This window comes from Cryobacterium sp. TMT2-15-1 (assembly GCF_004402345.1).
Taxonomy (GTDB): domain Bacteria; phylum Actinomycetota; class Actinomycetes; order Actinomycetales; family Microbacteriaceae; genus Cryobacterium; species Cryobacterium sandaracinum.
In genome coordinates this window covers 54,877-100,408 of sequence record NZ_SOGD01000006.1, presented here as the reverse complement: position 1 = coordinate 100,408, position 45,532 = coordinate 54,877, and the positions used below count along the sequence as shown (strand labels likewise).

44 protein-coding genes (1 of these 44 cut by a window edge) are annotated in these 45,532 nt (G+C 64.6%); 22 read left to right on the top strand and 22 right to left on the bottom strand.

What is annotated here, in order from left to right:
* The 3 genes from E3O62_RS00995 to E3O62_RS00985 form a co-directional block, all read right to left on the bottom strand.
* Window positions 1–427, bottom strand: a 427-nt coding sequence (locus tag E3O62_RS00995) for a biotin/lipoyl-containing protein (RefSeq protein WP_304990527.1), incomplete at its 3' end; no start/stop codon positions are given.
* A gap of 70 nt (window positions 428–497) precedes the next feature.
* The gene (gene lpdA, locus E3O62_RS00990; protein ID WP_134397248.1) at window positions 498–1,868 is read right to left on the bottom strand and encodes a dihydrolipoyl dehydrogenase; all 1,371 of its coding nucleotides are present in this window, start codon (window positions 1,866–1,868) and stop codon (window positions 498–500) included.
* Window positions 1,869–1,967: 99 nt separating this feature from the next.
* Window positions 1,968–3,455 carry a leucyl aminopeptidase gene (locus E3O62_RS00985; protein ID WP_134397247.1) on the bottom strand — a complete coding sequence of 496 codons (1,488 nt, stop codon included), beginning with the start codon at window positions 3,453–3,455 and terminating at the stop codon, window positions 1,968–1,970.
* A gap of 96 nt (window positions 3,456–3,551) precedes the next feature.
* Between E3O62_RS00985 and E3O62_RS00980 the strand changes: the two genes are divergently transcribed.
* The 5 genes from E3O62_RS00980 to E3O62_RS00960 all read left to right on the top strand — a co-directional run bounded on the left by E3O62_RS00980 (window position 3,552) and on the right by E3O62_RS00960 (window position 9,405).
* Complete coding sequence (locus E3O62_RS00980) at window positions 3,552–4,475, top strand: proteasome assembly chaperone family protein (RefSeq protein ID WP_134395595.1); 924 nt, start codon at window positions 3,552–3,554, stop codon at window positions 4,473–4,475.
* 54 nt (window positions 4,476–4,529) lie between these two features.
* Window positions 4,530–5,864 carry a nitrate/nitrite transporter gene (locus E3O62_RS00975; RefSeq protein ID WP_134395594.1) on the top strand — a complete coding sequence of 445 codons (1,335 nt, stop codon included), beginning with the start codon at window positions 4,530–4,532 and terminating at the stop codon, window positions 5,862–5,864.
* 231 nt (window positions 5,865–6,095) lie between these two features.
* A complete protein-coding gene (locus tag E3O62_RS00970) occupies window positions 6,096–7,403 on the top strand; it encodes an RNA polymerase sigma factor (RefSeq protein WP_241973236.1) in 1,308 nt (435 codons plus the stop codon).
* 101 nt (window positions 7,404–7,504) lie between these two features.
* Window positions 7,505–8,680 carry a Mur ligase family protein gene (locus E3O62_RS00965; protein ID WP_134397244.1) on the top strand — a complete coding sequence of 392 codons (1,176 nt, stop codon included), beginning with the start codon at window positions 7,505–7,507 and terminating at the stop codon, window positions 8,678–8,680.
* Window positions 8,677–9,405: a type 1 glutamine amidotransferase gene (locus tag E3O62_RS00960; protein WP_134397242.1), complete on the top strand. Its 729-nt coding sequence runs from the start codon at window positions 8,677–8,679 to the stop codon at window positions 9,403–9,405. Before E3O62_RS00965 ends, E3O62_RS00960 begins: the two co-directional genes overlap by 4 nt.
* 55 nt (window positions 9,406–9,460) lie before the next feature.
* Here E3O62_RS00960 and E3O62_RS00955 read toward each other — a convergent pair whose 3' ends face one another.
* On the bottom strand, window positions 9,461–9,697 hold the full coding sequence (locus E3O62_RS00955) for a hypothetical protein (RefSeq protein WP_134373800.1): 237 nt from the start codon (window positions 9,695–9,697) through the stop codon (window positions 9,461–9,463).
* A 172-nt stretch (window positions 9,698–9,869) separates the two neighbouring features.
* On the opposite strand from E3O62_RS00955, the gene E3O62_RS00950 reads away from it, so the two are divergent.
* On the top strand, window positions 9,870–11,951 hold the full coding sequence (locus tag E3O62_RS00950; protein WP_134395590.1) for a type IIA DNA topoisomerase subunit B: 2,082 nt from the start codon (window positions 9,870–9,872) through the stop codon (window positions 11,949–11,951).
* An 18-nt stretch (window positions 11,952–11,969) separates the two neighbouring features.
* Here the strand turns inward: E3O62_RS00950 and E3O62_RS00945 are convergent, their stop codons facing one another.
* Both E3O62_RS00945 and E3O62_RS00940 read right to left on the bottom strand, forming a co-directional pair.
* Entirely contained in the window at window positions 11,970–12,668 is a 699-nt protein-coding gene (locus E3O62_RS00945; RefSeq protein WP_134397240.1) for an SDR family oxidoreductase, read from the bottom strand.
* Between the two features lie 54 nt (window positions 12,669–12,722).
* Complete coding sequence (locus E3O62_RS00940; protein ID WP_134397238.1) at window positions 12,723–15,206, bottom strand: DNA topoisomerase (ATP-hydrolyzing) subunit A; 2,484 nt, start codon at window positions 15,204–15,206, stop codon at window positions 12,723–12,725.
* A gap of 91 nt (window positions 15,207–15,297) precedes the next feature.
* On the opposite strand from E3O62_RS00940, the gene E3O62_RS00935 reads away from it, so the two are divergent.
* Window positions 15,298–16,443 carry an alkaline phosphatase family protein gene (locus tag E3O62_RS00935; RefSeq protein ID WP_198410591.1) on the top strand — a complete coding sequence of 382 codons (1,146 nt, stop codon included), beginning with the start codon at window positions 15,298–15,300 and terminating at the stop codon, window positions 16,441–16,443.
* Window positions 16,444–16,462: 19 nt separating this feature from the next.
* On the opposite strand, the gene E3O62_RS00930 is transcribed toward E3O62_RS00935, so the two are convergent.
* Window positions 16,463–17,059: a DUF3043 domain-containing protein gene (locus tag E3O62_RS00930; RefSeq protein ID WP_241973235.1), complete on the bottom strand. Its 597-nt coding sequence runs from the start codon at window positions 17,057–17,059 to the stop codon at window positions 16,463–16,465.
* Between the two features lie 37 nt (window positions 17,060–17,096).
* Between E3O62_RS00930 and E3O62_RS00925 the strand changes: the two genes are divergently transcribed.
* The 5 genes from E3O62_RS00925 (at window position 17,097) to E3O62_RS00905 (ending at window position 22,244) form a co-directional block, all read left to right on the top strand.
* Window positions 17,097–18,518 carry a dipeptidase gene (locus E3O62_RS00925; RefSeq protein WP_134397237.1) on the top strand — a complete coding sequence of 474 codons (1,422 nt, stop codon included), beginning with the start codon at window positions 17,097–17,099 and terminating at the stop codon, window positions 18,516–18,518.
* A gap of 137 nt (window positions 18,519–18,655) precedes the next feature.
* A complete protein-coding gene (locus tag E3O62_RS00920; RefSeq protein ID WP_134395586.1) occupies window positions 18,656–19,012 on the top strand; it encodes an iron-sulfur cluster assembly accessory protein in 357 nt (118 codons plus the stop codon).
* Between the two features lie 178 nt (window positions 19,013–19,190).
* Window positions 19,191–20,078: a cytochrome c oxidase subunit II gene (gene coxB, locus E3O62_RS00915; protein WP_134397235.1), complete on the top strand. Its 888-nt coding sequence runs from the start codon at window positions 19,191–19,193 to the stop codon at window positions 20,076–20,078.
* 3 nt (window positions 20,079–20,081) lie between these two features.
* On the top strand, window positions 20,082–21,821 hold the full coding sequence (gene ctaD / locus E3O62_RS00910) for a cytochrome c oxidase subunit I (RefSeq protein ID WP_134397233.1): 1,740 nt from the start codon (window positions 20,082–20,084) through the stop codon (window positions 21,819–21,821).
* The gene (locus E3O62_RS00905) at window positions 21,822–22,244 is read left to right on the top strand and encodes a cytochrome c oxidase subunit 4 (protein ID WP_134395583.1); all 423 of its coding nucleotides are present in this window, start codon (window positions 21,822–21,824) and stop codon (window positions 22,242–22,244) included. It begins immediately after the preceding gene.
* Window positions 22,245–22,525: 281 nt separating this feature from the next.
* Here E3O62_RS00905 and E3O62_RS00900 read toward each other — a convergent pair whose 3' ends face one another.
* From E3O62_RS00900 to E3O62_RS00880, 5 genes are read right to left on the bottom strand one after another with little or no spacing between them, the layout of a single operon-like run.
* Window positions 22,526–23,356, bottom strand: a complete 831-nt coding sequence (locus tag E3O62_RS00900; RefSeq protein ID WP_134397232.1) for a methyltransferase domain-containing protein — start codon at window positions 23,354–23,356, stop codon at window positions 22,526–22,528.
* Between the two features lie 30 nt (window positions 23,357–23,386).
* Window positions 23,387–25,006, bottom strand: coding sequence for a ubiquinol-cytochrome c reductase cytochrome b subunit (locus E3O62_RS00895; RefSeq protein ID WP_134395581.1), 1,620 nt, complete (start codon window positions 25,004–25,006; stop codon window positions 23,387–23,389).
* Complete coding sequence (locus E3O62_RS00890) at window positions 25,003–26,076, bottom strand: ubiquinol-cytochrome c reductase iron-sulfur subunit (protein ID WP_134397230.1); 1,074 nt, start codon at window positions 26,074–26,076, stop codon at window positions 25,003–25,005. Before E3O62_RS00890 ends, E3O62_RS00895 begins: the two co-directional genes overlap by 4 nt.
* A gap of 55 nt (window positions 26,077–26,131) precedes the next feature.
* Window positions 26,132–26,944 (bottom strand): cytochrome c, encoded by an 813-nt coding sequence (locus E3O62_RS00885; protein WP_134397228.1) that lies wholly within the window; start codon window positions 26,942–26,944, stop codon window positions 26,132–26,134.
* A 22-nt stretch (window positions 26,945–26,966) separates the two neighbouring features.
* Window positions 26,967–27,536 carry a heme-copper oxidase subunit III gene (locus tag E3O62_RS00880; protein ID WP_370448872.1) on the bottom strand — a complete coding sequence of 190 codons (570 nt, stop codon included), beginning with the start codon at window positions 27,534–27,536 and terminating at the stop codon, window positions 26,967–26,969.
* 204 nt (window positions 27,537–27,740) lie between these two features.
* On the opposite strand from E3O62_RS00880, the gene trpD reads away from it, so the two are divergent.
* Window positions 27,741–28,793, top strand: a complete 1,053-nt coding sequence (trpD, locus tag E3O62_RS00875; RefSeq protein ID WP_134395577.1) for an anthranilate phosphoribosyltransferase — start codon at window positions 27,741–27,743, stop codon at window positions 28,791–28,793.
* A gap of 27 nt (window positions 28,794–28,820) precedes the next feature.
* Here the strand turns inward: trpD and glpK are convergent, their stop codons facing one another.
* Window positions 28,821–30,335 (bottom strand): glycerol kinase GlpK, encoded by a 1,515-nt coding sequence (gene glpK, locus E3O62_RS00870; protein WP_134397225.1) that lies wholly within the window; start codon window positions 30,333–30,335, stop codon window positions 28,821–28,823.
* 108 nt (window positions 30,336–30,443) lie between these two features.
* Window positions 30,444–31,208 carry an MIP/aquaporin family protein gene (locus E3O62_RS00865; protein ID WP_134395575.1) on the bottom strand — a complete coding sequence of 255 codons (765 nt, stop codon included), beginning with the start codon at window positions 31,206–31,208 and terminating at the stop codon, window positions 30,444–30,446.
* 224 nt (window positions 31,209–31,432) lie between these two features.
* Between E3O62_RS00865 and dhaK the strand changes: the two genes are divergently transcribed.
* The 5 genes from dhaK to E3O62_RS00845 all read left to right on the top strand — a co-directional run bounded on the left by dhaK (window position 31,433) and on the right by E3O62_RS00845 (window position 34,975).
* Window positions 31,433–32,434: a dihydroxyacetone kinase subunit DhaK gene (dhaK, locus tag E3O62_RS00860; protein WP_134397223.1), complete on the top strand. Its 1,002-nt coding sequence runs from the start codon at window positions 31,433–31,435 to the stop codon at window positions 32,432–32,434.
* 19 nt (window positions 32,435–32,453) lie between these two features.
* The gene (gene dhaL / locus E3O62_RS00855; protein ID WP_134395573.1) at window positions 32,454–33,092 is read left to right on the top strand and encodes a dihydroxyacetone kinase subunit DhaL; all 639 of its coding nucleotides are present in this window, start codon (window positions 32,454–32,456) and stop codon (window positions 33,090–33,092) included.
* A 1-nt stretch (window position 33,093) separates the two neighbouring features.
* Complete coding sequence (gene dhaM / locus E3O62_RS00850; RefSeq protein ID WP_134397221.1) at window positions 33,094–33,780, top strand: dihydroxyacetone kinase phosphoryl donor subunit DhaM; 687 nt, start codon at window positions 33,094–33,096, stop codon at window positions 33,778–33,780.
* Window positions 33,781–33,955: 175 nt separating this feature from the next.
* Complete coding sequence (locus tag E3O62_RS16455; RefSeq protein WP_166784607.1) at window positions 33,956–34,126, top strand: hypothetical protein; 171 nt, start codon at window positions 33,956–33,958, stop codon at window positions 34,124–34,126.
* Between the two features lie 252 nt (window positions 34,127–34,378).
* Window positions 34,379–34,975, top strand: a complete 597-nt coding sequence (locus E3O62_RS00845) for an HdeD family acid-resistance protein (RefSeq protein ID WP_166786385.1) — start codon at window positions 34,379–34,381, stop codon at window positions 34,973–34,975.
* Window positions 34,976–35,033: 58 nt separating this feature from the next.
* Here the strand turns inward: E3O62_RS00845 and E3O62_RS00840 are convergent, their stop codons facing one another.
* The gene (locus E3O62_RS00840) at window positions 35,034–35,825 is read right to left on the bottom strand and encodes an SDR family oxidoreductase (RefSeq protein ID WP_241973234.1); all 792 of its coding nucleotides are present in this window, start codon (window positions 35,823–35,825) and stop codon (window positions 35,034–35,036) included.
* Between the two features lie 116 nt (window positions 35,826–35,941).
* Here E3O62_RS00840 and E3O62_RS00835 point away from each other — a divergent pair, with 116 nt between their 5' ends.
* The 4 genes from E3O62_RS00835 (at window position 35,942) to E3O62_RS00820 (ending at window position 38,607) form a co-directional block, all read left to right on the top strand.
* A complete protein-coding gene (locus tag E3O62_RS00835; protein WP_174720088.1) occupies window positions 35,942–36,412 on the top strand; it encodes an NfeD family protein in 471 nt (156 codons plus the stop codon).
* Window positions 36,412–37,401 (top strand): SPFH domain-containing protein, encoded by a 990-nt coding sequence (locus tag E3O62_RS00830; protein WP_134395568.1) that lies wholly within the window; start codon window positions 36,412–36,414, stop codon window positions 37,399–37,401. The genes E3O62_RS00835 and E3O62_RS00830 overlap by 1 nt, the downstream gene beginning before the upstream one ends.
* Window positions 37,402–37,407: 6 nt before the next feature.
* Entirely contained in the window at window positions 37,408–38,151 is a 744-nt protein-coding gene (locus tag E3O62_RS00825; RefSeq protein WP_134395567.1) for a glycerophosphodiester phosphodiesterase family protein, read from the top strand.
* 90 nt (window positions 38,152–38,241) lie between these two features.
* A complete protein-coding gene (locus E3O62_RS00820; RefSeq protein ID WP_104102069.1) occupies window positions 38,242–38,607 on the top strand; it encodes an RNA polymerase-binding protein RbpA in 366 nt (121 codons plus the stop codon).
* A gap of 35 nt (window positions 38,608–38,642) precedes the next feature.
* On the opposite strand, the gene lnt is transcribed toward E3O62_RS00820, so the two are convergent.
* The 7 genes in view from lnt to E3O62_RS00785 are tightly spaced (at most 47 nt apart) and all read right to left on the bottom strand, a layout consistent with a single transcriptional unit that may run on beyond the window.
* Window positions 38,643–40,187, bottom strand: a complete 1,545-nt coding sequence (lnt, locus tag E3O62_RS00815; protein ID WP_134397216.1) for an apolipoprotein N-acyltransferase — start codon at window positions 40,185–40,187, stop codon at window positions 38,643–38,645.
* Window positions 40,188–40,196: 9 nt separating this feature from the next.
* Window positions 40,197–42,650: an RNA helicase gene (locus E3O62_RS00810; RefSeq protein WP_134397214.1), complete on the bottom strand. Its 2,454-nt coding sequence runs from the start codon at window positions 42,648–42,650 to the stop codon at window positions 40,197–40,199.
* A gap of 9 nt (window positions 42,651–42,659) precedes the next feature.
* Window positions 42,660–43,412: a twin-arginine translocase subunit TatC gene (tatC, locus tag E3O62_RS00805; RefSeq protein ID WP_134395563.1), complete on the bottom strand. Its 753-nt coding sequence runs from the start codon at window positions 43,410–43,412 to the stop codon at window positions 42,660–42,662.
* A gap of 47 nt (window positions 43,413–43,459) precedes the next feature.
* A complete protein-coding gene (tatA, locus tag E3O62_RS00800; protein ID WP_104102079.1) occupies window positions 43,460–43,681 on the bottom strand; it encodes a twin-arginine translocase TatA/TatE family subunit in 222 nt (73 codons plus the stop codon).
* A complete protein-coding gene (locus tag E3O62_RS00795) occupies window positions 43,674–44,018 on the bottom strand; it encodes a hypothetical protein (RefSeq protein WP_134397212.1) in 345 nt (114 codons plus the stop codon). Before E3O62_RS00795 ends, tatA begins: the two co-directional genes overlap by 8 nt.
* 3 nt (window positions 44,019–44,021) lie before the next feature.
* A complete protein-coding gene (locus E3O62_RS00790) occupies window positions 44,022–45,017 on the bottom strand; it encodes a YafY family protein (RefSeq protein ID WP_134397211.1) in 996 nt (331 codons plus the stop codon).
* On the bottom strand, window positions 45,014–45,532 hold the end of the coding sequence (locus tag E3O62_RS00785) for a YafY family protein (protein WP_241973233.1). It continues 543 nt past the right edge of the window; only the last 519 of its 1,062 coding nucleotides appear in the window; its start codon lies off the right edge, out of view; the stop codon is at window positions 45,014–45,016. Before E3O62_RS00785 ends, E3O62_RS00790 begins: the two co-directional genes overlap by 4 nt.

Sequence of the window (45,532 nt, the reverse complement as noted above, 5' to 3'; positions counted from 1 at the left end):
CGACGGGCTCGGGAGCGGCGACCGGTGCGGGTGCCGCCACGGGTGCCGGTGCCGCCACGGGTGCCGGTGCCGCCACGGGTGCCGGTGCCGCCACGGGTGCGGGGGCCGCGACCGGTGCCGGCGCTTCCGCGATGGTCTCCGGAGCGTCCACCGGCACAGGCGCTTCCGCGACGGGAGTGGAGGCACCGGAACCGTCACCGATCGTGACCAGCGGAGTTCCGACCTCGACGGTCTCATCTTCCTGGACCAGGATGGCCTCGATCACGCCGGCAATGGGGGACGGGATTTCCGTGTCCACCTTGTCGGTCGATACTTCCAGCAGCGGCTCGTCGACTTCGACGCGGTCTCCCACGTTCTTCAGCCAGCGGGTGACCGTACCCTCTGTGACACTCTCACCGAGTGCCGGGAGGTTAACGGATTCGCTCATGCGATTGTCTCCTTCAAAACGTATTGTCTGTAATTAGAGTACTGAGTGTCTGAATGCAGAGGTTCGGCGGCTACGCGTGAAGCGGCTTGCCGGCCAGCGCCAGGAAGGCCTCGCCGAGTGCCTCGTTCTGGGTGGGGTGCGCGTGCAGGAACGGGGCGATGTCTTCCGGGTAGGCCTCCCAGTTCACCACCAACTGTCCCTCACCGATCAGCTCGCCGACGCGGGCGCCGATCATGTGGACACCGAGGATGGGGCCGTCCTTGACCCGGACGAGCTTGATGGAGCCACTCGTGCCGAGGATGGAGCTCTTGCCGTTTCCACCCAGGTTGTACTCGAAGGTGGAGATCTGGTCGGCGCCGAACTTTTCGGCAGCCTTGGCCTCCGAGTAGCCGACGGAGGCGATCTCCGGGTCGCAATAGGTGACCTTGGGAATGTTGAGGTCGTCGACGACGATCGGGTTGAGACCGGCGATCTCCTCGGCGACGAAGATGCCCTGCTGGAATCCGCGGTGCGCGAGCTGCAGGCCGGGGACGATGTCGCCCACGGCGAAGACGCCGGGAATGTTGGTCGCGAGGCGCTCGTCGGTCAGGACGAAGCCGCGGTCCATGGTGACGCCGACCTCTTCGAAGCCGAGTCCGGCGGTCGACGGGCCACGCCCGACGGCGACGAGCAGAATCTCCGCCTCGATGACGGTGCCGTCCTCCAGGGTGATGACGACGCCGTTCTCGTGCTGAGTGACGCTCTGGAACCGGATGCCGAGCGAGTATTCGATGCCGCGCTTGCGGAAGGCGCGCTCCAGCTGCTTGGAGATGGACTCTTCCTCGTTGGGAACCAGGTGGGGAAGTGCCTCGATGATGGTGACGTCGGCGCCGAAGGACTTCCAGACGCTCGCGAATTCGGCGCCGATGACGCCGCCGCCGAGCACGGCGACCTTCTTCGGGACGAACTCGAGCTCCAGGGCGTGCTCGCTGGTCATGACTCGACCGCCGATGGCGAGCCCCGGCAGGGAGCGGGAGTAGGAGCCTGTCGCGAGGACGATGTTCTTACCCACGATGGTGTCGGCACCGACCTGCACGGTGTTCGGCGAAATCAGTCGACCTTCACCTTCGATCACTGTGATGCCGCGCGATTTGATCAGACCCTGCAGCCCCTTGAACTTTGACGCCACAATACTCTTACGGAACGCGTTCACGGCGGGCATGTCGATGCCCTCGAACTGCGTTTTGACGCCGTACTTCGCGGCGTCGCGGCTGACATCGGCCACCTCGGCCGAGTGCAGGAGTGCCTTGGTCGGGATGCAACCGAGGTGCAGACAGGTTCCGCCGAGTTTGCCCTTTTCGATCAGGCCAACGGTGAGCCCCAGCTGAACGCCCCGCAATGCGGCCGCGTAGCCACCGCTTCCGCCGCCGAGAACGACAAGGTCAAAATTCTGTTCCGACACCCAGATACTCCCTCATACATCACAACTCGGTCGGCCCTCAGCGAGGATACGCATCCGGGCAGGCGAGAGTGGGCGAGATTTCTCGCCCACTTGACTGTACTACGGGCGCGAAAAATCCTCGGCCAGGCGGAGCAGAGTCCGAACCGAGATTCCGGTCGGCCCAGCATTCGTGAATCCCCACCCGCTGCCGGTGTTGTGGGCCGGCCCGGCGATGTCCAGGTGAGCCCACGGGATCGTCTCGGTGCCGTCCCCGTTGCCGCGGGTCCCAATGAACTCCTGCAGGAATACTCCGGCGAGCAGCATGCCGCCGTGGGTGCTGCCGATCTTCGCGTTGGCGATGTCGGCGACATCCGAGTCGAGTAGAGGGCGCAGTTCCGCGGGAAGCGGCATCGGCCACACCAGCTCACCCACCGATTTGCCGGCGGCGAGCACCCGGGCGACCAGGGCATCCTCACCCATGGCGGCGTAGTAGCGGGTGCCGAGTGCGACGAGGGCGGCGCCGGTCAGCGTCGCCACGTCGACGATGGCATCCGGGCACTCCTCGCCGGCCGCGACGAGACCGTCCGCAAGAACCAGGCGACCCTCCGCATCCGTGTTCAGCACCTCGACCGTGCGGCCTCCGCGGATCTGCAACACGTCGTTGGGTCGGATGGCCGAGCCGGACGGCATGTTCTCCGCGATGCAGAGCCAGGCGGTGATGCGCACGTTGAGCCCCAGGCGGGCGGCCGCCAGGGTCACAGCCAGCACCGTCGCCGCGCCGGTCATGTCGTATTTCATGCCGACCATGGATGCCGGCGGCTTCAGTGAGAGTCCGCCGGTGTCGAAGGTGATGCCCTTGCCGACCAGGGCAATGTGCTGCGTCGCGCCCTCCGGCGTGTAGCTGACCTTGACCAAGCGCGGCGGCCGACTGGAACCCTGGCCGACGCCCGCGATCCCGCCGAAACCATCCGCGGCCAGCTCCGTCTCGTCCCAGACGCGCACGGCGACGGGAAGGCCCGCGGCGGCGTCCATCGCCTGGCGCGCGAGTGCGTCCGGGTAGAGGTCGGAGGGCGGCATGTTGACCAGGTCCTTGACCAGGTTGACGGCCTCGGCGATGACTCCGACGCGGGCGGAGACTCCGGCCGCCTCCGCGGCGGCGTGCACCGTGATCTCCTGCGCCGGGACCCTGGTCGCGGCGAGCGAGTTCTGCCGGTACGCGGTGTAATAGTACGCACCGAGTGCGGCACCCTCCAGGACGGCCTCCACTTGGGCATCCGTGGTCATGGGGAAGGCAAAGGCAACCGAGGTCACGCCGGTCAGCTGGCGAACGGCCGACCCGGCGGCATGGCGCAGCGCATCGACCGTGGCCTCCTTGCCGATTCCGACAACGGCGATGCTGCGGGCGTTGCCGATCGACGCAGGCAGTCGCACCACCTGATCGCGACCGCCCGTGATACCCAGGGGCGCGAGTTGGTCCGCGAGGCCGGCGAAGGCGGCGTCAGCGAACAGGGCGGTGGAGTCGCCGGACTGGAGCGCCCCGACTATGAGAACGTCCACCTCCGATTCGAGGGCGGGTGCTGCGGATATGGTCAGGCGGGGTGCGGTCATCCACCGATCGTACGCTCCGGGTGTGTTCGCTCTCGGCATCACGACGGCGTCGTCGATTCCCGCACCGCCCGGAATTTGGCGCTTACAGTTAATGTCATGCGGGATCCTGGTGACATTTACGAGCTGACTGCGGACGCGGAAAACGTCCCGGAGGGGCTCCATCTTGTCGCGGGTGTGACGGGCTTCGCGGATGCCGGTGGTGCCGTCTCGCAATTCACCGAATATCTTCTGGAAACCCTTGACCACACCGTCGTCGCGACCTTCGACGCCGACGTGCTGCTCGACTACCGGGCGCGGCGGCCGATCATCCAGTTCGACCAGGACCACCTCACCGACTATCAGTCTCCCGCCCTGAGGGTGTACCAGGTCAGGGACGAGATCGGCCAGCCGTTCCTGCTTCTGACCGGCTTCGAGCCGGATTTCCGCTGGGAACAGTTCACCGCCGCGGTGCTGCAGCTCGAGCGCCGCTTCAAGGTGGCCTCCACAACCTGGGTGCACGCGATTCCGATGCCGGTCCCGCACACCCGTCCGATCGGCGTGACCGTCAGCGGAAACCGGTCCGATCTGGTCGAGAGCATGTCGGTCTGGCGTCCTAACACCCAGGTTCCGGCGAATGCGCTGCACCTGGTGGAATATCGGCTGCAGGAGGCTGGTACCTCCGTCGTCGGGTTCGTACTGCTGATCCCGCACTATCTGGCCGACACGGAATTCCCCCTCGCCGCCCTCGCAGCCCTGGACAGCACGAGTGCCTCCACCGGGCTGATCTTCCCCACCGATCGGGTGCGAGAGAAGAACCGCGAGTTCGTCGCCCGCATCGACGAGCAAGTGCGGGACAATCCCGAGCTGGGCAAGCTCGTCGGCACGCTCGAAGAGCGCTACGACGCCTATATGGAGGGCAGCACGCTGCGCTCCCCACTGACCGACGAGGCCGGCGAATTGCCCAGCGCCGATGAGATCGCCGCCGAACTGGAGAACTTCCTCGCCACCCGGCGCAGCAGAGACGACGGTTCGCCGGCCTGATCCGCCGAGCGTCGCCGTGAAGCCGGATGCTCCGGCGCGGGTAAGTTTGGGGCAATGAACTCGCGCCGCTCCTGGTTGATCTTTTACGTCGGATCGTTCGCGTACCTCTCCGCCGTCCTGCAGCGCTCTTCCCTCGGGATCGCCGGTGTCGCCGCTACTGAACGGTTCGGCGGGTCTGCCGCGCTGCTGTCCAGCCTCGCCGTCGTGCAACTCGCCGTCTATGCGGCGGCACAGATTCCGGTGGGAGTCCTGATCGATCGGTACGGGCCACGCGTGCTGGTCGCCACCGGGACAGCGCTGATGGTGGTCGGCCAGACCACGCTCGCCTTCGCCCCCGACATCCCGATTGCCGTGCTCGGGCGCATCCTCGTCGGTGCTGGCGACGCCGCCATCTTCATCTCGATGATTCGCCTCATCGCCTCGTGGTTCTCCGGACGCATCGTTCCTCAGCTCTCGCAGTGGCTGGGGAACATCGGTCAGCTCGGCCAGGTGCTGTCCGCCCTACCGCTGGCGTGGGTGCTGCACACCTGGGGGTGGACGCCGACGTTCCTCTCCGCCGCCGCGGTTGCCGTGTTGGCCCTGATCGTGGTCATCGTCGTGGTGACGGACCAACCGGACCGCGCATCCATGCAGAACCGGACCACCAGCTGGCGTGGCGCGCTCCTGCAGCTCACACACAGTTTCAAGCGGCCCGGAACCCAGCTCGGCTTCTGGTCGCACTACGTCACACAGTCCTCCGGAACCGTCTTCACCCTGCTCTGGGGATTCCCCTTCATGGTGTATGGACTGGGCTACGACACGTCCCTCGCCGCGGGGATGCTGATGGTCCTGGTGGGCGCCGGCATGGTGTGCGGGCCGATCCTGGGGATCCTGACGGCGCGCTTTCCGCTGCGCCGCAGCACCATCGTGCTCGGCGTCGTCGCGCTGATGGGAGCGGCCTGGGCCGCGGTGCTGCTGTGGCCGGAGCAGCCCCCGTTCTGGTTGATGCTCGTGCTGCTCGTCGCACTTGGCATCGGGGGACCCGGCTCGCTGATCGGCTTCGATTTCGCGCGCACCTTCAACCCCCAGCGCAGCCACGGCTCGGCGAACGGCGTCGTGAACGTGGGCGGCTTCACCGCCAGTTTCGTGATGGTCTACCTGATCGGGCTACTGCTTGACTTGCAGGACGGCTGGCGCATCGCAAGGGGGGAGGTGAGCGATCTGTATTCGCTCGACTCCTTTCGGGTTGCGTTTTCCGTGCAGTTCCTGGTTGTGGGACTCGGCGTGATTCTTCTGCTGCACGCCCGGGCCCGCACCCGCAGCAAGCTGTCCCGCGACGAGGGAGTGGAAGTCGCTCCGCTCTGGGTCGCCGTGGCGCGAGCCTGGCGCCTGAGGCAGCAGCCGGAATAGCTGCGCGCCTGGCTTGTCTCCTACACAAAGCATGCAATAATTGTCAATAGGGCCCGTTCTGGTCCTGGGAACAACGACATCAGTGTCGGTGTTAATAGCCTGGGACTTGACATGGGTCCTAGTACTGCCCAAAATCCACACTGCCCAGGCTCCTCTCCCGCCAGACCCACCCGGTCGGGACCCGCCTGGCAGCGCCGCAGGCTCCCGCGCCACGGCATGAGAGGTGTTCGAATGGCAACCCGCACAAAAATCGAGCAAACAGAAGAATCCACCGTGAGCGCCACTGAGGTTTCAGACGCCGTTGCGCCGGCACCCAAGGTCGCCGCGAAGAAGCCGACCAAGTCCGCTCTGGCCAAGGCCGCTGCTGCGGCCGCCGCCGAAACAAACGGTGAAGAGAAGCCCGCGCCGCGCAAGCGCGCCGCCAGCACGAAGGCGAAAGCCAAGCCGGCATCTGACGAACACGATGAGGCCGCACGCGGCGATGACGCGGATGCCGACGACGACTCCGACGAGGCCAAAAAGAAGCGCGCAGCATCCGCGGAGGCACTCCCGAGCGGTGCCCTAGTACTGTCCCTGGTCGACGACGACGACGAGGTACCGGTTTACTCCAGCGCAATCACCGGCGCGACGGCCGACCCTGTCAAGGACTACCTGAAGCAGATCGGCAAGGTTGCCCTGCTGAACGCCGCCGAAGAGGTCGAGCTCGCGATGCGCATCGAAGCCGGGCTCTTCGCCGAAGACAAGATGTCCCAGATGAGCGACGCCGAGAAGAAGAGTGCCCTCGGACGCGAGCTGATGTGGGTCGCCAAAGACGGCGCCCGCGCCAAAAGCCACCTCCTGGGGGCGAACCTTCGCCTGGTCGTCTCGCTCGCCAAGCGCTACACGGGCCGCGGCATGCAATTCCTCGACCTGATCCAGGAAGGCAACCTGGGCCTCATCCGTGCCGTCGAAAAATTCGACTACACCAAGGGCTTTAAGTTCTCCACCTACGCGACCTGGTGGATCCGTCAGGCGATCACGCGTGCGATGGCCGACCAGGCCCGCACGATCCGGATTCCAGTGCACATGGTCGAGGTCATCAACAAGCTCGCCCGCGTCCAGCGCCAGATGCTTCAGGACCTCGGCCGGGAGCCCACACCGGAAGAGCTGAGCCGCGAACTGGATATGACCCCGGAGAAGGTCGTCGAAGTCCAGAAGTACGGCCGCGAACCCATTTCCCTGCACACTCCGCTCGGTGAGGACGGCGACAGCGAGTTCGGCGACCTGATCGAGGACACGGAAGCCGTTGTGCCTGCGGACGCCGTCGGTTTCACGATGTTGCAGAAGCAGCTGGAAAGCCTGCTCGACTCGCTCTCCGAACGAGAGGCCGGCGTCATCCGCATGCGCTTCGGCCTCGGGGACGGCATGCCGAAGACCCTCGACCAGATCGGCGACACGTTCGGCGTGACGCGTGAGCGCATCCGTCAGATCGAGTCCAAGACCATGGCCAAACTGCGTCACCCCTCACGGTCGCAGTCCCTACGCGACTACCTCGAGTAGGGGTCGTTTTGCGCTACGCACCGGCGATTCTTCTGGGACGCGTCGTACGCAGAGTGGCCCGGTGGCGGAAGCCGGGCGGCGGATCCGCGATCCCCGGTCTCGTGGTGAACAGGATCGCACCCGGATTCCTTCCGCGCAGCCTGAACAGCTTTCCGGGCGGCCTGGTCATAGTCACCGGATCGAGCGGCAAGTCGACGACGACCAAGATGCTGGTCGCAGCGCTCCGTGCTCACGGCACCGTTGTCTTCACCAACCAGTCCACGGCCAACATCAGCCAGGGTCTGACCTCCGCGCTGCTCGAGCAGGCCAGCCTGAGCGGTCATATCGCGGGCGACATCGCCGTGTTGGAGATGGATGAGGGCCACGGAGCCCTGATCTCCGGTACGTTGACGCCGCGCGTCGTTGCGCTGACGAACGTCATGGTCGACCAGATCGACCGATTTCATGACTCGGACATGGTCGCGGCCATGCTCGCCAAGATCGCCGCCAGAGCCACCGGAACCGTCGTGGTCAACGCGGACGATCAGTACTTGAGCGACCTTGCCGCACGCCTACCCGTTTCCTCTGCAGTCGCGCGCTACGGCGTCTCCGCCGACGTTCTCGTGGACAATCCGCGGGGCTTGGGCTACAGCGCGACCACCGCCACCAGGCTGGACGCGGGGGAGGGGATGCTCCTCACCTCCGTGCAGGGCCGCCGCGCCACCGTGAGCATTGCGGGTGTGGATTACCCGCTCGGGTTGCCCGCCCGCGGAACGCACTATGCCGTCGACGCCCTGACCGCGCTGTGCACGGCGCAGGCCGCGCTCGGCGACCGCTTCGATCCGGTGCTGGCCATCAACGCCATCTCGGCCATCCCACCGGTCTTCGGCCGTGGTGAGATCGTCACGGTTCGAGGCAAGCAGGTTGAATTCGTACTGGTGCAGAACCCGGCCAGTTTCCAGCTGAACGTAGACAGCCTCGAGCCGAAGACCGAGCAGATCCTCATCGCAATCGGGTCAGACGTGCGCGACCCGTCCTACTTTTGGCCCGTCAACACCTCGGGTCTGGGCCGGGTCCGCATTGCATCCGGTTCGAAGGCGCACGAAATTGCCCTCCAGCTGGTGTACGACGACGTCGTCGTCGACCGCATCGAGCCGAACCTGGGACTGGCCCTGGACGATTTCCTGGCCCTGCCCGAACCGCTGACGGGTTTGAAGACGATCATCTTCTCGGCAGACTCCATGCGACGCACCAGGACGCACCTGGGGCTCGTCACCAACAGGGAGGAGCAGGAATGACCCGTCCGCTCTCGATCGTGTCGCTGCTTCCCGAACTCCTGGGCACCAACGGCGATGCCGCCAACGCTCGCGTTCTCGCCCAGCGGGCCCGATGGGCCGGTGCCGATGCCACGGTCGTGGAGGTGCGCTCCGCGGCCGATCTGCCGGACCAGGTCGATGCCGTCGTCGTCGGATCGGGCTCCGACTCCGACATGGTGCGTGCCAGGGATATCCTCGCGACGATGACCATGGAGCTGCGCACCTGGGCCACCGCGGGTGTCCCCATCCTCCTGGTCGGAACCGGCTGGGAACTTCTGAGCTGGGGTATCGAACTCGCTGACGGAACCGTTGTCGAGGGGCTGGGCATCGTGGCCGGTCGCGCTGTTCCGATGCCGGCACGGGCCACGGATGACATCGCGGTGGCCTCCCGGTACGGACGTTTGATCGGTTTCGAGAATCATCAGCGCAGCTATGTCGGAGGCGAGGCGTCGCCGCTCGGCCAGGTGCTCTCCGGAACGGGCAATGGCGCGGGTGCGGAGGGACTGGTCATGGGTAGCGTCGTCGGGACCCATCTTCACGGTCCCGTTCTCGCCAAAAACCCCGGACTGGCCGACCACCTGCTGCGTATGACCCTGTCCCGTATCGGGCACGAGTACTTGCCCGGTGACCATGCGCTGGCTGCCGACGACATGGCACGAGCCGCACGCAATCAGATTGCGGTGCGGCTCGGACTCTCCACGGAGTAGAGGCCCATCGGCCGGTCGCAGGACAACTCGAACTGCCTGGGGCCAACCGATACCGCTAGGAGCGCTGGTCCTCGAGGAGGCGGCTCGACTCGTCGTGCCAGCTTTCCGCGATGGCGGCGAGCTTCTCCTGGTGCTTACGGCCGTGGTGCGCGCAGAACAGCAGTTCGCTGTTGTTCACGACCACACGAATGTAGGCCTGGGCTCCACACGCATCACAGCGGTCTGCCGCGGTGAGCTGGTGGGGAGCCTTCTCGTGGTTGATGGCACCATTCTCGGCTGCGATCTGGGACATGGTTTCCTCCTCCAGACTGATACCATTTGATACCAATTTAACCTGTACTCAATGGAAACACGGTCTGGCAAGGTTATCGAGTCGGTTGCCCGTTATTTCGCTCACCGCGTAGCGCACTTCAATCGGGTGTTGATGACCGGGGGAGGGCGCTGGTTCGGTATTCTTGACCGTTGTGAGTTCTTCTGATTATTCCGCCCGCCATCTGTCAGTCCTCGAAGGGCTGGAAGCGGTTCGCAAACGCCCGGGCATGTACATCGGGTCCACCGACTCGCGCGGGCTCATGCACTGTCTCTGGGAGATCATCGACAACTCGGTCGACGAGGCACTGGGCGGGTTCGGCACCAGCATCGACATCGTGCTCCATGCTGATGAGAGCGTGGAGGTGCGCGACACGGCTCGGGGCGTTCCGGTTGACATCGAGCCGAAGACGGGACTGACCGGCGTCGAGGTCGTCTTCACCAAACTGCACGCCGGCGGCAAATTCGGCAGCGGATCGTATGCCGCGTCCGGTGGCCTGCACGGGGTAGGCGCATCCGTCGTCAATGCCCTGTCCGAGCGCCTCGACGTCGAGGTCGACCGTGACGGCAAGACCTGGGCCATGTCGTTCCACCGCGGCGAACCTGGGATTTTCGCGGACTCGGGAAAGAAGAGCCCCGACGCGCCGTTCACGCCTTTTGAGAAGCAGAGCGAACTACGTGTCATCGGCAAGGTCAAGCGCGGTGTGACCGGGACTCGGGTGCGCTACTGGGCCGACCGTCAGATCTTCACGAAGGGGGCGTCGTTTCAGACCGAGGAATTGCTCGAGCGGGCGCGTCAGACGGCCTTCCTCGTCCCGGGCCTGGGGATCGAGATCGCGGACGAGCGCACAGACGTGCACGTGCTCGAGTCCTTCAAGTTCGAGGGCGGGATCTCGGAGTTCGTCGATCACCTCGCCACCGATAGCCCGATCACCGACACCTGGCGACTGACCGGAAACGGAACCTTCCGGGAGACCGTCCCGGTGCTGACCCCGACGGGTGCCATGGTGCCCACCGAGCTGGTCCGGGACTGTGCCGTGGACATCGCCCTCCGTTGGGGGACAGGCTACGATACGGTCGTCCGCAGCTTCGTGAACATCATCGCCACCCCGAAGGGCGGAACGCACCAAGCCGGGTTCGACGCGGGCCTGCTCAAGTTTCTGCGTGCGCAGGTCGAGCTGAACGCTCGGCGGCTCAAAATGGGGTCGGACAAGCTGGAGAAGGACGACGTGATGGCCGGCCTCACAGCCGTGCTCACCGTTCGGCTGCCCGAGCCTCAATTCGAGGGGCAGACCAAGGAGGTGCTCGGCACCCCCGCGGTTCGCGCCATCGTGGCCAACGTCGTCGCCCAAGCCATGAACGCGCGTTTTGTGTCCACGAAGCGCGACGACAAGACGCAGGCCGCGGTCGTCCTGGACAAGATCGTGGCCGAGATGAAATCGCGAATCTCGGCTCGCGCCCACAAGGAAACCCAGCGCCGGAAGAACGCGTTGGAGAGCTCGTCCCTGCCCGCGAAACTGGTCGACTGCCGCAGCAATGATGTCTCGACGAGCGAGCTCTTCATCGTCGAAGGAGATTCCGCCCTGGGCACGGCCAAGCTCGCCCGGGACAGCGAGCACCAGGCACTCCTCCCCATTCGCGGCAAGATCCTGAATGTGCAGAAGGCATCCGTTGCCGACATGCTGTCGAACGTCGAGTGCGCGTCCATCATCCAGGTGATCGGCGCCGGATCCGGACGGAGTTTCGACCTGTCCGCGGCGCGCTACGGCAAGGTCATCATCATGAGCGACGCGGATGTCGACGGCGCGCACATCCGCACGCTGCTGCTCACCCTGTTCTTCCGCTACATGCGCCCGATGATCACGGAGGGGCGCGTTTTCGCGGCCGTACCGCCGCTCCACCGAGTCGTGGTGATGAACCCGGGCACGAAGCCGAACGAGACCATCTACACGTATTCGGAGGTGGAGCTTCAGGCCGTGCTCGCCGGACTCAAGAAAACCGGCAAGCGCTACCAGGATCCGATTCAGCGCTACAAGGGCCTCGGCGAAATGGATGCAGACCAGCTCGCCACGACGACTATGGAGCGGGCGCATCGCACGCTGCGCCGCGTGCGGGTCGCCGACGCGGAGATGGCCGGAAACGTCTTCGAGCTCCTGATGGGCAACGACGTCGCGCCGCGCAAGGAGTTCATCATCGAGAGCTCGGACAAACTGAGTCGCGACCGCATCGACGTGTGACGCCCGTGACCGGGGGGTCTACGAGTGGAACGATGTGCTGGCTAGGTCACGTTCGCCGTTGATGATGGCGTCGACAACGCGCTGGGCGACGACGACCGGAGAGTAGCCGGCCGGCAGGCGCGGGGCGTTTCCGGAGATCGGGTGAGTGGAGAGGTCGGTCTCGGTGTGACCGGGCCGCGCGTCCAGAATGCGGATGCCGCTACGCCGCAGTTCCCGGCCGGCGGCCTGTCCGAAGGCAGCGAGGGCGGCCTTGGACGCCGAGTATGCGGCGAGGTTGGCAGTGGGGCTCTCGCTGACGACGCCGCTGAGGGTGACGATAAAGGGCTCTCGCCCCTGCTCGGCGGATTCGCCCAGCGCGATCCGAGCCGCACGGAGCAGGCGGATCGGTGCCAACGTGTTCACGGCGAACAGCTCGGCGAGCGTCTCATCGCTCACCTCGATCGCCGGTCCGAAGGCAACCACCCCCGATGCGTTGACGATGCCGTCGAGCCGTCCGTTCACGCTGATCGCGTTGGCGACGAGGGTCGTGATTGCGTACGGATCGGCGAGGTCGGCGGCGAGCGGGGTTCCGGGGATCTGGAGCGCCTCAAGTTTCGCCTGGTTGCGACCGCTCAGGACGAGTCGGGCGCCGCCGGCAGCCAGAAGTCGGGCAATCTCACTTCCCAGACCCCCCGAGGCGCCGAGGACGAGAATGACGGAATCGTCGAGGTGTGTCATGTCGCCACCATAACGCACTACCCGCCGCACATGGCTGGGGATCGTGCTCGGGTGTCAGCCGATCCTGGCGCCGATGGCGCCGATCACGGAGTCCAGCATGGCCCCGGACGCATCACGCCGCGACCCTGATTCAGGAAGCGTGCGGGGAGTGCCGTCCGACGCGACCGCCCGGGCCGGCAGAGGCCCCACCCACGCGACGGAGACGGTGTCCTCGCCTTTCAGGAACCGTTGGGAGCGCACCCCACCCGTTCCCCGGCCTTTCGCCGGGTACTCGGAGAAATCGGACACTTTGGCGCTGCCCGGGTCTGTTCCGGGCAGGGTGTGGCTGCCGGTCGCGATGGTCGCAACCACGAGCGCGGCCGCGCCGTGCGTTTCCACGCTGGTGAAGTACACCACGTGCGCGTCCGCGGCCAGTTTGATGCCCGCCATGCCGCCGGCGGTGCGCCCCTGCGGGCGCACCGCCCCGGCAGGAAAACGCAACAGCTGTGAGTCGGAGGCGATGAAGACGAGTTCGTCGTCTTCCGCACCCTGCGCCGCGCCGACCACCACGTCCTGGGGCTTCAGCGCGATGATCTCGAAATCGGGTTTGTTTGCCCAGTCGCCGGGTGTGACGCGTTTCACGATGCCCTGTCTGGTCCCGAGAACGATCGAATGCTCGGAATCGAGCGCGACGAGCGCGACGATCTTCTCCGCTGTGTTGGGCAGGGCCAGGTAGTCGCGCACGCGTACGCCGGCCCCGAGCTGGACCGAGGTCGGCGGGAGCACGGGGAGGTCGACGGGGGAGAAGCGGATGAGCCGTCCCAGGCTGGTGACCGCTCCAACCTCGGTGCGACTGGTCGTGTCCAGAACGGACAGGACGGCGTCATGCTTGCTGCGCCTCTGAGCCGGGGTGATCCGCTCCGGCTGGACAGTGGAGCCGGCCGGAATCTCCACCCGGGCGATCTTGCCCGTCACGCTGAGGTAGACCCGGGTCGGGGTGTCCGTCACCTCGAGGATGGCGGCCTTCCGCTTGGCGGCGGCGCTGTTGGCGCCGGCGACACTCGCCTTGGCCTCAGTCAACAGGGTTCGCCGCGGCGTGCCGAAACGCTCGGCCACCGAGGCCAGTTCGTCGGACACCAGGGTGCGGATGGAGGCCTTGCTGCCGAGAAGCTTCTTCAGCGTCGCGATCTCCGCCAGCAGCTGATCCCGCTCGGTTTCGAGTTCGATGCGCGAGAAGCGGGTCAGGCGCCGCAGGCGGAGCTCGAGGATGTACTCGGCTTGAATCTGGCTCAGGTCGAAAACGTCGATCAGCTTGGCGCGCGCCTGCTCGCTGTCGTCGCTGGCGCGGATGACCTGGATCACTTCGTCGATGTCCAGGATTGCCACCAGGAGGCCTTCGACGAGATGCAGACGCTCCGTTCGTCGGGCCAGTCGGTAGGCCGAGCGCCGGGTCACGACCTCGATTCGGTGTCCGATGTAGACGAGCAGGAGTTCTCGCAGGCCCAGTGTCTGCGGGCCGCCGTCGACGAGGGCGACCGCATTGATGTTGAATGAGTCCTCGAGCGGGGTCACCCGGTACAACTGCTCGAGCACGGCCTCCGGGCTGAAACCGGTCTTGATCCCGATGACGAGACGGAGCCCCTTGGTGCGGTCCGTCAGATCGGTGACATCGGAGATGCCACTGAGCTTCTTGGAATTGACCCCGTCCTTGATCTTTTCGATGACCCGCTCGGGCCCGACCAGATAGGGAAGTTCGGTGACGACGAGACCGGCCTTGCGCGCGGTGATGGCTTCGACGGATACCCGCGCCCGGGTCTTGAAACTGCCGCGCCCGGTGGCGTAGGCATCCATGATTCCCGACAGCCCGACGATCGTGCCGCCGGTGGGCAGGTCAGGCCCGGGGACGAACTCCATCAGGTCTTCGAGGGTCGCGTTTGGGTGGGCGAGCAGATGGCGTGCCGCGCCGACGACCTCGATCAGGTTGTGCGGGGCCATGTTGGTGGCCATGCCGACGGCGATACCGCTCGCGCCGTTGACGAGCAGGTTGGGGTAGGCGGCCGGGAGAACGTCCGGCTGGGTGAGCTGGTTGTCGTAGTTGGGTACGAAGTCGACGACGTCTTCGTCGAGGTTTTCTGTCATGGCCAGGGCCGGCGCGGCCAGCCTGGCCTCGGTGTACCGCGGGGCGGCCGGCCCGTCATCGAGCGAGCCGAAGTTGCCGTGGCCGTCGATCAAAGGGACCCGGAGCGTGAACGCCTGCGCCATGCGCACGAGAGCGTCATAGATCGCGGTGTCGCCATGCGGGTGCAGCTTGCCCATGACCTCGCCGACGACCCGCGCCGACTTGACGTGGCCGCGATCGGGGCGGAGCCCCATCTCGCTCATCTGGTACAGGATGCGCCGTTGCACTGGCTTGAGCCCGTCCCGGGCGTCCGGGAGCGCCCGGGAGTAGATGACCGAGTAGGCGTATTCGAGGAACGAGCCCTGCATCTCGGTGGAGACATCGACGTCTTCGATGCGCTCGGTAAACGTGGCGGGCGTGGTGCTGTCTGAACGGCTCATTCGTGAATTCTGCTGAGGCGTGCGTTGCGGGACGCGCGCTGTCGGGTAGGCGCTGGATCGATCCGGCCCTGTCTATGTCAGACTTGGCACGATGCCCCCCATGCTACCGGCCCGCCAATTCGGCACCCTGCGCCTTGCCGACGTTCTCACAAGTTCTCTCTCATCGATCGAGGGCATTTCCAACATTCTGGACCTCGGCCAGACGAACAAGGCGGTCGTCCTTCTGGCGGACGGCCTCGGCGTCAGTTCCCTCCGAGCCCGTCCCGGGCACGCCCGATTCCTGAACTCGCTGCTGACTAAGTCCAGCGTGATCGACGGCGTCTTCCCATCCACCACGGCTGCAGGAATCACGACCCTCACCACGGGTGTCGCACCCGGGCAGCACGGACTCGTCGGCTACCGGGTCCGAGACGCCGACCATGACCGTGTGGTGAACCAGCTGACCGGCTGGGACGACGGCATGCGACCGGAGACCTGGCAGCGTGCGCGCACCGTCTTCGAACGCGCCGCGGATGCCGGCATTCCCGGTTTCGCCATCGGACCCCGCCGGTACACCACATCCGGCTTCACCCAGGCGGCGCTTCGCGGTGCGCACTACGTGCCCGCAGAGAGCGTGCCCGACAGGTTCGCCGCCGCGCGACACCTTCTGGACACCGAGCCGCGCGCCCTCGTCTACGTCTACGTCCCCGAGCTGGATGTGGCCGCCCACGCGCACGGCTGGGAGTCCGAGCGGTGGTTGTCCGCGCTGGAGAACCTCGACGGCGCGGTTGCCCGCTTCGCGGCCGCACTGACAGCCGATGAGGGTCTCCTGGTCACGGCCGACCACGGAATCATCGACGTCCCGATGACCAGACACGTGCTTTTCGACACGGTCCCCGAACTCGTCGGCGGCGTCCGCCACATCGGCGGGGATCCCCGGTGCCTGCACCTCTACCTCGAACCCGAACTCGGTTCCGACGCAGCCGCGGCCCTCGCCGATACGTGGCGCGGTATCGAAGGCCACCGCGCCTGGGTCTTCAGCCGCGCGGAAGCAGTCGAGGCCGGGCTGTTCGGCGAAGTTGCACCCGAGGTCCTGCCTCGCATCGGCGACGTGATCGTGGCCGCACGCAAGCTCATCGCCTACTACGACTCCCGCGAGCCGAATCAGTCCGCACGTTCGATGGTCGGTCAGCACGGTTCGCTGACGGACGAGGAACTCCGCGTGCCCCTGATCAGGTCGGGGACCTTCTCCGTTTGAGGGCGTGAGTGTTGCGGCGTCAGGCGGGGTAGCGGCCGCGCTTGACCTGTGGTTTCGGCAGGCGAAGCACACGCAGTTGCAGTGCACGCATCGCTGCGTACCAGCGCACACGCTCGGCCTTCTCAGCGCCGAACTTGGCATTGAGCTTGCGCGTGACGATAAAGCCCAGGATGACGGAGTCGACAACGGCGACGATGACGAAGACCCACAGGCCCAGGATTCCGTACGTCTGCACTGCCGCGTCGGGGAATACGCTGAGCAGGATGACCAGAAACATCACCGGGATCATGAATTCGCCCACGTTGAAGCGGGCGTCGACAAAGTCGCGCACGAAGCGCTTCTGCGCACCGCGGTCGCGCACCGGAAGGAACTTCTCATCGCCGGCAGCCATACCCACCCGGGCACGCTCGCGAGCCTCGGCGGCCTTGCCTCTGGCCTGCTTGGCCGCGAGCTTGCGGTCATCTGGAACAAGCGGGCGCCGATTCAAAGCCTCCTGCTGCCTGCGGCTGGGCGTAGCCTGCCCTTTGCCGACAGGGTGGGATGCCGCGAGGCGAGACCTGGTCTCGTCCGGGGTCTCCATGGATGGTTGTGCGTCTGGGTTCACAGGCTTAGCCACATCAGTTCCTTGCAATTGGTTGCCTTAAGATTACCTGATGACCGATATTCGAGAAACAGCGCCCCCGGCAATCTCCCCGGCCGCCCCGGCTCTTCGCGCGGCAGTCGAACGCGGCCTCCCCACGACCATTGCCGACCTGTGCGCCCTGGTGCGGATTCCCTCCGTCTCCTGGGATGCCTTCGACGCGCATCAGGTTGCCGCCAGTGCGGATGCCGTCGCGGTCCTGGTCCGCGACCTCGGGGTGTTCGATTCGGTCGAGGTCAAGCGGGCCGGGATCCCGGGCGGTGCCGAACTCGGCCATCCGGCCGTTTTGGCCACGCGCGCGGCACGCAACGGGCGCCCGACGGTTCTGCTCTATGCGCACCACGATGTGCAACCGCCCGGCCAGGATGCGGACTGGGACTCCAACCCGTTCGAACCGACCGTGCGCGGCAACCGCCTCTACGGACGCGGTGCGGCGGACGACAAGGCGGGGGTCATGGCCCACATCGCGTCGATCCGAGCTCTCGTGGAAGCAGAAGGACCCGATTTCAACCTCGGCCTGGCGCTCTTCATCGAAGGCGAGGAAGAGTTCGGCAGCCGGTCCTTCGCCACCTTCCTGGAGGAGAACCGGGAGTCCCTGCGCGCGGACGCCATCGTCGTCGCGGATTCGAACAACTGGGACATCAACACCCCTGCACTGACCACGGCGCTGCGCGGCAATGTCACGTTCCGACTGACGGTCCGCACCCTTGACCACGCGTCGCACTCGGGCATGTTCGGGGGAGCGGTTCCCGACGCGATGATGGCCGCCGTTCGTCTGCTCGACAGCCTGTACGCCGACGACGGCGCCGTCGCCGTCCGCGGGCTGACGAGCATCGATGTTCCGACTCCGGACTACACGGTGGAGCAGCTCCGCCTGGAAACCGGGCTCACCGACGGCGTCGTCGCGATCGGTCACGGCTCGGTGCTCAGCCGGATCTGGTCCCAGCCGGCCATCACAATCACCGGGATCGACGCGCCGTCCGTGGCCAACGCGTCGAACACGCTTACCCCGGCCATCACCGTTCGACTAAGCACCCGGATCGCTCCCGGTCAGTCGGCCGACGAGGCTTTCCGTGCGCTCGAGGCGCATCTGCGTGCCAAGGCTCCATTCGGCGCCCGGATCGACATCGATGACGTCGACACGGGGGAGGCCTTCCTGGTCGACACGGGCGGCTGGGCCGTCGCTGAGACGCGGAGCGCCATGGCCGAAGCCTGGGGCGAAAGCCCGGTGGACATCGGCGTCGGCGGGTCCATCCCCTTCATCGCCGACCTGGTGCGGGTGTTTCCGGACGCTCAGATCCTGGTCACCGGGGTCGAGGACCCGGATTCCAGGGCGCACAGCCCCAACGAATCTCTGCATCTCGGAGTGTTCAAGCGGGCCATCCTCAGTGAGGCCTTCCTACTCGGCCGTCTGAATCAGCGCACCGGCAGCTGATCCGACCGAGAGCGCAGAAATCCGGGAATGCAGAGGGTGTATTCCCGGTTGTGGTCGGTACAATCTTCGTTGCCTCCGACGGTCATTCAGCCGCCGCGAAAGACCGTGTGAAAACGACTCGAACACTGAGGAGCACCATGACCGACACAGTCGCCACCAGCACAGCCGCCCATGGCGTGGGCCTGAGCGCCACCGCCGCTGACAAGGTACGCAGCCTGCTCGCTCAGGAAGGCCGCGAGGACCTCCGCCTGCGCGTTGCCGTTCAACCCGGAGGCTGCTCCGGCCTCATCTACCAGCTCTATTTCGACGAGAGGCTACTCGACGGTGACGCTCTCGTCGACTTCGATGGGGTCGAGATCGTCGTGGACAAAATGAGTGTCCCCTACCTGGACGGGGCATCCATTGACTTCGAGGACACCATCCAAAAGCAGGGGTTCACGATCGACAATCCGAACGCCGGCGGAAGCTGCGCATGCGGAGATTCCTTCAGCTGACCCACCGACGTCGGACAAAGCGCCCCGGGCTAGTACCTCCGCAAATACTGTGACTGGCGGCGAATTCGTTATCTCGGAGGCCGGTTCTTGCACAACGGATCGTGTCACCCGCAGTAAGCTGAGGGTCTATAGAAGCACTTCCAGTTAAGTGTCCTCGAGTCTCACCGAAAGGTTACTGGTGCGCAAAAACCATCGTCTCCGATGGGCTGCAATTCCAATCGCAGCGTCGTTGGCCCTTGTTCTCGCAGGTTGCTCGCAAGCCCAGCTTCATGGCTACCTCCCCGGCTTTATCGAGGGTGAGCCGGCGGTGACTAACCAGACCGAACGCATCTCCGGGCTATGGACCACGTCATGGATCGTTCTTTTGATCGTGGGTCTCATCACCTGGGGGCTCACGATCTGGGCCGTCGTTGTCTACCGTCGCCGCAAGGGCCAGACCGGTCTTCCGGTGCAGCTTCGTTACAACATGCCGATCGAAATTTTCTACACTGTCGTTCCCCTTATTCTCGTGGTCGGTTTCTTCGCCTTCACCGCGCGGGACCAGGCAGAGATCGAGGCACGCTTCGATGAGCCCGAGGTCAAAATCCAGGTCATCGGCAAGCAGTGGGCTTGGGACTTCAACTACGTCAACGAAGACGTCTATACCGCGGGGATCCAGGGCCAGCCCGACGTCGACGGTCCCGCCGGTTCGCTGCTTCAGTCCGAAATCCCCACGCTCGTCCTGCCGGTCGGCCAGAAGGTCGAGCTGGCGCTCGACGCCCGCGATGTCATCCACTCGTTCTGGGTCGTCGACTTCCTGTACAAAAAAGACATGATCCCCGGCAAGACCAACTACATGTCGATCATCCCGGAGCGCATCGGCACCTATGACGGGAAATGTGCCGAACTGTGCGGCGAGTACCACTCGCTGATGCTCTTCAAGGTCGAGGTCGTCTCCGCGGCAGACTACGAGTCGTACATCGACTCCTTGCGTGCTGCAGGCAACGACGGCCAGCTCGGCCTCGAGTACGAGCGCAACCAAAATCTGCCGGGAACGACAGCACCGACCGAGCAGGAGGGCAACTAGTCCATGACTACCACCACTACGGCATCTTCCGCGCCGGCAGCCCCCACCGCTCCGCGTCGGCCCGCCGGTGTCGAGCGCAAGGGCAACGTCATCGTCCGGTGGATCACCTCCACCGACCACAAGGTGATCGGGTACATGTACCTGATCACGTCGTTCGTCTACTTCTGCCTCGCCGGCGTCATGGCACTGGTGATTCGCGCACAGCTCTTCGCCCCCGGTCTCGAGGTCGTCCAGACGAAGGAGCAGTACAACCAGCTCTTCACCATGCACGGCACGATCATGCTGCTGATGTTCGCGACACCGCTGTTTTTCGGATTCGCGAACTCCCTCATGCCCCTGCAGATCGGCGCCCCCGACGTGGCCTTCCCCCGATTGAACGCCTTCTCCTTCTGGGCCTTCTTCTTCGGCAGCCTTGTCGCCGTCGGTGGCTTCCTCACCCCGCAGGGTGCCGCGTCCTTCGGCTGGTTCGCCTATCAGCCACTGGCCAGCACGACGTTCTCCCCAGGCGTCGGCGGCAACCTGTGGATGGTCGGGCTCGGGCTGAGCGGCTTCGGCACCATCCTCGGAGCCGTGAACTTCATCACCACAGTGATCACGATGCGCGCCCCCGGCATGACCATGTTCCGGATGCCCATCTTCACCTGGAACACCCTGGTCACGTCGCTTCTCATCCTGATGGCCTTCCCGGTCCTCGCCGCGGCGCTCCTGGCCGCGGCGTCCGACCGGATCTTCCTCTCGCACATCTACGATCCGGCCAATGGTGGTGCCATCCTGTGGCAGCACCTGTTCTGGTTCTTCGGTCACCCTGAGGTGTACATCATCGCGCTGCCGTTCTTCGGCATCGTGTCAGAAGTCTTCCCGGTCTTCAGCCGCAAGCCGATCTTCGGTTACAAGACCCTCATCTACGCGACCATCTCCATCGCGGCGCTGTCCGTGGCGGTCTGGGCGCACCACATGTACGTCACCGGCTCCGTGCTGCTGCCGTTCTTCTCCCTGATGACGATGCTGATCGCCGTCCCGACCGGGGTGAAGATCTTCAACTGGATCGGCACCATGTGGCGGGGCTCACTGACCTTCGAGACGCCCATGCTGTGGGCCCTCGGCTTCTTGGTCACCTTCACCTTCGGTGGCCTCACCGGCGTCATCCTGGCCTCGCCGCCGCTCGACTTCCACGTCTCGGACACCTACTTCGTCGTCGCGCACTTCCACTACGTCATCTTCGGAACCGTGGTGTTCGCGATGTTCAGCGGGTTCTACTTTTGGTGGCCGAAGTGGACCGGCAAGATGCTCAATGAGAGCCTCGGCAAGTGGCACTTCTGGTTCCTCTTCATCGGTTTCCACACCACCTTCCTGGTACAGCACTGGCTGGGCGTCGTGGGCATGCCGCGTCGCTACGCGTCGTACCTGCCCGAGGACGGCTTCACCTGGATGAACCAGTTGTCCACGGTCGGTTCGGTCATTCTCGCGATCTCGATGATCCCGTTCTTCCTGAACGTCTATATCACCGCCCGCAAGGCACCGCAGGTCACCGTGAACGACCCGTGGGGCTACGGCGGCTCGCTGGAGTGGGCTACCTCCTGCCCGCCGCCGCGCCACAACTTTACCTCGATCCCGCGCATCCGGTCCGAACGCCCCGCGTTCGACCTGAACCACCCGGAAGCGCCCATAACAGTCGGAATCGGGCCGGCGAAGGACGCCCCGGATGCCCCCACGTACGACGTAGCGTCGAAAAGGACGAAGTAAATGAGAACCAACGTCAACCTGCTCTGGGTTCTGACAGGATTTTTCGCCCTGGTCACGGTGGCCTACGTCATCTGGGGACTCGTCGACCCGTTGCAGAACAAGGTTGAGTGGGCGGGAACGTTCGCACTCGGCCTGTCCGCCATCCTGTTCAGCTTTATCGCCTTCTACCTCGGACGCGTACACAGCGCCCAGGGCGGCGAGCTTCCCGAAGATCGTCTCGACGCGAATATCGACGACGGCGACCCTGAGGTTGGTTTCTACAGCCCGTGGAGCTGGTGGCCCATCCTCTTGGCTGCCAGTGCTGCTCTGCTCTTCATGGGGCTGGCTGTCGGCGTGTGGATCTCGATCATCGCGTTGGGTGTCGGCGTCATCTGCCTCGTCGGTTGGGTATACGAGTACTACCGGGGCAATTTCGCACGCTGATTCGAACCGAAATGCGTACTTCAGGCAAAAGGGGCGGCGTCCAGGACACAGGTCCTGGACGTCGCCGTTGGTTATACCCGGCGCATCGCTTCGGAGTGACACGTTCGGATAATTTCACAGTTCCACGTAGCCTGATCCACAGTTCCCGCCCGCATGGCCTCAAACGATTTCGACGGAGATTCTCGGGTGTACTCGTCTTTCCAGGGCGTCGGGGTGCGATTCTGCCAGAATCTCCGTCGAATTCGTTCAGGTCGTGGGACGCTACGCGTGGCTGCCGGGCTTCAGATCGTGATGCGACGGTAGCCGAGTAACTCGAAGGACGCCGTGACGGTCTGAACGCCGCTGAGCTGCTGGGTCAGCGCGTCGACATCCGTGTGGTGGGCTGACGGACCCATCCCGATCAGAGCGGATGCCTGGGCCGGGTTGAGACGCAGCGAAGACGACAACTCGTCCCGTGTTTCCAGTTCGAAGGCGGGGGACAGCGCCTCGGACAGGTGCTTGCCTTTGTTCGCGGGCACGTCCAACGCCAGACCGGACGCCCTGAGCTCCTGCAGGTGGGACGCTTGCGGCACGACGACGATGAGCAGGCCGTCTTCGCGCAGCACCCGGTGAAACTCGGACGGGTTCCGGGGGGCAAAAACGTTGAGGAGTACATCTGCTGATGCGTCCCGTACCGGCAGGGGGGACCAGACATCCGCCACGAGCCCGTCGACGTTGTCCTGACCGCTCACTGTGCGCCCGACCGCCACGGGGGAAAGGTCCATTCCCAGGGCACGTGCATCTGGACAGAGTGCGAGAACCCCCCGCAAGTAGTATCCGGTTCCACAGCCGATGTCTAAGACCCGGGAGGGATTCTCAGCCGCCACCCGCTCAGCGAGGCGGTGGCGCAGCGGCTCGTACCAGCCGGTCTCGAGGAAAAGTGATCTCGCGTCGACCATCGCGACGCTATCGCCGATCAGCCGGCGCGCACCGCCTACCAGTGACACGTATCCGCGCTTGTTCGCGTCGAAGGAGTGTCCGGCCCCGCAGCGCAGCGTCAGCGGCCCGGCGGGGGTGAGTGGCAGAAAACAGTTCGGGCACCGAAGCCACTCCGACAGGGTCTGGAGGGACATCGATGCCCGATCTGTGTTCGCGGCCGGAGCCTAGTGGTGGTGGTCGTGCGCCCGTTCGAGTTCAGTGGTCGATACCGGTTCGATCCGGTCCTCGAAGAACCAGCGGGACAGTCCGGCACGGGCCTTTTGGCCCGCCGTGATTTTGCCCTTGGCGTTCGGGCGGATCATGAGCGGCTTGTAGTCGTTATAGCTGACCAGCTTCCAGCGCTCATATTCATCAACGGGCTGGTGAACTTCGATGTACTCGCCACCGGGCAGACGCACGATACGTCCGGACTCGTAGCCGTGCAGAACGATCTCGCGGTCCTTCTTCTGCAACGCCAGGCAGATGCGTTTCGTCACGAAGAAGGCGATGAAGGGCCCCACAATCACCAGGAACTGCATGGTGTGAATCACGCCCTCCATTGTCACCTTGAAGTGCGTTGCGATGATGTCCGAGGAGGCCGTGGCCCACAGCGCCGCGTAGAACGTGACTCCGGCGGCACCGATGGCGGTGCGTGTCGGGGCGTTCCGGGGACGGTCGAGAATGTGGTGCTCTCGCTTGTCTCCGGTGACCCATCCCTCGATGAACGGGTAGATGAGCACGACCAGGATGAACAGGCCCAGCGACACCAACGGGATCAGGATGTTGAAGGACCAGGTGCGATCGAGCCAGACCATCTCGAGTCCCGGCGGGATCAGGCGCAGGGCGCCGTCAGCGAAACCGATGTACCAGTCCGGCTGTGTTCCGGCCGAAACGGGGGAGGGGTCGTAGGGACCGTAGTTCCAGATGGGGTTGATCGTGAACAGCGACGCCATCAGCATCACGATGCCGAAGACGATGAAGAAGAAGCCACCGGCCTTGGCCGCATATACGGGGAGAACCGGGTAGCCGACCACATTCTGGTTGGTGCGTCCGGCACCAGGGTATTGCGTGTGTTTGTGTACGACGACGAAGAGCAGGTGCATCGCGATCAGTGCCACGATAATGGCCGGCAGCAGCAGAATGTGGAGGGAGTACAGGCGTCCGACGATCGCCTCGCCCGGGAACTCTCCACCGAACAGGAGGAACGAAATCCAGGTTCCGACCAGCGGGATTCCCTTGACCATTCCGTCGATGATGCGCAAGCCGTTTCCGGAGAGCAGGTCGTCGGGGAGGGAGTAGCCGGTGAATCCTTCGGCCATGGCCAGGATGAACAGAACGAACCCGATGACCCAGTTGAGCTCGCGCGGCTTGCGGAACGCACCGGTGAAGTAGATGCGGAGCATGTGCAAGCCGATTGCAGCCACGAAGAGTAGTGCTGCCCAGTGGTGGACCTGGCGCATGAGGAGCCCGCCACGAATATCAAAGGAGATGTCCAGGGAGGATGCCATCGCGGCAGACATCTCCACACCCTTGAGTGGCATGTACGAACCGTCGTACTCCACCGGCGTCATCGACGCACTGAAGAAGAACGTGAGGAACGAACCGGACAACAGGATGATGACGAAGCTGTACAGGGCAACCTCACCGAGCAGGAATGACCAGTGGTCGGGGAAGATCTTGCGACCTAGTTCCTTGACCGCAGTCGAAATGCTGGTGCGTTCGTCGATGTAGTTCGCGGCGGCCCCGGTGAGGCCACCGGACTTCTTTGTTTCGACCAGGTCAGTAGTCGTAGTTGCAGTGCTCAATTCCGCTCCCAGAAGCTCGGTCCGACGGGTTCAGTGAAATCGCTTTGTGCAATGAGATATCCCTCGGAGTCTACCGTGATGGGCAGCTGCGGCAGAGGGCGCTTGGCCGGTCCGAAGATGACTTCGCACTGGTTCGTCACGTCGAACTGCGACTGGTGACAGGGGCACAGGAGCGTGTGGGTCTGCTGCTCATAAAGCGCGACCGGGCATCCGACGTGCGTGCAGATCTTTGAGTAGGCAACAATGCCGTCGTACGACCAGTCCTTTTTGTCGGCGGGCTCATTGATGTCTTCCGGCTTCAGCCTCATCAGAAGAACTGCGGCCTTGGCCTTCTCTTCGAGTTTGCCGTGGCCGAGGTCCTGCAATCCTTCGGGAATCACGTGAAAGGCCGAGCCGAGGGTGACATCGGAGGCCTTGATCGGTGTGCCCGTGGGATCGATCGCGAGCCTGGTGCCCTTCTTCCACATGGTGTGTTCGAGAGCTGCAGCCGGATTGGTGTCCTGCGGGCCCAAGCCGCGGAACAGCACGACGGCCGGAAGCGGAAAGGCGATCAAGGCGCCGATGAGGCTGTTTCGGATGAGCGTACGGCGACCGATGCCCGATTCGACATTGGCCTCGTGAAAGATCTCGACCGCGCGTTCGCGGGTCTCATCCGACCCTCGCACCGGGTGGCGCTCGTCGACGCCTTCGTGGTCGAACATGAGCGCCTTGCCCCAGTGCACGGCGCCGATGCCGATTGCCAGAAGGGCGAGGGTGAGGCCGAGACCGATGAAGAGGTTGTTCAGACGAACCGAATCCGGTTCCTCAGGGATGATCGGGAAGACCATATACGCCACGATTGCGAAGACACTGCCCACGATCGACAGGTAGAAGAGCGTGTAGACGGTTCGCTCGGCGCGACGCTCCGCGCTGGGGTTGAGGTCGGTGACGCGCGGGCGGTGCGGGGGGAAACCCGGATTGGCCACGGCGTCCCGTACGACGACGGCGGTGCCCGCGGGAGCCCCCTCATGCCCGACGCCCGACGAGTCAGCAGCGGTCAAGTCCTTCCCGCTGTTATCGTCCTTGGCCATTGTTCTCCTTCATCGGAATTCTCATAAAACAGTTTGTGTCAGACCTGGTTGGTGATCAGTTCGACTTGGCGGTGATCCACACCGTCAGGGCAACGATCGACCCAAGACCAAAGATCCAGAGGAAAAGACCTTCCGAGACCGGTCCGAGGGCGCCCAGAGCGAATCCACCGGGAGACGGGTTGTTGTCCAGGTACTTGAGGTAAGTGATGATGTCGCGCTTGCTCTCCGGGGAAATGTTCATGTCGTTGAACACGGGCATATTCTGCGGGCCGGTGACCATGGCCTCGTAGATGTGCTTCTCCGTGACCCCCGCCAGAGCAGGCGCATACTTGCCCTGAGTGAGGGCACCACCGGCGCCGGCGACGTTGTGGCACATCGCGCAGTTGATGCGGAACAGCTCGGCGCCTTTGGCGGCATCGCCCTCAGCGTCGAGGAGAGACGGATCCGGAAGTGCCGGACCCGGCGCGAGGGACGCCACGTAAGCGGCGAGGGACACGATTTGCTCGTCTGTGAACTGGACGGCCTTCTTCTCAGCCTGCGGTCCGTTCAACTGCATCGGCATGCGTCCGGTGCCCACCTGGAAGTCGACCGATGCAGCACCGACGCCGATCAGGCTGGGGCCGGCATTGGTCCCCGCTGCTTCCAATCCGTGACAGGTGGCGCAGTTGGCCGCGAAGAGTTTCTGCCCTTCGCTGACGGTCTGCTGCGACGCGGCGTTCGTCTCCGCACTGGCCGTGCTCGTGCTGAAAGCGGCGTAGGCGCCTCCTGTGAAGAGGAGTCCGATCGCGATGAGGGCGACGCTGGCAAGCGGGCTGCGACGCCCGGCTTTGCGACCGTCGGACTGCTTCGGTGTGCTAATCGTGGTCATACGTGGTGTCCACTCCGACTTTCTATTTAAGAACGTAAATGACGAGGAACAACCCGATCCAGACGACGTCGACGAAGTGCCAGTAGTACGACACGACGATGGCGCTCGTTGCTTCCTTGTGACCGAAGTTCTTGACCGCGAAGGCGCGCCCGATGACGAGCAGGAACGCGATCAGGCCGGCAGTCACGTGAATACCGTGGAACCCGGTGGTGAGGTAAAACGCGGATCCGTAGGCGTTGCTGGTAAGCGAGACGCCCTCGGAAACGAGAGTCGCGTACTCGAAGACCTGACCGGACACGAATATGGCCCCGAGGGAGTAGGTGAGGAAGAACCACTCGACCATGCCCCACTGGCTGGGTTTCCATCCGGTCGAACGTGATTGCAGGCGTTCTGCCGCAAACACTCCGAATTGGCAGGTCACCGAAGAGGACACAAGGATCAGCGTGTTCACGAGGGCGAATCCGAAGCCGTGCTTCTCTGTCTCGAATAACCACAATTCAGGCGACGTAGACCGCAGCGTGAAATAGATGGCGAAGAGCCCGGCGAAGAACATGACTTCGCTGCCCAACCAGACGATAGTGCCGACAGCCACGCTGTTGGGCCGGTTAACAACGGGCGCATTGACCGTGTAAGTAATTGATGGACTCGTCACCCTTCCATTATGGCCGATTTGCGTAGCGGTTATTGTCATCGGGGCGGACCTGTCCCTCAATTGCGGGAATGACTACCTGATTGCAACAAACGCGCCCCGGGAAGCGAATTCGGGACGGATCGTCGATCTCGCTAAAATCGATCCATGCTTGAAATTCAGTCGTGGCCAAACGTCCTCAGCGCTCTGCTTGCGGGGGAGGACCTCAGCGTCTCCGATGCCGCGTGGAGCATGGAGCAGGTCATGCTGGGGGAGGCAACTCCGGCGCAGCTGGCCGGCTTCCTCGTAGCCCTACGCGCCAAGGGCGAAACCGTTGACGAAATCGTCGGGTTTCGGGATGCGATCCTCGACCATGCCGTACCGCTGGCGGTGAACCCGATGGCCTTGGACATCGTCGGCACTGGTGGGGATCGGTTCGGCACCGTCAACATCTCGACGATGGCCTCCATCATCTGCGCCGGGGTCGGCGTTCCCGTGATCAAACACGGGAACCGGGCCTCAAGCTCGGCGTCCGGTTCGTCGGACGTGCTTGCTGCCCTCGGCATTGACCTGACACTGTCTGCCGACCAGGTTGCTGCCATTTTGGATACGGCTGGGATCACCTTCGCCTTCGCTGCCGCTTTTCACCCAGGGTTCCGTCACGCAGCCCTGGCGCGCAAGGAGCTCGGCATCCCCACGGTGTTCAACTACCTCGGCCCGTTGTGCAATCCGGCCCGTCCCGAGGCGTCAGCAGTGGGAGTCGCAAACCTGGACCGAGTTCCGCTCATCGTGGGTGTATTCCAGACGCGGGGGGCGACGGCCCTGGTCTTCCGCGGTGACGACGGTCTTGATGAGCTGACCACGACGGGCCACAGCCATGTCTGGGAGGTGTCGCGGGGCTTGGTGACGGAACACGACATCGATCCGCGTGACCTGGGAATTCGACGGGCCTCGATCAATGAGCTCGTTGGCGGGGACGCTGAGCACAATGCCGCCGTCGTTCATTCAGTGCTGGCCGGTGAGGTCGGTGCGGTGCGTGACATCGTCCTGCTGAACGCGGCCGCCGGCCTGGTCGCGTTTGACCTGGCAAACGATCCCGCGCAGTCTCAAGTCAATATCATCGAGCGCTTCCGCACCAAAATGGCCGTGGCCGCAGAGGCAGTCGACTCCGGTGCGGCCACGGTCAAGCTCGCTGAGTGGGTTGCGGCCAGTCGGGTGTGACCCGGCTGGCCCAGACGCCGAGACGAGCTAGACGACGTCGTCGTCAACCCAGCCGAACGTCTTGGTAACGGCCTTCTTCCAGTTGCGCATCTGTCGGTTCCGCTCTTCTTCGCCCATTTGCGGGGTCCACCGGCTGTCCTCCTGCCAGTTGGCCCGCAATTCGTCAAGGTCGCTCCAGAACCCGACCGCCAGTCCGGCGGCGTACGCGGCGCCGAGAGCCGTGGTTTCGGCCACGACGGGTCGCACCACTGGCACGCCGATGATGTCGGCCTGGAACTGCATCAGCGTGTTGTTGGCGATCATGCCGCCGTCAACCTTCAGCTCGGTCAATGGGACACCAGAGTCGGCGTTGACCGCGTCGAGGACCTCCCGGGTCTGAAACGCGGTCGCCTCAAGGGTGGCGCGGGCGATGTGGCCCTTGTTCACGAATCGGGTCAGGCCGACCAGGGCGCCACGGGCATCCGCACGCCAGTACGGCGCGAACAGGCCGGAGAAGGCCGGCACGAAGTAGGCGCCGCCATTGTCATCGACCGATTTGGCAAGCGTCTCGATTTCCTCGGAGGTACTGATCATTCCCAGATTGTCTCGCAGCCACTGCACGAGGGCGCCGGTGACGGCGATCGACCCCTCCAACGCATAGTGGGGGGCCGCGTCGCCGAGTTTGTAACCGAGCGTGGTGAGCAGACCGTTCTTGGAGTGGATGATCTCGGTGCCCGTGTTGAAGATGAGGAAGTTGCCCGTGCCGTAGGTGTTCTTCGCCTCACCCTGGTCGAAAGCGGCCTGTCCGAAGGTGGCCGCCTGCTGGTCGCCCAGGATGCCCGCGATCGGTACCTCGCGCAGCAGGCTGTGCTCATTCACGAGGCCGTAGACCTCGGACGAGGAGCGAATCTCGGGCAGCATCGACCTCGGCACCCCGAAGGCGGCGAGGATGCCGTCGTCCCATTGCAGAGTCTCGAGATCCATGAACATGGTGCGACTGGCGTTGGTCACGTCCGTCGCGTGCACGCCGCCTTCGAGCCCGCCGGTCAGGTTCCACAGCACCCAGGAGTCCGTCGTGCCGAACATCAGATCGCCCGCTTCGGCCTTGGCGCGCGCGCCATGCACGTTCTCAAGAATCCAGACGATCTTCGTTCCGGAGAAGTATGTCGCCAGGGGGAGCCCAACCTGGGCTTTGAACCGTTCGACTCCGCCGTCGGCGGCGAGACGGTCCACGATCGGCTGGGTGCGGGTATCCTGCCAGACAATCGCGTTGTATACGGGCAGCCCGGTGTGGCGGTCCCAGACCACTGCGGTCTCACGCTGGTTGGTGATTCCCACGGCCTCGATGTCATGCCGAGTCAGGTTCGCCTTGGACAAAGCCTGGCCGATCACTTCACGGGTGTTGTCCCAAATTTCCATCGGGTCGTGCTCGACCCAGCCGGCCCGGGGGAAGATCTGCTCGTGCTCAAGCTGACCGATCGCGATCACCGAGCCTGCTTTGTCGAAGATGATGGCTCGGGAACTCGTGGTTCCCTGGTCGATTGCGATGATGTACTTGGCCATGAAATACCTCCTTGGATTGCGAGAATCGATGCTGGACGCGGCGCACGCCGCTGCGTGACGCCACACAGTGCGGGCCGATTCAATGACTGAACCGGCCCGCGGGAAGGATTACGTAAGGACGGGCAAAAGGAACAGGGAAGCCCATCCGGCGAGCATGCCGCCAATGACCGGACCCACGACAGGAACCCAGGAATATGCCCAATCGGACGTTCCCTTGCCCTTGATCGGCAGGACGAAGTGCGCGATGCGGGGACCCAGGTCACGAGCCGGGTTGATGGCGTATCCGGTCGGCCCGCCGAGCGAGGTGCCGATGACGATGACAAGCAGCGCGACGGGCAGTGCACCGAGCGCGGCCAGTCCACCACTCTCGCCCTGGCGCCCGCCACCGAAAGCCAGAACGACGAAGACGAGCACGAATGTGCCGATGATCTCGGTTGTCAGATTCCAGCCGTAGGAGCGGATGGCCGGACCGGTCGAGAAGACGCCGAGTTTGTTGGCGGAGTTGGGCTCAGCGTCGAAGTGCTGTTTGTAGGCCAGCCAGCAAAAGACGGCTCCGATGAAGGCGCCGAGGAACTGACCCGCGATGTAGGTGAGGACCGACAGGAAGTTCACGGGAACGCCCGAACCGAACTCCGTCGCACCCGCTGTCACCAGGCCGAGGGTGACTGCCGGGTTGAGGTGTGCGCCGGAGTTATAGGCGACGATGACGCCGGCGAAGACTGCGAAACCCCACCCGATGGTGACCATGAGGAATCCGCCGCCAAGGCCCTTGTTCTTGGCCAGCGCGACGTTGGCGACCACACCGGTTCCGAGGAGGACGAGCATCCCCGTACCCAGCACTTCCGATAAGAATACGACTCCAATATTGTCCACGTCGACCTTTCTTGGTGAGGCTGGAGATGCCGGAGCAACCCTGAGCGGTGAGCGATCGGCATTACCATAGCGCGGCGATTAACGCAGCGGAATGGGCCGGTGGACGTGTAATTCACCGCCCCTTACCGGCAGCGAGGGCTGCGCGTAGGTTGAGCCTGGAGTGCACAGCGCTCCACACCAGCCCGTCGACGGGCAGTCCAACCACCTCGATCGAAGGAAGAGACATGAAGAAACTCGTCAATGATCCCAAGAACGTCGTCGCTGAGGCCGTGGCCGGGTTCGGCGCGGCCCACGCCGATATCGTCCGGATTTCGACGGAACCGATCTACATCGTGCGCACGGAAGCTCCCGTTGCCGGGAAAGTGGGTCTGGTCAGCGGAGGAGGAAGCGGACACGAGCCACTTCACGGCGGGTTCGTCGGGTTCGGGATGCTGGACGCAGCCGTACCCGGGGCCGTTTTCACCTCACCGACACCCGACCCGATCCTCGCCGCGACGAAGGCGGTCGATGGGGGAGCGGGGGTACTCCACATCGTCAAGAACTACACCGGGGACGTCTTGAATTTCGAGACCGCCGCCGACCTCGCCGCCGCGGAGGGAATCGAGGTCCGCTCGGTGATCGTCAACGACGACGTCGCCGTGAAGGACTCGCTGTACACGGCCGGGCGACGTGGTGTGGCCGGAACGGTCCTGGTCGAGAAGATCGCTGGAGCGTCGGCTGAGCGCGGAGACGCCCTGGAGACCGTTGCCGCGATCGCAGAGAGGGTCATCTCCGGGGTGCGGTCAATGGGTGTGGCGCTGACGCCGTGCGTTGTTCCCCACGCCGGGGAAGGCAGCTTCACGCTCGCCGACGATGAGATCGAGATCGGGATCGGCATCCACGGCGAGCCGGGGCGCGCGCGCATCACGCTGGAGCCGGCCGACGCCATCGTCGACCGTCTCCTCGGCCCTATCCTTGAGGACATCCCGTTCGTGGCCGGAGACAACGTGCTTCTCTTCGTCAACGGAATGGGCGGCACACCGCAAATCGAGCTGTACATCGTATTTCGACGGGCCGCCGAGGTGTTGGCCGAACAGGGGATCGTAGTGACCAGGACACTCGTCGGGAACTTCACGACGTCTCTCGAGATGCAGGGAACATCCATCACCGTGCTGAAACTCGATGACGAATTGACGGCCCTGTGGGATGCGCCGGTCCAGACGGCAGCGCTACGGTGGGGACGATAGGCGGGTAGAAGGAGATCCAATGAATTTAGACGGCACGTGGGCGAAAGCCTGGATCAGGGCCAGTGCGGCGGTAATGAATGAGCACCGTGTGGAATTGATTGATCTGGACCGTGAAATCGGCGATGGTGATCATGGTGAAAACATGGACCGCGGTTTTCAGGCGGTGCTGTTGAAACTCGATGACCTTCCGGCCGAGGCGAACCCCGGGGACGTCTTCAAACTCGTCGCAACCACATTGATCTCAACCGTGGGCGGTGCGGCGGGTCCACTGTACGGAACAGCGTTCCTCAAGGCGGCCGTGGCCATCACCGGCTCGGCTGACCTTAACGGGGCCGCTCTGGTTGCACTCCTGGCGGCCGCGCGAGACGGCATCGTCCTGCGCGGCAAAGCGGAGTCCGGAGACAAGACCATGGTCGATGCCTGGACTCCGGCGGTCGACGCCGCCGAAGCAGCCCGTGCCGACGGTGCGGACGACCTGGCGATTTTGATGGCTGCGGCAGCTGCTGCCGAGGCAGGGGCAGAGGCGACGGAACCCTGGGTCGCGCGTAAGGGACGGGCTAGCTACCTCGGCGAACGGGCCATCGGTCACCGCGACCCGGGAGCGCAGTCTTCGGCCCTGCTGTTGCGAGCAGCTGCCGACACCGCCGCGACCGCCTGAAATGACCGCCACAGAGGGGCTTGTCGGTCTCGTTTTCATCTCCCACAGCTCGAAGATCGCCGACGGTCTCGTCGATCTGGCGTCCCAGATGGCTCCCCGAACGAGGATGGTCCCGGCCGGTGGGACAGACGACGGGGATATCGGCACGAGCTTCACGAAGGTGGTCAGCGGCATTGCACAGGCTGACGCCGGCGCCGGCGTCGTGCTGCTCTGCGACCTGGGCTCCGCGATCCTGACGGCCGAAACCGCGTTGGATTTCCTCGGAGACGCGGCGCGTGCCCGAGTACGAATCGTGGATGCGCCTCTGGTCGAGGGGGGAGTGGCTGCAGCCGTCGCCGCCGAGATAGGGGGAGACATCGCGTCTGTCGTGCGGGCCGCGCAATCCGCCGCCGGGGCGGTCTGCGCACCTGGGGCGGAACCAGCGCTGCCGCCGGTGGTCACGCGAACCGTTACCCTGGTGAACAAGGATGGTCTGCATGCCCGACCGGCTGCTGACTTCGTGAAGCTCGCCAGTACGTTCGAGGCACGAGTCACCGTGAACGGCAAAGATGCGTCCAGTCTGCTTGCCGTGATGTCACTCGGACTCATCCGCGGCATGACCGCGGAGATCTCCTCCTCGGATGAGGCCGGAGCGGCAGCCGTAGCCGCTCTGGGAGACCTTCTGGAATCGGGTTTCGGAGAAGAATAGACGCACAGCACACACACCTGGTCGATTTTGCAACTCGGCGTAGTCTGAGCGCATGGTCAAAGACAGGAAACCGCCGGTGAGCAGTCCTACTCGTCACTCCGACCGAGTGGATCCGCGATTCGCGGATACGGACGGGCCGACCGATCTAAAGGAATGCCCGGTCTGTGGGCAGACCATGCGTGCGCATTCGATCGAGCGCGGCGCCCATGACACGATCCTTACGTGCCCCGTGCCGCATCCGGGCGCGTGGGACCGGGACGCGTTCCTGCCCGTGAACGAATTCGGGATGGTCCTGCGCCCGCACGAACCGGAGAACACGGACGAGGAAATCGACCGCCCCGAATGAGGCCGCCGGCGGCGGTTCGGCTGGCTGTCGCCAAATGTCTGCACACGGGTCCCAATCCACCGTTGGACACACTCCGGCACGATGCGGGACGTTTCGGAAGTGCTCCGATGCCTCTCGTGGTCCGGCGAAAGCGTAGTCTGTACTGACATAATGTGCATTATCGGTCAATTAATGAAGAGGTCTGGACGTGCTGGCCGGACTCGACTACCGTGTGCGTCACGGCTCGTTCCCAGAATCCGAGAGGCACCTGAAATGCCCACTACCGTTACGGCCGTTGATCTGTCGTTGGATTCGAGAGCGCTCAGCACGTCAGAAATCACGGGTGTGCGCCTGGCCATCGCTGGGACCGGCCTGCTGGCTCTGGTCGTCGGCATCCTGATCCTGTCCTGGCCGGACACCACCGTCGCGTCCCTCGGGATTCTGTTCGGCTTGTACTTCTTGATCAGCGGCATCGTTCACGTAGTCCGAGGATTATTCACACAGGGTGCGTCCGGTGGTAGCCGGGTTGTGAACATCCTGCTCGGCGTGCTGCTGATCGTCGGCGGTATCGTCGCAATCAGGACCCCTTTGGACACCCTGGCCGTGCTCGGGATGCTTATCGGGATCTCCTGGATCGTGGAAGGTGTGGCCGGATTGGTCGAGACGGCTCCGGACTCCAGCAGGTGGTTCGGCACGGTCTTCGGCGCCATCGCCGTCGTGGCCGGCGTCGTGGTGCTCTTCTCCCCCGTCGAGTCGGTCATTATTCTGGTCACGATCGGCGGAGTGTTCCTCGTTCTGTCCGGGATCATCCAACTGGCGCAGGCCTTCATGTTCGGCCGGGGTCGGTCGGCAACACTCGATACGGCGTAGCCGCACGGAGTGGCCGCAGAGCACTCGTCCGGCCGCACCGCACGTGCTGCCCGCAACGTCAGTTTCGACTGGCGGCTTCTCCGACGTAGTCCGCGATGTCCCCGACATACCTGGTGTTGTTCTCCGGCACGGCTTCGACAGCCGCCAACGCAACCTCGGCGCCGAATTCGCTGACGTTGTACAGCCGGCCGGCGGCATCCTTGCGCGCGTTCATGGTGCCCGGGCTGGCTCGCTCAAGCAGGACGGCGGTGACCGTGCCCTCGATGATGTCGCCGGAGACAACGACGAAACCGATGCCGGCCTCGGCGAGCCCGGGGATGAGGGCGCGCAATGCGTCCTCGCCGGCGCGCTTGCTCCGGGCGACCGGCTCGTATTCGGCCATGGTCGTCGTGGTCTCGACAAAGTGAGCCTGGTGGCTGGTGACGAACACCACGCGGGCACCCGGAGCGAGCAAGGGCCGTGCCGCGTGCAGCAGGTTGACCTGGGCGTCCCGGTTCAGCTGCATGGCGTAATCCTCGGCCATGCCGCTTTCCATGCCGCCGGAGGCGTTCATGACGAGGATGTCGAGCCCGCCGAACTCCGTGAGGATGGTTTCGAACATGGACTCGACGGATGCAGCATCCGTCAGATCTGCGCCGACCGTGATTGCCGTGCCACCAGCGGCGCGGATAGCATCGGCGACCTTGATCGCCCGTGCCTCCTTGTTGCGGAAGTTGATCGCGACGCTGGCGCCCGCCTCAGCGAGGAGGCCGACGGTGGCCGCTCCGACGCCACGGGACGACCCCGTGACCAGGGCGCGTTTGCCGGTGAGAGAGCCGGCGTCGAGGGGATTTTGGGGTGCAATAGTCACAACGCCCAACCCTACCAACATGCGCGGCCGGACTCAGCCTCGGTCAGTCTCGACTCCGGCCGACGAGCAGGTGATAGCTTCGACAGGGAAACGTCACGTGAGAGGCTCCAAAATTGATGGCTGACCTGACCGACTACTTGTGGATCGTGTGGCTCGTCTTCATCCTCGTCTGTGTGATCATCGAGCTGCTTTCTCTCGAGTTCACCTTTTTGATGATCGCGGTCGGCAGTCTGGCCGGCCTGGGGGCGAACCTGCTGGGAGCCGTGTGGTGGCTCCAGATCGTCACGGCCGCCGTGGTATCCGTGCTCCTCATCCTGCTCATACGCCCGGTTCTCCTGCGGCTGATGAGGAAGGGTGCCGATCACACACCGAGCAATGTCGCCGCACTGCTCGGCATGACCGCACAAGTACTGTCCACCGTTCGCCCCTCGGGTGGAATGGTCAAACTGGCCAACGGCGAAACCTGGACAGCCCGCCTCTCCCCCGACACCGACACGCAATCCGCCGAACCCGGTGAGATTGTTCGCGTGGCCGCGATCGAAGGCTCCACCGCCGTCGTTCTGCCCTCGGAAAGGAACATCACATAATGCTCTCCACCGGTGAATTCATTGGGCAAATCTTCATTGCCGCCCTCCTCTTGGTACTCGGGGTGTTCGTCGTCGTCGTTCTCGTCCGGGCCATCAAGATCATCCCGCAGGCCAACGCCGGCGTCGTCGAGCGTCTGGGCAAGTATCACAAGACGCTCGAGCCGGGCCTGAACATCCTGGTTCCCTTCATCGACCGGGTGCGACCCCTGCTGGACATGCGCGAACAGGTCGTTTCCTTCCCCCCGCAGCCGGTGATCACGGAGGACAATCTCGTGGTGTCCATTGACACCGTGGTCTATTTTCAGGTCACGGATGCACGTGCCGCCACCTACGAAATCGCGAATTACCTGGGCGCAGTCGAGCAGCTCACGACGACGACCCTGCGCAATGTGGTCGGTGGCCTCAACCTTGAAGAGGCGCTGACCAGCCGCGACAATATCAACGGGCAGCTGCGGATCGTGCTGGACGAGGCCACCGGCAAGTGGGGTATCCGAGTCGGACGGGTGGAGCTGAAGGCGATCGACCCGCCCCTGTCCATCCAGGACTCGATGGAGAAGCAGATGCGCGCCGAGCGTGACCGCCGCGCCGTCATCCTGACCGCGGAGGGCACGAAGCAGTCAGCGATTTTGACGGCAGAGGGAGCCCGGCAGGCAGCCATCCTGTCGGCGGAGGGTGACGCGAAGGCAGCCGTTCTGCGCGCCCAGGGTGAGGCGGAGGCCATCACCACGGTGTTCAGGGCGATCCATGACGGTGACCCGGATCCGAAGCTCCTGGCCTATCAGTACCTTCTGACCCTCCCCAAGCTCGCAGAGGGCAGTGCGAACAAGCTGTGGATCGTGCCCAGCGAACTCACCGCCGCGATGAACGGTATCGGGACGGCGTTCGGCCATGCCGTCGGCGGCTCGGCCGCCCCCGCACCGACCGGGCAGGCCGCGCAGACCGGGCAGGCTGAGACGGCCGGTCGGTCCCCCGCCGTCCCGGAGGCCTAGGCGACGATGTACCTCGAGGGGGCCGGGCCGCGCGTTTTCGCCCATCGCGGCCTCTCCCTCGATGCACCGGAGAACACCCTGCTGGCGTTCCGGCACGCGCTGGCGGTCGGCGCGACCCACATTGAGACGGATGTCCACGCCACGGACGACGGAATCGCCGTGCTCAGCCACGACGCTGAACACGATGTGGCCGGAACCCGCATCCGCCTCGACCAGCTCACCATGGGCGAGCTGCGCCGGGTCGGACTCGGTCAGGGACAGTCCTTCGCTTCCCTTCGCGAGGGACTTGACGTCTTCCCGGACGCCCGGTTCAACATCGACGTCAAATCATTGGCCGCCGTCGAGGCCACGGCCGCTGCGGTCCGGGACGCCGGCGCCATCGACCGAACGCTGATCACCTCATTCTCCGAGAACCGCCGTCGCCGCACGGCTGCGCTGCTTCCCGGGGTGGCCACATCGGCATCCGCGTCGGTCTTGATGCGCGCCGTTTTGACCGCCGAACTGGGCCTTGCCGCTCCGGTGCGGCACTCCCTGAGGGGCTTCGCCGCCGTGCAGGTACCGGAGTCGATTCGTTTCCTTCGCATCCTCACTCCCCGCTTCATTCGCGCCATGCACGCGACCGAGGTAGAGGTGCATGTCTGGACCATCAACGATGCGGAGTCCATGAACCGGCTCCTCGACCTCGGTGTCGACGGGATCGTCACGGACCGGTGCGACCTGGCCGTGGCGATCATCGCGGCGCGAGCCTGAGAGTTTGCTCCGAGAAGTCACGTAACGGAAAGATAACGTCCAGCTTGATGGTTTATACCTAGAAGTTGCATCGCGAGAGGAGACCACACGATGGCGGATCGCAGTTTGCGTGGCATGAGGTTAGGCGCACAAAGCCTTCAAAGCGAAGAGGGCGTAACCTTTTCACCACGAGTCAGTCACACGTATCTGTGTGCAACGTGTGCACGGGAGACGGTCATGATCTTCTCGGCAGAGGCGGAAGCCCCTGACGAATGGGAATGTCGCTTCTGTTCACAGACAGCAACCCGGTTGGTTGACTCCAAACCGGTGATTGTGGACCATTCCGACGAGAAAGTACCGCGTACGCATTGGGACATGCTCCTGGAGCGACGCACCCGCGCCGAGCTCGAGGAACTCCTCGAGGAGCGGTTGACGTTCCTGCGGGAGCGGCGCGGACAGCAGAAGATCGGCGCCTGATCGGCCCGTTCTCTCGACGCCTGAACTGATCAGTTTTACCTGCTACGCGCCCGATTCCGTCGGGCGCGTAGCGCATTAACGGAGCACAGCACAAACCCGGCGAGGCCGAGGCCGCACACCAGCCACTCGATTGCCCGTCCCGCCGCCATCGCCGGGGTGACCGTGTCGCTCAGGGGAACTGACTGCACCATCGCTCCGGGAAGCCAGGTCGGCAAACGGTCGAGCGTGGCACCATCCGGCGTGATGATGGCGCTGGTGCCCACGGTGGAGATATTCACGACCGTGCGCCCGGCCTCGATGGCTCGGAGTCGCGCGATGGCCAACTGCTGCACGCTTTCGTCGGTGCGGCCGAAGTCGGCGTTGTTCGTCTGGGCGAGGATGATCTCGGCCCTGGCGTCGACCATTTCCTGAACGAGCTGGTCGTCGGCGATATCGAAGCAGATGGCGATCCCCGCCACGATCCCATTGATGTCGAAGACGTTGTCCCGCGTGCCGATGGAGTAATCGCGCGCGACCAGGTCGATCAACTCGGGAGCAAATGGCCGCCAGAACGCACGGTCCGGCATGTACTCCGCGAAGGGCACCGGATGCACCTTGTCGTAGATGTCGACGGCGCCCTCCCCCTCTTGCCACAGCAGAGAACTGTTGTAGAACTTGTTGTCCCGCTGCGTTATCGTTCCCGCGATGATCGGGACGCCCATCCGGCGGCTGAGGAAGTCCAGGTTCTTGGCGGCATCCGCTGAACGAAGGGGGTCGATGTCGCTGGCGTTCTCCGGCCACACGACGAAGTCGACCTCCTCGTCGATGACGGCCAGGGTCGCTGAAGTGTGGTCCGCCAGGATCTGCCCCGGTGAGTAGCGCGCGAACAGACCGGCATCCGATGCACCCTGGATGGCAGCCAGACGCACCTCCCCCGTCTGTACCGTCGGCCAGGCCGGTACGACCAATACGACCGCGATCGCCCCTGCGGCGACGCCTGAGCGCACGGTGAGTCGCACCGGGGTTTCGCGGAGCAACTGCAGGGCCAGGGCGCAGAGCCAGACCAGGACGAAGCTGAGCCCCGACATGCCGACCCAGGCCACCAGTGAATTGAACGGGCTCTCGGACTGGGAGATGGCCACCCTGCCCCAAGCGAATCCGCCATACGGCCAAACCGAGGCGAGTGCTTCCCGCGCCGTCCACAGCCCAGCCACGACCACCGGCACCACGCCAAGGCGGCCCAGGCTGGTCGGCCACACCCGCGGCCCCGTTTCGAGCACGACACCGATCAGCGCCAGGCTGATGGAGAAGAATATGGTTTGCAAGCCGGCCAGTGCCAGCCAGGGCACAGATCCGAGATAGAGCGTCAGCCAGCTGATGTGGATCAACCAGAACGCTGATCCGGCCACCATCCCGATGAGCAGGCCGGACCAGAAACCACGCCCCAGCAAGGCACAGAGCATCAGGAAGACTCCGACCAGGGCCAGAATCCACCACGACCGATCGGGAAACCCGGCGTCCAGGATCGCGCCTGCCGCCGCGGCGAGCACAGTAGCGGCCGGCAACGGGAGGGCCAATGGCCGAAGGGTCCCCGAGATCACGTCATCAGCCTAGGCGACTGACGAGTAGGCCACGATCCCACGGCGGATCGCATCCATGGCCTTGCGAGCGGTGCGACCGACGGGGTCGTCGGCCACGACCGAGAGCTGATCCAGAAGGTCGATGGTCTGCTTCGTCCAGCGCACGAAGTCCCCCGCCGCCATCTCGGCCTCATCCAGGACGTCGATGAGCGATCCGGCTCGCGCCCACTTCCACATCGCCAGGCTGAGTCCCACCGCGAGGGGGTTGCTGCCGGGAAGCTTGTGATCGCGTTCGAGATCATCGAGGCGGCTCCACAACTCCTGGGTCTCGTGCAGGGCCTCGCGGAAGGTGCCCTTGGGCAGGTAACGTTCGTCGATCAGACCCTCCTCGCGGCGAGGCTCGAAAACGAGAGCGCAGGCCATGGCAGCGAGACCCGCTGGGTCGAGGTCATTCCACAGGCCCCGGCGTAGCGATTCCGCCACCAGGAGGTCACGGTCCGCGTAGATGCGGCGCAGGATCAGGCCGCTCGGGCTGAGCGTGACCGTGGCGTCGGGATTCTCGAGGAGATAGCCGTAGCCCACGAGAACTTCGGTCACCCGGTCGAAGACGCGTGCGACGGCGCCGGTGCGTGTCGTAATCTGCTGGGTGACAGTATCCGTGTCTCGCCTCAGCGTCCACCAGCGCTGTGCCCACCGTGCGTGCTGCTCGCGCTCTGGGCAGCTATGGCACGGATGCTCGCGCATGCGCTTACGCAGGCTGCCGAGTTCTCGCTGGCGACGCTCGCGCGCCGCACGAGCGCCGGTCTCCCCGGCCGCATTCTGGCGCTCGACATCGGTGAGATTGCGACGAATGGCGGAATATTCGGTGAAGTCGCCCAGGTGGCAGACCATGGACTGTGCGAACCCGGTCAGTGACTCCTCCTGGTGTCGCACTTTGCGTGCCAGGTCGACGACCGCCCGATCGGCCTGGAACTGGGCAAACGAGGACTCGAGTACCTCACGCGTGCGTTCCCGACCGAACTGGTCGATCAGGTTGACGGCCATGTTGTAGGTCGGTTTAAAGCTGGAATTGAGCGGGTAGGTGCGGCGGGACGCGAGTGACGCCACCGTTTGAGGGTCGAGTCCGGAAGCCCACTGGATCAGCGAGTGGCCCTCGATGTCGATGCCGCGTCGCCCGGCCCGACCGGTCAGCTGGGTGTACTCCCCCGGGGTGACCGGCACTCTCGCCTCGCCGTTGAACTTCTCGAGTTTGTCGAGCACCACCGTACGGGCCGGCATGTTGATGCCGAGCGCCAAGGTTTCCGTAGCGAAGACGGCCTTCACGAGCTTCTTCTGGAACAGCTCCTCAACGACCTCCTTGAACGCCGGCAGCAGCCCGGCATGGTGGGCGGCGACACCCCGCTCGAGGCCGTCGAGCCACTCGAAGTAGCCGAGCACGCCGAGGTCTTCGTCGAGCAGCGTACGGCAGCGCTCGTCGACGATCTGCCGGATCTCCTCGCGCTCCTGAGCGTCGGTCAAGCGCACGCCGGCCCGCAGTACCTGGCGGACCGCCTGGTCGCAGCCGACTCGGCTGAAGATGAAGAAAATCGCCGGGAGGAGATGTTTGCCCTCGAGCAGCCGCACGATCTCGGAGCGGTCCATCCTCCCCGGTTCGAAACCGCCACGCGGCTGGGTCCCCCGGCCGCGATCGCGGTCGCCGCCCCGGCGTCCGTTCGCCGAGCGGACGCCGGGTGCGCGCCCGCCCGACTGGGCCAGCCGCACCAGCTCCGGGTTCACCCGGTGGGTCCCGGCCAGGCCGGCCGCGTCGAAGAGGTCGAGCATTTTGCTCTTGACCAGCACATGTTGTTCGAGCGGGACCGGTCGCTCTTCAGAGACGATGACATCCGTTTCGCCGCGGACGGCCTGCAGCCAGTCGCCGAATTCTTCGGCGTTTGAGACCGTGGCGCTGAGCGAGACCAGACGTACGTCCTGGGGCAGATGGATGATGACCTCTTCCCAGACGGCGCCGCGGAACCGGTCGGCCAGGAAGTGGACCTCGTCCAACACGACGAAGGCAAGGTTTGTGAGGAGGTCCGAATCGGCGTAGAGCATGTTGCGCAGCACTTCAGTCGTCATGACCACGATGCGGGCCTGCGGGTTCACGTTCGTGTCACCGGTGAGCAGGCCCACGGCATCCGCCCCGTATTCCGCGACGAGTTCCTGAAACTTTTGATTGCTCAGCGCCTTCATCGGGGCGGTGTAGAAGACCTTCTTCCGTGAGCTCTGCATTGCCAGATAGATCGCGAACTCGGCGATCAGGGTTTTGCCGGCACCCGTGGGCGCGGCGACGAGCACGCTGTTACCGTCTTCAAGAGACGCGCAAGCGGCCAGCTGGAAGGGATCCAGTCCGAAGCGGAGCCCGGCGCGGAATGACTCGAGGCGGGGCCGGCCGGCGCGGGCTCGGGAGGCGGCATAGCGTTCCGCGGGCGATTCAAGGTTGGTCATCGGATGCGCTCAGAGCGCCAACTCCTGTTCGAGGGAACGGGCGCGCCGGGCGGCACGTCGATCGTGGAGGTACGCGATTCCGTACGCGGCGAAGTAAAGCACGACCATAGGGATGGCCAGAAGAAACATTGAGATCACGTCGGCAGCAGGGGTGGCGATCGCGGTGAACAGTGTGATCAGCAGGACGGCGATCCGCCAGGATTTGATGATCGACTGAGCACTGATCACTCCGGCCAGGTTGAGCAGAACGATGAAGACGGGGAGCACGAAAGCCACACCGATCGCGATCATGAGCTTCAACACGAAGTCGAGGTAACTTTGCGCGACGATGAGAGCGGCGTCTTCCTTGGGGGCGAAACTCGTCATCAGTCCGACGATGTTCGGTAGAACGAACCATCCCGCGGCGCAGCCCGCCAAGAACAGCGGAATGGCGGTGAAGAGGAAGCCGAAGGTGTACTGCTTTTCGATGCGGGTGAGGCCGGGAACCAGGAACGCGAAGATCTGGAAGAGCCAGACCGGGCTGGACACGACGAGACCCACGTAGAAGGCGATCTTCAACTTCAGGTCAAAGGCACTTGTGATGTCTGGGTAGTTCAGCTGAGCCGTGCGGTCCTGCGCCTCGATGATGGCGTAGATCGGCTCGCGCAGGGCGTCCCACACGAAATCGGACAGGAACCAGCCGACGATCGCACCAACCAGAATTCCTGCCGCAGCAAGGAAGAGACGCTTGCGCAGCTCGAGCAGATGTTGCCCCAGCGACATTTTTCCATCAGTGGCCGTGCGCCGAGGGATTCGCCCCGCCACGGGACTTACGATTTCGTCGTCGGGTCGGCTGTGCCGGCGGCCTTCGAAGAATCGTCAGCGCTGCCGGTCGTTTCGGCGTCTTCTTTGTCACTCTTGATCTCGTTCTTGAAAATCTTCATGGACTGCCCGAGGCTGCGGGCAAGGCCGGGAAGCTTGGGCGCACCAAACAGAAGCAGAACGATGACGAGGATGATCAGGAAGTGCCATCCGGTCAAGTTGTTAAGCATCAGTATCTGTCCTTTGGGTCAGTGGGCGAGTAATAAACAGTTTACCTCTGGCGATCAAGGAATCCCGCCGCCGCTGTCGACGTTGCGCCCGGTCACGCTGAACAAGTTCGAGGGCGCGGTAGAGGTCGGCGGGCTTTGTGAAGACGGCCGGTTGGAACCGGACCTGGGGCGGCATCTCCTGCCCCCGGGTGACGTCAGCGACACGATCGCCGAGTTCTTGAAGGGCCTCCAGTGTGGCCATGACCTTCTTGAACAGGGCGAACCCGAACCAGGCCAGCATCGCGAGCAGACCGAGCACCAGGCCGATCCAGATCAATGCCCACGACCACCACGGCATCGTCTACTCCCCCACGTCTGTCGGTTCGGACTCGTCGTAGCGGGCCACACCGGCGGCCGCCCACTCGCGCACGACCGCGCGCGCCTCGGCCGGGTCAACCACTTCCACGACTCCGGCGAGGCCGCTGACGAGGCGTTTGAGGCCGTGATAATGAGCCACTTTGAGTGTCCTCCGCACTCTGTCCCCGGGTGCTCCGGGGGCGCCGTATGGTGCGTAGTCCGCGAGCAGCGGAACGGCAGACGTCGGGAGTTCAACCGTCACATCCTGGTCGGACGCGGAGCCCTCGAAGAGGGTCTCGGTCGGCACGGCATCGGCGGACCGGGGGTTGGTCGGCACGTCGGTCACGTGCAGATCGCTCATGCGGTCGAGGCGAAAGGTGCGGGCCGCTTCGCGGAGGTGGCACCAGCCGCGCAGGTACCAGTCCCGGTCCACAGTCTGGATACGCCACGGGTCGACCCGGCGCAGTTCATTCTCGCCGCGGGCATTCAGGTAGTCGAACTCGATCTGTACTCCGCCGCGGACCGCGGCCTGCACGACCGCGATGCTGCTGCGGGCATCCGTGCCGGCAACGGCAACTTGGCTGGGAGCCGCTGAGGCGCTGCGGGTGAGTTTCGCCATCAGCGACGCGATCGCGTCGACGTCCGCATTCTCCGGTAGCGAGGACAGGTATTGCAGGCCGGCGATCAGCGCGGCGGCTTCTCGGGCGGAGAAGCGCGGCGAGTCGTCGATGGCCACGAGGTGGGTGAGCACGATGAGGTCGTTTGTTTCGAACTCGTCCCAATGGATATCGAACAGGTCGCCGTGCAGGTACTGGCGGGTTTCCCCGGGGATGCCGGAAACCGCGATGAGGTTGACCGCGTCGCGCACCCGGTCAGGCGACACCCCGAAGTGCTCGGCGACGTCGGTCACGCTGATGCGGTCATGGTCCATCAGGAAGGGAACCAGCGCCAGGAGGAAGGTCAGTTTGTCGGATGCTCCGAGTGCCGGATCGCCGTTCATTCGTCGGCCGCCGTCGTGGTGTCCGGGTGCGCATTCAGATCGAAATCGGTGTGGGCATCCCGCACGGTGATCAGGCGGGACCGGACCGCTGTGCGCAGGGCCGCGGGCGAGTGCACCAGAACCTCCGGGCCGTAGCCGGCGAGCTCGTCGGCGAACACGTTGAGATCGGTGAAGTTCAGGTGCAGAGCGGATGCGTCCGCGTTCGTTCGAATCTCTCCCGAAGCGTCTCGCTTCGACAGTCTCACCGCGGCATCGCTGCCCGGCCGGGCGGCGATCACGGCGATGTTGGCGGTCCACAGCGCCTCGAGCTCGCTGAGCGCTTCCTGCCCCTGACCGTCACCGTGCGCCACGAACGAAGCTCCGGGGACCGTCACCACCGGGCCCACGATCCGGGAGAGCAGGTACGTGCGGGTTGCCGCAGCATCCTGGTCGGTGCCGAACAGGTGCCATCGTCCGTCGTGCAACACCATGGCGCGGGGCTCGACCTGACGGCGGCGCGCCGCCGCCTCGCCGGG

What these genes read in the sequence shown, in the direction of transcription:
- E3O62_RS00985 (WP_134397247.1), bottom strand. Translation starts at nt 3,455, where the DNA reads ATGACCGCACCCCGCCTGACCATATCCGCAGCACCCGCCCTCGAATCG.
- E3O62_RS00980 (WP_134395595.1), top strand. Translation starts at nt 3,552, where the DNA reads ATGCGGGATCCTGGTGACATTTACGAGCTGACTGCGGACGCGGAAAAC.
- E3O62_RS00975 (WP_134395594.1), top strand. Translation starts at nt 4,530, where the DNA reads ATGAACTCGCGCCGCTCCTGGTTGATCTTTTACGTCGGATCGTTCGCG.
- E3O62_RS00970 (WP_241973236.1), top strand. Translation starts at nt 6,096, where the DNA reads ATGGCAACCCGCACAAAAATCGAGCAAACAGAAGAATCCACCGTGAGC.
- E3O62_RS00960 (WP_134397242.1), top strand. Translation starts at nt 8,677, where the DNA reads ATGACCCGTCCGCTCTCGATCGTGTCGCTGCTTCCCGAACTCCTGGGC.
- E3O62_RS00955 (WP_134373800.1), bottom strand. Translation starts at nt 9,697, where the DNA reads ATGTCCCAGATCGCAGCCGAGAATGGTGCCATCAACCACGAGAAGGCT.
- E3O62_RS00945 (WP_134397240.1), bottom strand. Translation starts at nt 12,668, where the DNA reads ATGACACACCTCGACGATTCCGTCATTCTCGTCCTCGGCGCCTCGGGG.
- E3O62_RS00940 (WP_134397238.1), bottom strand. Translation starts at nt 15,206, where the DNA reads ATGAGCCGTTCAGACAGCACCACGCCCGCCACGTTTACCGAGCGCATC.
- E3O62_RS00935 (WP_198410591.1), top strand. Translation starts at nt 15,298, where the DNA reads ATGCCCCCCATGCTACCGGCCCGCCAATTCGGCACCCTGCGCCTTGCC.
- E3O62_RS00925 (WP_134397237.1), top strand. Translation starts at nt 17,097, where the DNA reads ATGACCGATATTCGAGAAACAGCGCCCCCGGCAATCTCCCCGGCCGCC.
- E3O62_RS00920 (WP_134395586.1), top strand. Translation starts at nt 18,656, where the DNA reads ATGACCGACACAGTCGCCACCAGCACAGCCGCCCATGGCGTGGGCCTG.
- ctaD (WP_134397233.1), top strand. Translation starts at nt 20,082, where the DNA reads ATGACTACCACCACTACGGCATCTTCCGCGCCGGCAGCCCCCACCGCT.
- E3O62_RS00905 (WP_134395583.1), top strand. Translation starts at nt 21,822, where the DNA reads ATGAGAACCAACGTCAACCTGCTCTGGGTTCTGACAGGATTTTTCGCC.
- E3O62_RS00900 (WP_134397232.1), bottom strand. Translation starts at nt 23,356, where the DNA reads ATGTCCCTCCAGACCCTGTCGGAGTGGCTTCGGTGCCCGAACTGTTTT.
- E3O62_RS00890 (WP_134397230.1), bottom strand. Translation starts at nt 26,076, where the DNA reads ATGGCCAAGGACGATAACAGCGGGAAGGACTTGACCGCTGCTGACTCG.
- E3O62_RS00885 (WP_134397228.1), bottom strand. Translation starts at nt 26,944, where the DNA reads ATGACCACGATTAGCACACCGAAGCAGTCCGACGGTCGCAAAGCCGGG.
- trpD (WP_134395577.1), top strand. Translation starts at nt 27,741, where the DNA reads ATGCTTGAAATTCAGTCGTGGCCAAACGTCCTCAGCGCTCTGCTTGCG.
- glpK (WP_134397225.1), bottom strand. Translation starts at nt 30,335, where the DNA reads ATGGCCAAGTACATCATCGCAATCGACCAGGGAACCACGAGTTCCCGA.
- dhaK (WP_134397223.1), top strand. Translation starts at nt 31,433, where the DNA reads ATGAAGAAACTCGTCAATGATCCCAAGAACGTCGTCGCTGAGGCCGTG.
- dhaL (WP_134395573.1), top strand. Translation starts at nt 32,454, where the DNA reads ATGAATTTAGACGGCACGTGGGCGAAAGCCTGGATCAGGGCCAGTGCG.
- dhaM (WP_134397221.1), top strand. Translation starts at nt 33,094, where the DNA reads ATGACCGCCACAGAGGGGCTTGTCGGTCTCGTTTTCATCTCCCACAGC.
- E3O62_RS16455 (WP_166784607.1), top strand. Translation starts at nt 33,956, where the DNA reads ATGCGTGCGCATTCGATCGAGCGCGGCGCCCATGACACGATCCTTACG.
- E3O62_RS00845 (WP_166786385.1), top strand. Translation starts at nt 34,379, where the DNA reads ATGCCCACTACCGTTACGGCCGTTGATCTGTCGTTGGATTCGAGAGCG.
- E3O62_RS00835 (WP_174720088.1), top strand. Translation starts at nt 35,942, where the DNA reads ATGGCTGACCTGACCGACTACTTGTGGATCGTGTGGCTCGTCTTCATC.
- E3O62_RS00830 (WP_134395568.1), top strand. Translation starts at nt 36,412, where the DNA reads ATGCTCTCCACCGGTGAATTCATTGGGCAAATCTTCATTGCCGCCCTC.
- E3O62_RS00825 (WP_134395567.1), top strand. Translation starts at nt 37,408, where the DNA reads ATGTACCTCGAGGGGGCCGGGCCGCGCGTTTTCGCCCATCGCGGCCTC.
- E3O62_RS00820 (WP_104102069.1), top strand. Translation starts at nt 38,242, where the DNA reads ATGGCGGATCGCAGTTTGCGTGGCATGAGGTTAGGCGCACAAAGCCTT.
- E3O62_RS00810 (WP_134397214.1), bottom strand. Translation starts at nt 42,650, where the DNA reads ATGACCAACCTTGAATCGCCCGCGGAACGCTATGCCGCCTCCCGAGCC.
- tatC (WP_134395563.1), bottom strand. Translation starts at nt 43,412, where the DNA reads ATGTCGCTGGGGCAACATCTGCTCGAGCTGCGCAAGCGTCTCTTCCTT.
- tatA (WP_104102079.1), bottom strand. Translation starts at nt 43,681, where the DNA reads ATGCTTAACAACTTGACCGGATGGCACTTCCTGATCATCCTCGTCATC.
- E3O62_RS00795 (WP_134397212.1), bottom strand. Translation starts at nt 44,018, where the DNA reads ATGCCGTGGTGGTCGTGGGCATTGATCTGGATCGGCCTGGTGCTCGGT.
- E3O62_RS00790 (WP_134397211.1), bottom strand. Translation starts at nt 45,017, where the DNA reads ATGAACGGCGATCCGGCACTCGGAGCATCCGACAAACTGACCTTCCTC.